The following is a 55463-nucleotide window of genomic DNA, read 5'->3' on the forward strand; positions in this document are numbered from 1 at the left end:
CAAGCCGTACATCGAGATCACGCTCAACCTGCTGGCGCGCTTCGGCATCGCCGTGCGACGCGAGGGCTGGCAGCGCTTCACCCTTCCCGCCGGCAGCCGCTACCGTTCGCCGGGCGACATCCATGTGGAAGCCGACGCCTCCTCCGCCAGCTACTTCATCGCACTGGGGGCGCTGGCCGCTGCCGGCGACGGGCTGCGCATCGAGGGCGTCGGTGCTGATTCGATCCAGGGCGACATCCGTTTCGTCGAGGCCGCCCGTCAGATGGGCGCCCGGGTCGACAGCGGCCCGAACTGGCTGCAAGTCACGCGCAGCGCATGGCCGCTGAAGGCCATCGACCTGGACGCGAACCACATCCCCGACGCAGCGATGACCCTGGCCATCATGGCGCTGTATGCCGACGGGCCCAGCACGCTGCGCAACATCGCCAGCTGGCGCGTGAAGGAAACCGACCGCATCGACGCCATGGCCGCCGAGCTGCGCAAGCTCGGCGCCACGGTGGAAGACGGCCCCGACTTCATCCGCGTGCATCCGCTCGCCGCCGCCGACTGGCGCGCCGCCCGCATCAAGACCTACGACGACCATCGCGTGGCGATGTGCTTCTCGCTGGCCGCTTTCAACCCGGCCGGCCTGCCGGTGCGCATCCTTGATCCGCACTGCGTTGCCAAGACCTTTCCGGACTACTTCGAGACGCTGTTCACCGTCATCGACGCCCCCGAGGTGCCGGTCATCTGCATCGACGGCCCGACCGCGTCCGGCAAGGGCACCCTCGCGGTCGAAGTGGCCCACGAACTGGGTTATCACTACCTGGATTCCGGCTCGCTCTACCGCGTGACCGGCCTCGCCACCCGCCGCAAGGGGCTCGAACCCGAGGCCGCCCACGAGGCCGAGATCGCCGCACTGGCCGAGACCCTGCCGCTGCAGTTCGTCAAGGGCAAGGTGCTGCTGAACGGCGAGGACGTGAGCGACGCGATCCGCACCGAAGCCGCCGGCATGGACGCCTCGCGCGTCTCGGCCCTGCCGGCCGTGCGCGTCGCCCTGCTGTCGCTGCAGAAGCGCTTCCGGCGCCTGCCGGGCCTGGTCGCCGACGGCCGCGACATGGGCACGGTGATCTTCCCGGACGCGGCGCTCAAGGTGTTCCTGACGGCCAGTGCCGCCCAACGCGCCGAGCGCCGGTATAAGCAGTTGATTTCAAAGGGAATTTCGACTACACTCGACAGTCTTCGCGCCGACCTGGAAGCTCGCGATGCCCGGGACTCTTCCCGCAGCGTCGCCCCTCTGAAACCAGCGCAAGACGCCCGCCGCCTGGACAACTCCCAACGCTCGATCGCGCAATCGGTCGAGCAGGTGTTGAACTGGTGGCAGGAAGCACAGCCTTTCAAGTCCTCTTGATCGGTGTTTCAGTCCGGCAGGTCCCCGCCGCGCGACAGCGCATCGACTTGCCGGTTTTAGTAACTCAACCGGGCCCCAAGCCCACAACCGCCGTCTCCAGACCCACAGCCAGTTGCAATGGTGCAACTGCGAACCCTGCGTGACGGAAGGAAAAATCAATGTCCGAATCTTTTGCCGATCTGTTCGAAGAGTCCCTGAAGCGTTCCGAGATGCGCACCGGCGAGGTCATCACGGCCGAAGTCGTGCGTGTCGAACACAACCACGTCGTCGTCAACGCCGGTCTGAAGTCCGAAGCGTATGTGCCGATCGAAGAGTTCAAGAACGACAAGGGTGAACTCGAAGTCCAGGCCGGCGATTTCGTTTCCGTGGCCATCGGCTCGGTCGAAAACGGCTACGGCGACACCATCCTCTCGCGCGACACCGCCAAGCGTCTGGCTTCGTGGCTTGCGCTCGAGAAGGCCCTGGAATCCGGCGACTTCGTCACCGGTACGACCAGCGGCAAGGTCAAGGGCGGCCTCACCGTGCTCGTCAACGGCATCCGCGCCTTCCTGCCCGGTTCGCTGATCGATACGCGTCCGATCAAGGATCTGACGCCGTACGAAAACAAGACGATGGAATTCAAGGTCATCAAGCTCGACCGCAAGCGCAACAACGTCGTGTTGTCGCGCCGTGCCGTGGTCGAAGCCAGCATGGGCGAAGAACGCGCCAAGCTGATGGAAACCCTGAAGGAAGGCGCTGTTGTCCGTGGCGTGGTCAAGAACATCACCGAATACGGTGCGTTCGTCGACCTCGGCGGCATCGACGGCCTGCTGCACATCACCGACATGGCATGGCGCCGTGTTCGCCACCCGAGCGAAGTCGTTCAGGCCGGCCAGGAAATCACCGCCAAGATCCTCAAGTTCGACACCGAAAAGAACCGTGTCTCGCTGGGTCTGAAGCAAATGGGCGACGACCCGTGGATGGGCGTTTCGCGCCGCTACCCGCAATCGACCCGCCTGTTCGGCAAGGTCACGAACATTGCCGACTACGGCGCGTTCGTCGAACTCGAACCCGGCATCGAAGGCCTGGTGCACGTCTCCGAAATGGACTGGACCAACAAGAACATCGCGCCGAACAAGATCGTCTCGCTCGGCGACGAAGTCGAAGTCATGGTTCTTGAAATCGACGAAGACAAGCGCCGCATCAGCCTGGGCATGAAGCAGTGCAAGGCCAACCCGTGGCAAGAGTTCGCGCAAAACACCAAGCGTGGCGACCGCGTCAAGGGCCCGATCAAGTCGATCACCGACTTCGGCGTGTTCGTGGGTCTGGCTGCCGGCATCGACGGCCTGGTTCACCTCTCGGACCTGTCGTGGAACGAAACCGGCGAAGCCGCCGTGCGCAACTTCAAGAAGGGCCAGGAAGTCGAGGCTCTGGTGCTGGCAGTCGACGTCGACCGCGAACGCATCAGCCTGGGCATCAAGCAGCTCGACAGCGATCCGTTCACGACCTTCACCACGGTGAACGACAAGGGCCAGATCGTGACCGGCAAGGTCAAGACCGTGGACGCCCGTGGCGCTGAAATCGACCTCGGCGAAGACATCATCGGCTACCTGCGTGCGTCGGAAATCTCGCGCGACCGCGTCGAAGATGCCCGCAACGTGCTCAAGGAAGGTGACGAAGTCACGGCCGTGGTGGTGAATGTGGATCGCAAGACCCGCAACATCCAGTTGTCGATCAAGCAGAAGGACATGGTCGACGAACAAGGCGCCATGGCCAACCTGAGCCAGCAGTCGGCACGCGAAAATGCGGGCACGACGAGCCTGGGCGCCCTGCTGCGCGCCAAGCTCGACAACAACGACAGCAAGTAAGCTGCGTCCGCAAGACAGAGACGACCGCGAGGTCGCTCTGTCTTTTTTTTCGTCTCCGTTTTGTTCGGCCCATGACACGCTCAGACCTCGTTGAAGAACTCGCGGCCCGCTTTTCGCAGCTGACGCACCGCGACGCCGAGTACGCCGTCAAGACGATCCTCGACGCGATGAGCGACGCGCTGGTGCGCGGCCACCGGATCGAGATCCGCGGCTTCGGCAGCTTCTCGGTCAACCGCCGTCCGCCGCGCATCGGACGCAACCCGCGCTCGGGGGAAAGCGTGCAGATTCCCGAAAAACGGGTGCCGCACTTCAAGCCGGGCAAGGCCCTGCGGGAAGCCGTCGACGCGCGCACCGCCGAGATGGACGCGGCGGCAGACGGCAAGAAACCGTCCGTGCCTTGAGGTCAAACGTAGAATCGGCGAGCCCAAGGGGACGCTGATGAAATACCTCCTGTGGCTGCTCAAGGCAGCCATTTTTTTTACCCTCTTCGCTTTCGCGCTGAACAACCAGCACGACGCCACCGTCTACTTCTTCTTCGGCACCGCCTGGCGCGCGCCATTGGTGCTGGTGGTGCTGGCTGCGTTCGCGGGCGGGCTCGTGGTGGGTGCGCTCGGCATGCTGCCGGGCTGGTGGAAACACCGCGCCGCGGCGGCGCAACTGCCGGCCGCGGTCCCCGCCCCCCAGGCCGCGAACGCCGCTGCGGCGGGCCCGACCACGGTCGCGCCGCTTCCCACCGACCTCCCTGCCGTGCGTCAACATGGACTTTGATTTCAGCTGGCTGCTGCTGAGCCTGCCGATCGCCTTCGTGCTCGGCTGGCTCGCCTCGCGCTTCGACCTGCGCCAGTTGAAGATGGAAAACCAGCAGGCGCCGAAGGCGTACTTCCGGGGCTTGAACTTCCTGCTGAACGAACAGCAGGATCAGGCGATCGACGCCTTCATCGAAGCGGTGCAGAACGACCCCGACACCCAGGAGCTGCACTTCGCCCTCGGCAACCTGTTCCGCCGCCGCGGCGAGTACCAGCGGGCGGTGCGCGTGCACGAGCACCTCCTGGGCCGTGGGGACCTGACGCGGGCCGACCGCGAACGCGCACAGCATGCGCTGGCGCAGGATTTCCTGCGGGCCGGCCTGCTCGACCGGGCCGAAGCCGCGCTGCGCAAGCTCGAGGGCACCCGCTACGAGAACGAATCGCGGCTGGCGCTGCTTGCCATCTATGAGCGCTCGCGGGAATGGGCGCAGGCCGCCGAAGTGGCGCAGAAGCTCGACGGTGCCGAGCAGGCCAGCTATGCGACGCGGCGTGCGCACCATCTCTGCGAACAGGCGTCGGAGCAACTCGGCAAGGGCGATGCCGCCGCCGCTGCGGCCCTGCTGCAGCAGGCCGCAACGATCGCGCCGGACGCGCCCCGCCCTGCAATCGACAGCGCGAACCTGCAACTGCGCGGTGGCGATGCCCGGGCCGCCTTCGACACGCTGATGGCGCTGAGCGAGCGAGCGCCGCTCGCCTTGCCGCTCTATGCCGCCACGCTGCAGCAGGCCGCGGTGGGCGCGCAGCGCAGCGGCGAAGCGCTGTCGCTGCTGCAGCGTCGCTATGCCGCGGCGCCGTCCATCGACGTGCTCGAGGCAATCATTGCGCTGGGGGGTCGCACGCCGCTGCCGGACGGCCTCGCGAGCGAGCAGCCGGCCAGCCCGCGCGACGGCTACATCGCCCATCTCGCGCACCAGCCTTCGCTGATCGCCGCGTCGCGCTGGCTGGCCGGCGAGACGTTCCCGGACGAGCAGTTCCATCCGCAGGTGCAGCGCGCGCTCGACCAGGCCGCGCGCCCGCTCATGCGCTATCGCTGCGCGGCCTGCGGTTTCGAAGCGCACCAGCACTTCTGGCATTGCCCCGGCTGCCAGGCCTGGGACAGCTACCCGCCACGGCGGGTCGAAGAGCTCTGAACCCGACCGGCAACATGAGACATCCTGCCTTGATCTGTTCGCCGCATCGCCCCTAAGCTGGACAAACCCATGGCGCCGCGGCGCCGCGGGTGCTGTGTTCCATCCAATTCAAACTCAGGGAGAGTTGTCATGTTCAAGAAAATCCTGGCCACCTCGGTCATGCTGTTCGCTGTCGCCTCGTTTGCGGCGGTGGACGTCAACAAGGGCAGCGCGGCCGACTTCGACGGCCTCAAGGGCGTCGGGCCCGCCATGTCCAAGCGCATCGTCGACGCCCGCCAGAAGGGCGAGTTCAAGGACTGGTCCGACCTGATGGAACGGGTCAAGGGCGTCAAGACCAAGACCGCGGCCAAGCTGTCCGCCGAAGGCCTGACCGTGAACGGCCAGCCCTACAAGGCCACGGCCGCGGCGCCCCAGCCTGCCGCGGCGAAGGCTGCCAAGTAGCAGAAGACCGCAGACCGGTCGCACCCTGCGCCAAGCCGCCCACCCGGGCGGCTTTTCTTTGGGCGCTCGGTGCCTTCGGGAAAGGCCCCAGCGGGTGGCCCGATATTTGCACGTATGCTCGCCTCGCATTTCATCATCCACCCTGGAGAGTCCATGAACAACAAGTTCACCCGCGCCGCCATCGCAGCGGTCGCCGCCCTCAGCTTCGGCGGCGTTGCCTTCGCCCAGACCAAGTGGGACCTGCCGACCGCCTACCCGGCCACCAACTACCACACCGAGAACATCGCCCAGTTCGCCAAGGACGTGGACGCAGCGACCGGCGGCAAGGTGAAGATCACCGTGCACGCGAACGCATCGCTGTTCAAGGCACCGGAAATCAAGCGCGCGGTGCAGAGCGGCCAGGCCCAGGCCGGCGAGATCCTGCTGGCCAACTTCGCCAACGAGAACCCGATCTATGCGCTCGACGGCGTGCCCTTCCTGGCCACGACCTACCCCGAAGCCATGAAGCTCTACGCGGCGTCCAAGCCGGCCCTGGAAAAGCTGCTGGCCGCACAGGGCATCAAGGTGCTGTTCATGGTGCCGTGGGCGCCGCAGGGCATCTACTCCAAGAAGGAGATCGGCTCGGTGGCCGACCTGCGCGGCATCAAGTGGCGCGCCTACAGCCCGGCGACCGCCAAGATCGCGGAACTGATCGGTGCGCAACCCGTGCAGATCCAGCAAGCCGAACTGAGCGCCGCCATGGCGACCGGCGTGATCGAGAGCTACATGAGCTCGGGTTCGACCGGCTACGACACCAAGACCTACGAGAGCATCAAAAACTTCTACGACACGCAGGCCTGGATCCCGAAGAACGCGATCCTGGTCAACGCCAAGTCCTTCGACGCGCTCGACGCGCCGACCAAGGCCGCCGTGCTGAAGGCCGCTGCCGATGCCGAGACCCGCGGCTGGAAGGTCGCCGAAGAGAAGAATGCCGAGTACAAGAAGCTGCTGACCGAACGCGGCATGAAGATCCACAAGCCTTCGCCCAAGCTCGACGCCGACATGCGCCAGGTCGGCGGCATCATGCAGGCCGACTGGCTCAAGGCCGCTGGCGCAGACGGTGCGGCCATCGTCGACGCCTATAAAAAGAAGTAATGATGACGCCCCCACGCTCATCGCTTCGCGTATCGCTGCCCCCCGAGGGGGCGCAGGCCTCCCTTGGGGCGGCTCGGCAGGAGGCCTGAATGCGCCGCTTCCTCGATCGTCTGTACGACGGTGCAGGCGCGCTCGGCGCGCTCTGCGTTTTTTTGATCTTCGTGCTGATGATCGTGGCTGGCGTCGGCCGCCAGGTGAACTGGCACGTCAGCGGGCTCAACGACGTGGTGGCCTGGCTCTGCGCCGCGGCTGCGTTCCTGGCGATGGCGCATGCCTTCCGCCATGGCGACTTCGTGCGGGTCACGCTGCTGCTCGACAGCGTCGGTCCGAAGCTGCGACGCATCCTCGATGTGGTCTGTCTGCTGATCGCCTCCGTGTCGGTGGCCTACCTCACCTATGCCGCCACCAGCTTCACCTGGGAGAGCTATGAGTTCGCCGAGATGGCGACCGGCCTGGTGGTCATCCCGATCTGGATTCCGCAGGCAACTTTCGTGGTCGGCTGCTGGCTGCTGCTGATCGCCATGGTCGACGAGCTGGTGGGCGTGGTGCGCGGCGAGAAGCCCAGCTACCAGCGCGCGATCGAAGAGCGGCATGCCGCCGGCGATTTCTCCTCCGACGTCTGACAAGGCACCATGATCGAAACACTCCTGATGGGCGCGCTGCTGCTCGTCATCATGCTGGTGCTGCTGGCCGGCGGCGTCTGGATCGCCATGACGCTGGCCATCGTGGGCTGGGTCGGCCAGGCCTTCTTCACCAGCACCCTGCCCGCCAAGAACCTGTTCTCTTCCTTCTGGGAAAGCAACGCGAGCTGGGAACTGGCCGCGTTGCCGCTCTTCATCTGGATGGGCGAGATCCTGTTCCGCACCAAGCTCAGCGAAGAAATGTTCGAAGGCCTGCGCCCGTGGCTCAACCGCGTGCCCGGCCGGCTGATGCACACCACCATCATCGGCTGCGGTGTGTTCGGCTCGGTCTCGGGCTCCTCGGCCGCGACCTGCGCGACCATCGCCAAGGTGGCGCTGCCCGAACTCAAGCGCCGTGGCTACGACGAGAAGCTGGCGATCGGCTCGCTCGCGACGGCCGGCACGCTGGGCATCCTGATCCCGCCGTCGATCACCATGGTGGTCTACGCAGTCGCGGCCGATGCCTCCATCATCCGCATCTTCCTGGCCGGCTTCCTGCCGGGCCTCCTGCTGATGCTGCTGTTCTCGGGCTACATCGCCTGGTGGAGCCTGCGCAACCCCGACAAGGTGCCGCCGGCCGACCCGCCGACCACCTTCATGGAGAAGATCCGCCTGTCGGGCAATCTGATCCCCTGCGCGCTGCTGATCGTCTTCATCATCTGGGTGCTGGTCGCAGGCTGGGCCACGGCCACCGAATGCGCGGCCTTTGGCGTGCTGGGTTCGCTGGCCATCGCCGCCTACGGCAAGAGCCTGACCTGGAAGAACTTCAAGGACGCGCTGATGGGCGCCACGCGCACCAGCTGCATGATCATGTTCATCCTGGCGGGCGCGGCCTTCCTGACCAAGACCATGGCCTTCACCGGCATCCCGCGGGAGCTGGCCGAATGGGTCGACAGCATGCATCTGTCCCCCTACGCGCTGATCGGCGCGCTGGTGGTGGTGTACCTGGTGCTGGGCACTGCGCTCGACGGCATCTCCATGATCGTGCTGACCAGCGCCGTGGTGCTGCCGATGATCCAGAAGGCCGGCTTCGACCTGGTCTGGTTCGGCATCTTCATCGTGCTGCTGGTCGAGATCGCCGAGGTCACGCCGCCGGTGGGCTTCAACCTCTTCGTGCTGCAGAACATGACGGGCAAGGACAGCAACGTGATTGCCAAGGCGGCGATCCCGTTCTTCTTCTGCCTGGTGGTCTGCATCGCGCTCATCACGATCTTCCCGAGCATCGTCACGATCCTTCCGGATGTGATGATGGGCAGCGAGAAGTAGCGTCGCGATAATCGCGGCATGCTCTTGAACGTCATTGCCATCTGCACCGCCGCCTGCATCGGCGCCCTGGCGCGATGGGGCTTTCAGATGTGGCTCAACCCCGGCAGCCTGCTGCCGTGGGGCACGCTGGCGGTCAACCTGATCGGTGGCTACCTCATCGGCATCGCCATCGCGCTCTTCGAAACCCTGCCGAACATCGATCCGGCCTGGCGTCTGCTGGTGATCACCGGCTTCCTCGGAACCTTCACCACCTTCTCCAGCTTCTCGGCGGAGACGGTCGGCATGCTGATGAACGGCCGGGCTGCGCTCGCGCTCGGCACCATCGCGCTCCACCTCTGCGGATCGCTCTGCCTCACCTGGCTGGGCATCAAGACCGTGCAGGCCTTCGCAGGCTGAAGTCCGTACGCAGCACTGCGGTTTTGTCGGGGGTATCGCAGCGCCCCCGTCGATAGAATCGATCGCAATGCCCCTTGTTTTCCTCGTCGCACTTCCCTTCATTGCCAGTGTGCTCGCGGCGCTGCTGCCCTCGAACGCACGCAATCGGGAATCGACCTTGGCAGGACTGGTTGCGCTGGGCTGCGCGGTGCAGGCGGCATGGCTCTTCCCCCGGGTCGCCAACGGGAACGTGCTGCGCCAGGACTTCGAGTGGCTCCCCGCGCTCGGCCTGAACCTCAGCTTCCGCATGGACGGCTTCGCCTGGCTGTTCTGCATGCTGGTGCTGGGCATCGGGGCGCTCGTGGTGCTGTATGCGCGCTACTACATGTCGGCGTCCGACCCGGTGCCGCGCTTCTTCTCGTTCTTCCTCGCCTTCATGGGGTCGATGATGGGCGTGGTGCTCTCGGGCAACATCGTCCAGATGGTGCTGTTCTGGGAGCTCACCAGCCTGTTCTCCTTCCTGCTGATCGGCTACTGGCACCATCGGCGCGACGCGCGACGCGGCGCCCGCATGGCGCTCACGGTGACCGGCATGGGCGGCCTGTGCCTGCTGGCCGGCGTGCTGGTGCTGGGCCGCGTCGTCGGCAGCTACGAGCTCGACGTGGTGCTGGCATCGGGCGACCTGATCCGCGCCCATCCGCTCTACACCACCGTGCTGGTGCTGGTGCTGCTCGGTGCCTTCACCAAGAGCGCGCAGTTCCCCTTCCACTTCTGGCTGCCGCGCGCCATGGCCGCGCCGACCCCCGTGTCGGCCTACCTACACTCGGCCACCATGGTGAAGCTCGGCGTGTTCCTGATGGCGCGGCTGTGGCCGGTGCTGTCGGGCACCGAACAATGGTTCTGGCTGGTCGGCGGCGCCGGTGCCATCACGTTGCTGCTGGGCGGTTTCGCGGCGATGTTCCAGCGCGATTTGAAGGCGCTGCTGGCCTACTCGACCATCTCGCACCTCGGGCTCATCACGCTGCTGCTCGGGCTCAACAGCCCCCTGGCCGCCGTGGCCGCGGTGTTCCACGTCATGAACCACGCGACCTTCAAGGCCTCGCTCTTCATGGCGGCCGGCATCATCGACCACGAGACCGGTACGCGCGACATCCGCAAGCTCAGCGGGCTGTTGCGCCTCATGCCGATCACCGGCACGCTGGCGATCATCGCCAGCGCGTCCATGGCCGGCGTGCCGCTGCTCAACGGCTTCCTGTCGAAGGAGATGTTCTTCGCCGAGACGGTGTTCATCCAGTCCACGCCGTGGGTCGACTTCAGCCTGCCCATCATCGCCACCGTCGCCGGTGTCTTCAGCGTGGCCTATTCCGCGCGCTTCGTGTTCGACGTCTTCTTCGGCCCTCCTTGTGGCGACGCGGTACCCAAGCAGCCCCACGAGCCGCCGCACTGGATGCGCGTGCCGGTCGAACTGCTGGTGCTGGTCTGCCTGGTGGTGGGCGTGGCGCCGGCCTGGTCGGTCGGCCCGCTGCTGGCAGCCGCCGCGCTGCCGGTGGTCGGCGGCGTGCTGCCGGAGTACAGCCTGGCGGTGTGGCACGGCTTCAACCTGCCGCTGGTGATGAGCTTCGTCGCGCTGGCCGGCGGCGCTGCGCTGTACCTGCTGCAGCGCCGTGGCCGCGCCCAAGGCCATCTCGACTACACACCGGGACTGCACCGCTTCGACGGCCAGCGCATCTTCGAGAACCTGCTGGCACGGTTGAGCGAAGCAGGCCGGCAAAGCCGCCGCGTCTTCGGCACGCGGCGCCTGCAGACGCAGCTGTTGCTGCTGGTGCTCGTGGCGGTGGCCGGCGCCACTGCATCCCTGTCGCTCACGCCCGGCGGTCGCGGCACGCGCGAGCTGCTGCCCTTCTCGCCGATGTTCGCGATGACCTGGATCATCGGCATGGGCTGCGCGCTGGCGGCTGCGTGGCAGGCCAAGTTCCACCGGTTGGCGTCGCTGATGCTCGCAGCCGCGGCCGGCCTGGTCTGCTGTATCACCTACATCTGGTTCTCTGCCCCCGACCTGGCGCTCACCCAGCTGGTGGTCGAGGCGGTGACCACCGTGCTCATGCTGCTCGGCCTGCGTTGGCTGCCGATGCGCAGCAAGGCCACGGTGCAGCCCGCCTCGGCGCGACTGCGCCCGTGGGGCCGCCGCGGGCGCGACCTGCTGGTGGCCGCCACCGCCGGCTGCGGCATGGCGGCGCTGGCCTGGACGATGATGACGCGCGAGTTTCCTCAGAGCATCTCGCCCTTCTTCCTCGACAACGCGCTGAGCCTGGGCGGCGGTACCAACGTGGTCAACGTCATGCTGGTCGACTTCCGCGGCTTCGACACCTTCGGCGAGATCACCGTGCTCGGTGCGGTGGCACTCACCGTCTACGCGCTCCTGCGCCGGTTCCGCCCGGCCATCGAGTCGATGGCCCTGCCGACGCAGCAGCGCCTGCAGACCGACGACGGGAGCAGCGACCTGCTCAACCCGCGCCGCGCGCCAGACGGCGCCATCGGCTACCTGATGGTGCCCGCCGTGCTGGTGCGCCTGCTGCTGCCGCTGTCGGTGCTGGTGTCGGTCTATTTCTTCATGCGCGGCCACAACGCGCCGGGCGGCGGCTTCGTCGCCGGGCTCGTGATGTCGGTGGCGCTGGTGCTGCAGTTCATCGTGTCGGGCACCGAATGGGTGGAGGAGCACCTGCGCATCTACCCGCGCCGCTGGATCGCCATCGGCCTGCTGCTCGCCCTGGCCACCGGTGGCGGCTCGGTGGCGCTGGGCTACCCCTTCATGACGACCCACACCGCCCACCTGCACCTGCCGCTGCTCGGCGAGATCCATGTGCCGAGCGCGCTCTTCTTCGACATGGGCGTGTTCTCGCTGGTGCTCGGCGCGACGATGCTCATCCTCACGGCGCTGGCCCACCAATCGGTGCGCAGCCACCGCTGGGCCGACGAGCAAGCCGAGCGCGAAGCGGCCGAGGCCGCTGCCACGCCGACCGCGGAGGGCGCAGCCTGATGGAAGCCGTGCTCGCCATCGCCATCGGCGTACTCACCGGCTCAGGCACGTACCTGCTGCTGCGACCGCGCACCTTTCAGGTCATCATGGGCCTGACGCTGATCTCCTACGCGGTCAACCTGTTCATCTTCAGCATGGGCCGGCTCAAGGTCGACAGCGAGCCGGTGCTGATCGCCGGCGTCGCATCCACGCTGGCGAACACCGCCGACCCGATGCCGCAGGCCCTGGTGCTGACCGCCATCGTGATCGGCTTTGCGATGACCGCGCTGTTCCTGGTCGTGATGCTGGCCTCGCGCGGGCTGAGCGGCACCGACCACGTCGACGGCGAAGAGCGCGCCCGGGAGGCCGGCGAATGACCGAGTTCCTCAGCCTCCTCGACCGCTTTCTCGACTTCAGCATGCCGCACCTGGTGGCGGTGCCGATCCTGGTGCCGATGCTGACGGCCGCGCTGATGCTGCTGCTCGACGAGAAGCGCCGCCGCATCAAGTCGGCGCTGAGCGTGGCCTCCGGCCTGATCGGCCTGCTGGTCGCGCTGGCGCTGCTGCGCTGGGTCAATGCCGTCGACACCGGCAGCGGCCCGGGCTCCATTGGCGTGTACCTCGCGGGCAACTGGCGAGCGCCCTTCGGCATCGTGCTGGTGGCCGACCGGCTCTCGACCATGATGGTCGCGCTCACCGGCGTGGTGGCCTTCGCCGCATCCATCTACTCCACCTCGCGCTGGGACCGCGCCGGCGTGCACTTCCATCCGATGCTGCAGCTGCAGCTGATGGGGCTGAACGGCGCCTTCCTCACGGGCGACCTGTTCAACCTGTTCGTCTTCTTCGAAGTCATGCTGGCCGCGTCGTACGGGCTGTTGCTGCACGGCTCGGGGCGCCTGCGCGTGTCCGCCGGCCTGCACTACATCGCGATCAACCTGGCGGCCTCGTCGCTGTTCCTGATCGGCGCGGCGCTGCTCTACGGCGTGACCGGCACGCTCAACATGGCCGACCTGGGCGTGCGCATCGCCCAACTCGACGCAGCCGACCGCGGCCTGGTGCACGCGGCCGCCGCCATCCTGGCCACCGCTTTCTTCGCCAAGGCCGGTGCCTGGCCGCTCAACTTCTGGCTGGTGCCGGCCTACAGCGCCGCGGTGTCGCCGGTCAGCGCGGTGTTCGCGCTGCTCACCAAGCTGGGCGTCTACACGATCCTGCGGCTCTGGACCGTGCTGTTCGCGCCCGACACCGGCAGCTCGGCGCAGTTCGGCCAGGACGCCCTGGTCGCCATCGGGCTGGCCACGCTCTTCGTCGGCGCGCTGGGCATCGTCGGCACCCAGCGGCTGTCGAACCTGGCCGGCTTCAGCGTGCTGGTATCGGCCGGCACGCTGCTCGCCGCCATCGGCCTGGGGCAGCCGGCGATCTGGGCCGGCGCGCTCTACTACCTCTTGAGCTCCACGCTGGCGGTCAGCGCCTTCTTCCTGCTGATCGACATGATCGAACGCTGGCGCAACGCCGGCGCCAGCATCGCGCCGCACGAGGCGGCCGACCACGCGCCCTTCCTGTCGGAGGACCTCACGGCGCACAACGACGTCAACCTCGACGACGAACAGCAGGCGCTCTACGGCCGCGCCATTCCGGCCGGCGTGGCCTTCCTCGGCCTGGGCTTCATCGGCTGCACGCTGCTGCTGGCAGGCCTGCCGCCGTTGTCGGGCTTCGTCGGCAAGTTCGCGATGCTGTCGGGCCTGCTCGATGCGCCGGTGCTGAGCCGCTCGAGCTGGCTGTTCCTCGGGCTGCTGCTGGCCTCGGGCTTCATGACCCTGGTGGCGCTGAGCCGCACCGGCATCCGCCACTTCTGGACCCAGCCGCTCAGCGCCAGGCCCACGCTGCGTGCGATGGAGGTGCTGCCGGTGGCGGCGTTGCTGGCCGCCGCCGCGGTTCTCACCCTCGAGGCCGGTCCGGTGATGCAGCATGCCAGCGCCACGGCCGAAGGCCTGTTCACGCCCCAGGCCTACCGCGATGCGGTGGCCGGTGCGCGGCAGGTGCCGAACCCGCCCTCGCCGGGAGCCGCACCATGATGCGCCGCTGGCTGCCCTCGCCGCCGTTGTCGCTCGCGCTCTTCGTGGTGTGGCTGCTGCTGAACCAGTCGCTGCACCTCGCGACCGTGCTGTTCGCCGCGATTCTGGCGATTGTCGTGCCGCTCATCACCAAGGGGCTGCGGCCGGCGGCGGTGCGCATGCGGCGACCGGGCGTCGCGCTGCGGCTGATGGGCACCGTGCTGGGCGACCTGCTGCACTCAGCGGTGGCGGTCGGCCGTGCCTTGCTGACGCGCCGCAGCGCCCACATCCGCGCCACCTTCGTCGAAGTGCCGCTCAGCATGCGCGACCCGAATGCGCTGGCGGTGCTCGCCATGATCTTCTGCCTGGCGCCCGGCACCGCCTGGGGCGAGCTCTCGCTCGACCGCAGCAAGCTGCTGCTGCACGTGTTCGACCTGGACGACGAGGCCGCCTTCATCGAGATGGTCCGCACCCGCTACGAGCGCCCGCTGATGGAGATCTTCGAATCATGACGCCCGTTCTCTTCTGGGCCCTCAAGGGCGCCCTCTTTCTGCTCGCTGTGGCGATGCTCTGCGCCGTCTGGCGGCTGCTGATCGGCCCGACCGCGCAAGACCGCGTGATGGCGCTGGACTGCCTCTACATCAACGGCATGCTGATGATGCTGGTGCTCGGCATCAACTATGCGAGCAATGTCTATTTCGAGGCCGCGATGCTGATCGCGCTGTTCGGTTTCGTCGGCTCGACCGCCCTGGCGAAATTCCTGCTGCGCGGCGAGGTGATCGAATGACCGCGGCGCTGCAGCCATGAACGTCGTGCCCGACTTCATCATCGGCCCGTTGCCGCTGTGGGCGGAGATCGTGACCGGCCTGTTCGCGGTGCTCGGTGCGGCCTTCGCGGCGGTCGGCTCCTTCGGGCTGGTGCGGCTGCCGACCTTCTTCCACCGCATCCATGCGCCGACGCTGGGCGCGACGGCAGGCGTGTGGTGCATGACGATCGCGACCATCGTCTACTTCTCGGTGCAGGGTTACAGCCTGTTCCTGCATGCGGTGCTGATCGCGGTCTTCGTGGCGCTGACCGCGCCGGTCACCACCATCTTCCTGATGCGCGCGGCGCTGTTCCGCGAACGCCAGAAGGGCGGTAACGTGCCGCCGACCACCGACCGCGGCGACTGAGCGGGCGCAAGGCGCGAGGCCCGGCACGGGCCGGTCCCGCATCGGACTCTGCCTACAGCACGACAGCGCAGAGGCGCCCTTCGCCGGCCGGCAGCGCTGCCTAGCATTCGCTGGCGCCCCCGCAGTTGCTCCGCCGCATCCGGTGCCGGTCCTGCGCCATGGACGGCGCCGGAAGGAAGCCCCCAAATGAACCTCCACGATCCCGCATCGGGCGCCAACGCGGCCGTACCCTCGGCCGCCGAAGCCGCCCCGCAACACCTGCGCATCGAGTTGGTCGTCAACGGCCACAGCCAGCAGCTGGAGGTCGACACCCGCACCACCCTGCTCGACGCCCTGCGCGAGAACCTGCAGATGACCGGCACGAAAAAGGGCTGCGACCACGGGCAATGCGGTGCCTGCACGGTGCTGGTCGAAGGCCGGCGCATCAACGCCTGTCTCTCGCTCGCCGTAATGCATGACGGCGAGGCCGTCCGCACCATCGAAGGCATGGCGCAGGGCGATCAGCTGCACCCGCTGCAGGAGGCCTTCCTCAAGCACGACGGCTTCCAGTGCGGCTACTGCACACCCGGCCAGATCTGCTCGGCCGCCGGCATGCTGGCCGAAGCGAAGGCCGGCATGCCCAGCCATGCGACGCGCGACCTCGATGCGCCGGTCGCGCTGCTCTCGGCCGAAGAGATCCGCGAACGCATGAGCGGCAACCTGTGCCGCTGCAGCGCCTATCCGAACATCGTCGCCGCCATCCAGGATGTGGCCGGGAGCCGCGCATGAAAGCCTTCAGCTACGAACGCGCCGATTCGCCCGCCGCAGCCGCCGCTGCGGCTGCCCGGCCGGGCACCCATCTGATCGCCGGCGGCACCAACCTGCTCGACCTGATGAAGCTGCAGATCGAGGTGCCGACGCATCTGGTGGACATCAACCGACTCGACCTCGACCGCATCGAGCCCACGGCCGAGGGCGGATTGCGCATCGGCACGCTGGTGCGCAACGCCGACCTCGCGGCCGACCCGCGGGTGCGCCGCGACTACGCGGTGCTCAGCCGTGCCCTGCTGGCCGGCGCATCGGGCCAGCTGCGCAACAAGGCCACCACCGGCGGCAACCTGCTGCAGCGCACCCGCTGCGTCTACTTCTACGACACGGCGCGCCCGTGCAACAAGCGGCAGCCGGGCTCGGGCTGCGCCGCGCTGGAAGGCTACAACCGCGCGCACGCCATCGTCGGCGCCAGCACGCAATGCATCGCGGTGCATCCGTCGGACATGGCAGTGGCGATGCGCGTGTTGGACGCCAACGTGGAAACCGTGTCGCCGAGCGGCGCGAAGCGTGTCATCCCGATCGCCGACTTCCACCGGCTGCCCGGCGACTCGCCGCAGCGCGACAGCAACCTGCAGCCGGGCGAGCTCATCACCTCGGTCACGCTGCCGCCGCCGGTGCGCGGCCGTCACGTCTACCGCAAGGTGCGCGACCGTGCCTCCTATGCCTTCGCGCTGGTGTCGGTCGCGGCCATCGTCGACAGTGACGGCGACCAGGTGCGCAGCGCGCGCATGGCCTTCGGCGGCGTGGCCCACAAGCCCTGGCGCGTCGACGCGGCCGAGACGGTGCTGAACGGTGCCACCGCCGGCGACACCGCGTGGAACGCGGCCGCCGATGCCGCATTGACGGGTGCGCACGGCTACGGCCACAACGATTTCAAGATTCCGCTGTTGCGGCGCACGCTGCAGGCGGCCCTGCGCGAAGCGGCCACGCCCGCGTGAAGGAAGACATGCCATGGAAATGAACTCGCCCGCCGCGCGCAACCCGATCGACGAGAACCGCGGCGGCCTGATCGGCAAGCCGATCGACCGCGTCGACGGCCGCCTCAAGGTGACCGGGCGCGCGCCCTATGCCTACGAGGTGCAGGAAGCCGGCCGTGCCGCCTGCGGCTTCATCGTCGAGGCCAGCATCGCGAAGGGGCGCGTGGCCGACATCGATGCGTCCGCCGCCGAAAGCGCGCCCGGCGTGCTGCTGGTCTACACGCACCGCAACGCGCCGGCACAGGGCGCCTGGGGCCCCCTCGAGGCGAAGGACCGCTTCGGGCGCTCGTCACCGCAGCTCTTCAGCGACCGGGTGCGCTACTACGGCGAAGCGGTGGCCTACGTGGTCGCCGAAAACTTCGAGCAGGCGCGCTCGGCCGCCAAGCAGGTGAAGATCCGCTACGCACCGGAGCCCGGCGAATTCGAGATGCGCGGCCGCGAGGCCCAGGCCGTGACGCCACCGGACGACGAGCAGCAGCAGACCGACAGCCACGTCGGCGACTTCGAGGCCGCCTTTGCCAGCGCGGCGGTGCGGCTCGATGCGACCTACACCACGCCGCACCACATCCACGCGCAGATGGAGCCGCATGCCACCCTCGCCTTCTGGGAGGGCGACCGGCTGACGGTGCACTGCGCCGCCCAACTGATCCAGAGTGCGCAGCAGGCGGTCGCCAACACGCTGCAGATCCCGCCCGAGCAGGTCCGCATCGTCAGCCGCTACATCGGCGGCGGCTTCGGCGGCAAGCTGCCGGTGTACGGCGATGTGATGCTGTCGGCGCTGGCGTCGCGCGCGCTGAGGCGGCCGGTCAAGACCGCGCTCACCCGCCAGCAGATGTTCCACTTCACCACGCACCGCAGCGACACGGTGCAGCGGGTGCGCCTCGGGGCCACGGCCGACGGCCAGCTCACCGCTGTCGCGCACGACACCCTGTCGCACAGCGCCCGCTTCGACAACTTCTACGAGACCGGCAGCACGCAGACGCGCACCCTCTATGCGGCGCCGAACCGGCTGACCACCCACCGCATGCTTCCGCTCGACCTGCCGATCTCCGACTCGACCCGTGCACCCGGCGAGGCGGTGGGCATGCTGGCGCTCGAGCAGGCGATGGACGAACTGGCCGAGCGGTTGAAGCTCGACCCGATCGAACTGCGGCTGCGCAACGAACCCGCGCAGGACCCGGAGAAGAACATTCCCTTCTCCAGCCGGCAGCTGGTGCGCTGCATGAAGGAAGGCGCCGAGCGCTTCGGCTGGTCGCGCCGCACCGCGACGCCCGGCAGCCTGCGCGAAGGCCGCTGGCAGGTCGGCATGGGCATGGCGGCCGCGATCCGCTCCAACTACCTGATGGACGCGAAGTGCCATGTCGCACTCGACCACCAGGGCGTGCTCACCGCGCGCATGGCGATGACCGACATCGGCACCGGCAGCTACACCGTGCTGACGCAGATCGCCGCGGAGATGCTCGGCCTGCCGCCCGACCAGGTGCGCATGGAACTCGGCGACAGCGACTTTCCCGCGACACCGGGTTCCGGTGGCTCGTGGGGTGCGGCGAGTGCCGGCTCCGCGCTGTTCGATGCCTGCAGCCGGCTGCGCGAGCAGATCGCGCGCCAGTTGGGCGTGTCCGCGTCCGAGCTGGTGCTGGCCGAGGGCCGTGCCAGCGGCGGCGGCCGTTCCGAAGCGCTCGGCGCGTTGGCCGGCACCCTCGGCCTGCAGGCCGACGGCGAGATCGGGAAGGGCGACATGGCGACGAAGTTCTCGCAGCAGGCCTACGGCGCGCACTTCGCCGAGGTCGCAGTCGACATGGACACCGGCGAGATCCGGCTGCGCCGCATGCTGGGCGTGTTCGCGGCCGGCCGCATCCTGAACCTGAAGACGGCGACCAGCCAGGCGACCGGCGCGATGATCTGGGGCGTGGGCGCGGCGCTGCACGAGGCCGCCATCGTCGACCCGCGCTTCGGCTGCTTCGTGAACCACGACCTGGCCGAATACCATGTGCCTTCGCACGCCGACATTCCGGCCATCCAGGCGGTGTTCCTCGACGAGGTCGACGACAAGACCAACCCGTTGAAGATCAAGGGCGTCGGCGAGCTGGGCATCTGCGGCGCCGGTGCGGCGGTGGCCAATGCGGTCTACAACGCCACCGGCGTGCGCATCCGCGACTATCCGCTGACGCTCGACAAGGTGATGGCAGGGAACGCCCGCCAGGCCTGAACCCGCAGACTCGCGGGCGTCCTCCCCGGCCTCAGGGCGCCGTGGCCGCCTCCAGCCGTGCCAGCCAGCGCATCGCCTCGGGGCCGGAGCTGCCGCACATCTCGGCCGACGGTCGCAGCCCGCCGCAGCAGGCCGGCCGCTCCGGTCGGCCGAAGATGGCGCAGCGCTGGTCGGCCATCAGCTGCACGCAGCGGACGCCCGCCGGCTTGCCGTCGGGCATGCCCGGAATGGCGCTGCTGATGGAGGGTGCGGTGCAGCAGGCGCCGCAACCCGGGCGGCAGTCCATGCCGCTCAGCCCAGTTCTTCCTGCAGCGCCTTGGCGTTCGCGACGGCGATCTCTCGCGGCAGCGCGACGCCGTTCTTCACCGCCAGGATTTCCGCCATGACGCTCACCGCGATCTCCGGCGGCGTCTTGCTGCCGATGTAGATGCCGATCGGCCCACGCAGCCGGACCAGCGACGCCTCGGTCTGGTCGAAATGCTCGACCATGCGCTGGCGGCGCGCCTGGGCATTGCGGCGCGAGCCGATCGCACCAACATAGAAGGCCTCGCTCGCCAGTGCCTCCAGCAGCGCGAGGTCATCAAGCTTCGGGTCGTGGGTCAGCGCGACCACGCAGCTGCGGCGATCGGGGCGAAACGCGTTCACCGCGTCGTCGGGCATCTCGGTGGTGACGGCGACGCCGGGCACCGACCAGGCGCTGCGGTACTCGACCCGCGGGTCGCACAGGGTGACGGCGAAGCCGCTGAACTTCGCCATCGTGGCCAGGTACTCGGCCAGCTGGCCGGCACCGATCAACAGCATGCGGTACTCGGGGCCGAAGGTGTTGACCAGCTGGCGCTCGTCCACGCCGAGGGCCGCGGGCGACGACGCCTCGGCCAGCTGCACGGCGCCATCGGCGAGCGACACGGTGCGGGCCATCAGCCGGCCGCGTTCCAGCGCTGCCACCAGGGCCTCCAGCGAGGCCGGGTCGGGGTCGTACTCGAGCAGCAGTTCGAGCGTGCCGCCGCAGGGCAGGCCGAAGCGGTGCGCCTCGTCCGCGGTGATGCCGTACTTGACCAGCGTCGGCGCGCCGTGGGGCATGGGCTCGGCCGCGCCGTGCAGCCGGCTGTAGCGGGCGATCAGATCGTCCTCGATGCAGCCGCCCGAGACCGAGCCCACCACCGCACCGTCTTCGGCCAAGGCCATGATCGAGCCCACCGGCCGGGGCGACGAGCCCCAGGTGCGCACCACCGTCGTGAGCAGTGCGCGCTTGCCGGCGAGCCGCCAGTCGCGCAGGGTGCGCAGCACCATGACGTCGAGGTTTTCCATGCTGTCAGCCCGCGTCCGATTCCTTCTTGCCGCCCAAGCCCATCTTCTGCATGAAGCCGGCGACCGCGCCTTTTTTCTCTTCCGCCACCGCGTCGCCTTCGGCCGGCGGCGGACCGTAGCGGCGCTGCATCTCGGCATCGAAGCGCTTGAAGAAGTCGTCGGCGGTGGACTTGGCCGCGCCGTCGATCAGCCGCTGGCCCAGTTGCGCGATCTTGCCGCCGACCTGCGCCTGCACCGTGTAGTCGAGTTCGCAGGCGCTGGCGTCGTCCGGCACCGGCCTGAGCGTGACGCTCGACGACCCCTTGGCGAAGCCGGCCACGCCGCCCTGGCCTTCGAAGCTGAGCTTGTAGCCATCGGGCGGCGTGATGTCGGCAAGCGAGACCTTGCCGGCGAACTTGGCCGACACCGGGCCGACCTTGACCGCGGCCGAGACGGCGTATTGGTGGTCGCCGGTCAGCTCGAACTTGTCGCAACCGGGGATGCACTTCTTCAAGGTCTCCGGATCGTTCAGGGCCTCCCAGGCCTGCTGCTGCGTGACGCCGAGGCGGCGGTTGCCGAGCATTTCCATGATGGTTCTTCCTTCTTGTCGTGGGGGGTGCGCTAGCGGCCTGCGCGCATCAGTGCGGCCAGGCTGGCGGCCAGCTGGCCGAGTGCGCTCAGATTGTGGACCGCCAGCATCGCATCTGCATGGCGGTGCAGCATGGCCGCACCACGCGCAAGGGGAGCGTAGCCCTCGAAGCGCAGCAGCGGGTTCAGCCACAGCACGCGCCGCGCATGGCGCTTGAGCCAGCGCAGCTCCTGGTCCAGCACCGCCGGCTCGCCCGTGTCCAGGCCATCGCTGATGACCAGCACCAGCGTGCGCCGGCCGGTGAGGCGGCGTGCATGCCCCCGGCGCAGCTCGGCCAGTGAATCGCCCAGCCGGGTACCACCGGCGAAATCGGCGATGGCCGCGCCGGCCGCCATCAGCATCGCGTCGGTGTCGCCGAGGCCGAAGGCGGGTGTCAGGTCGGTCAGGCGGGTGCCGAAGGCGAACACGTCTCGGCGCCCGGCACGGCGGGTGGCTGCATGCAGAAAGGCCAGCAGCAGGCGCGCATAGCGCTCCATCGAGCCCGACACGTCGATCAGCACCAGCAGCGGCAGCGGCTGGGTGCGGCGTTCGAGCCGCGGCAGCCGCACCATTTCGCCGCCGTGGCGCGCCGCCTGCTGCAGCACGCCCGGCCAGTGCATGCGCGTAGGGTGCCCACTGCCCGATGCCACCCGCAGGCGGCGCGACGGCAGCCGCGGCACGGGCAAGGCGACGTCGCGTGCCAGCCGCTCGACCAGCCGGTACTCGGCCGCACCGAGGGCGTTGAAGTCGGCATGGTGCAGGCGCTGCAGGTCGCTGGCCGTCATGGCGGCGTCGAAGTCGACCTCGCGCTCGCCCTGCACCGGCGCATCGGCGTCGCGCGGTGCGGCCAACGCCTCGCGCACCCGCGGGCGGCGCTTGGCCGGCTCCATCTTTCCCTCGGCACTCGGCAGCATCTGCGCCAGCATCTTGTTGGCGAGTTCGGGATCGCGGAACCAGGCGTCGAAGAGTTCGCGGAAGACGGCGCGGTCCTGCTCGCGGCTGACCATCACCGCCTCCATCGCCGCGCAGAGGTCGTCGCGCACACCGACGCCGACCAGCACCGCCGCTTCGGTCGCAAGCGCGATGCGCGATGCGTCGGTCGACACGCCGGCACGGCGCAGGGCACGGCCGAAGCCGGCAATGTTGCCGGGCAACTTGCCGGTGCGCGCGTCGCCCAGCTGTTCCATGCCGGCACGGCGCCCGTCAGGCGCCGCCCTCCTCCGGCTTCAGCAGCTCGGCGGCCAGGCCGTGCGTCACCGCCGCCACGTCGTCGCGCTGCTTGAACAGGATGCCGGCGGTGTCGACCACCACCTCGGGGTCGAGCACCAGCGCATCGAGCGCGACCAGCGCGCGCGCCCATTCCACGCTCTCGGCGATGCCGGGCGCGCGCTGGAAGGCGCTGACAAAAGGCGCGCTGCGCAGCCGGCCGACGAAGTCCGCCACCTGCTTCGACAGCGCCTCGCCGGCCTCGGGCACCTGCGCGCGCACGATGGCCAGTTCGCGCTCCCGCTCGGGGTAGTCGAGCCAGTGGTAAAGGCAGCGCCGCTTGACCGCGTCGTTGAGGTCGCGGGTGCGGTTGCTGGTGAGGAGGGTGACCGGTGGCACCAGCGCCTTGACGGTACCGAGCTCCGGAATGCTCACCTGGTACTCGCCCAGGTACTCGAGCAGGAAGGCCTCGAAGGGCTCGTCGGCGCGGTCGACCTCGTCGATCAGCAGCACTGCGCCGGGCGCCGGCGCCTGCAACGCCTGCAGCAGCGGGCGGCGGATCAGGTAGCGGGGCTGGTAGACCTCGGACTCGATGTCATGCGATGCACCGCTCGCTTCGGCCGCGCGCATGTGCAACAACTGCGCGGCGTAGTTCCATTCGTAGAGCGCCTCGCGCTGCTCCAGGCCGTCGTAGCACTGCAGGCGCAGCAGCTCACGACGCAGCGCGACCGACAGCGCCTTGGCGAGTTCGGTCTTGCCGACGCCGGGCTCCCCTTCGAGCAGCAGCGGGCGCTGCAGCTTGAGCGCCAGGAAGACGGCAGTGGCGAGGCGCCGGTCGGCGAAATAACCGGCCTGCTGCAGGCCGGCAACGACCGCGTCGATGCTGGAGAAGATCACCCGCGCATCAACCCAGCGCGGCACGGACGGCGCGTTGCGTCAGCACGCTGATCAGGTTGGCCCGGTACGGCGCCGAGGCATGCAGATCGCTGTTGAGATCGCTCGAATCGATCGTCACCGTGGCAGCGGATTCGGGCGTGAAGCTCTGGTTGAGCGCGTCTTCCAACCCGGTGTGCCGAAACACGCCGTTGCCCGCCCCGGTGATGGCCACCCGCACGCCCGCGTCGTACTGCGCCACGAACACGCCCACCAGCGGGAAGTGCGACGCCTTCTGGCGCAGCTTCTCGTAGTGCGCGCGCTTCGGGACGGGAAAGCGGATCGCGGTGATCAGCTCGCCCTCTTCCAGCGCGGTGGTGAACAGGCCCAGGAAGAAGTCGTCGGCCGTGATCTCGCGCTTGTCGGTGACCACCGTCGCGCCGGAGGCCAGCACGGCGGCCGGGTAGCAGGCGGCCGGGTCGTTGTTCGCGACCGAGCCGCCGAGCGTGCCCATGGCGCGCACCTGCCGGTCGCCGATGCGCGAAGCCAGGTCGGCCAGCGCGGGATACGCCGCCTTGACCGCGGCGTCGTTCGCCACGGCCAGGTGGCGCGCCATCGCGCCGATGACCAGCGTGTCGCCGTCCTGCCCGATGCCGGCCAGCTCGGCGATGCCGCCGAGGTCGACCAGTTGTTCCGGCGCAGAGAGCCGCAGCTTCATCGAGGCGAGCAATGTCTGCCCGCCGGCCAGCGGCTTGCCGCCGGCGGCAGCGAGCTTCGCGGCATCGGCCACGCTGGCCGGACGTTCGAGGGTGAAGGGGTACATGGTGTGGTCCTGAGTAACTGGGATCAGGCGGCCGGACGGCCCTGGGTGCTCGCGGCGAGCGACGGCGTCTGCGGCTGCTGCGTCGGCGTGGTGGCGCCCTTCTGCATCGCCTCCCACACGCGGTGCGGCGACGCGGGCATGTCGAAGTCCTTCACGCCGAGCGGCGCCAGCGCATCGAGCACGGCGTTGATGACGGCCGGCGGCGAGCCGATGGCGCCCGCCTCGCCGCAGCCCTTGGAGCCGATCGGGTTGTGGGTGCAGGGCGTGCTCAGGGTGTCGAGCGTGAACATCGGGAAGTCCTCGGCGCGCGGCATGGCGTAGTCCATGAAGCTGCCGGTGAGCAGCTGGCCCGTTTCGTTGTCGTACACGCAGTTTTCCATCAGTGCCTGGCCGATGCCCTGCACGATGCCGCCGTGCACCTGGCCCTCGACGATCATCGGGTTGACGATGGTGCCGAAGTCGTCCACCGCGGTGAAGCGGTCGATGGTGACCTCGCCGGTGCCCTTGTCGATTTCGACTTCGCAGATGTAGGTGCCGGCCGGGTAGGTGAAGTTGGTCGGGTCGTAGAAGGCCGTCTCGTTCAGGCCCGGCTCCAGCTTGTCGAGCGGGTAGTTGTGCGGCACATAGGCCGTCAGCGCCACCTGGCCGAACGGGATCTTCTTGTCGGTGCCCTTCACGGTGAACTCGCCGTTGGCGAATTCGATGTCGGCGTCGCTCGCCTCCATCAGGTGCGCGGCGATCTTCTTGGCCTTGGTCTCGATCTTGTCGAGCGCCTTCATGATCGCCGTGCCGCCGACCGACAGCGAGCGCGATCCATACGTGCCCATGCCGAAGGGCACGCGGCCGGTGTCACCGTGCACGATGTCGACGTTCTCGACCGGAATGCCCAGGCGCGCCGCCACCAGCTGCGCGAAGGTCGTTTCGTGGCCCTGGCCGTGGCTGTGCGAGCCGGTGAACACGGTCACGCTGCCGGTCGGGTGCACCCGCACCTCGCCCGCTTCGAACAGGCCGGCACGCGCACCGAGCGCGCCCGCCACGTTCGACGGCGCCAGGCCGCAGGCCTCGATGTAGCTGGAGTAGCCGATGCCGCGCAGCTTGCCCTGGCGTTCGCTCTCGGCCTTGCGGGCGGCGAAGCCTGCGACCTCCGCCAGTTCGTTGGCGCGGTCGAGCAGCGCCGGAAAGTTGCCCGTGTCGTACTGCAGCGCCACTGGCGTCTGGTACGGAAAGCTGGTGATCATGTTGCGGCGACGGATCTCGTCCTGCCCCAGCTTCAGTTCCCACGCACACCGCGACACCAGCCGCTCCAGCAGGTAGGTGGCCTCGGGCCGCCCCGCACCGCGGTAGGCATCGACGGGCGCGGTGTTGGTGAACCACGCATCGACCTCCACGTAGATCTGCGGCGTGGCGTACTGGCCGGCCAGCAAGGTCGCGTAGAGGATCGTCGGGATGGCCGTCGAGAAAGTCGAGAGGTAGGCGCCGAGGTTGGCGTCGGTGTGCACGCGGAGCGCGAGGAACTTGCCGTCCTTGTCGAGCGCCATTTCGGCATGGCTCACATGATCACGGCCGTGCGCGTCGGACAGAAAGCACTCCGAGCGCTCGCCCGTCCACTTGATGCTGCGGTTGAGCTGCTTGGCGGCCCATGTCAGGCACACATCTTCGGCATAGAGGTAGATCTTGGAGCCGAATCCTCCCCCCACGTCGGGTGCGATGACGCGCACCTTGTGCTCGGGCAGGCCCAGCACGAAGGCCGTCATCAGCAGGCGCTCGACGTGCGGGTTCTGGTTCGAGACGTAGAGCACGTACTCCTCGGTCGCGCGGCTGTAGTTGCCGATGGCGACGCGCGGCTCGATCGGGTTGGGCACCAGGCGGTTGTTGACCAGGTCCAGCTTCGTCACATGGGCCGCGTTGGTGAAGGCCGCATCGACCGCGCCCTTGTCGCCCAGCGTCCACTTGTAGCACTGGTTGTCGGGCGCCTCGTCGTGGAGGGTGACGCCGCTCTGCTTTTTCGCGGCGTCGGCCACGCTCACCAGCGCCGGGTGTACGTCGTAGTCGACCACCACCGCCTCGGCGGCGTTCTTCGCCTGCTCGACGGTCTCGGCCACGACCATCGCGACATGGTCGCCGACGTAGCGCACCTTCTTGATCGCGAGGATCGGGTGCAGCGGCTCCTTCATCGGCGTGCCGTCGGGGTTGTTGATGAGCCAGCCGCAGGGCAGCCCGCCCATCTTCCCTTCGATGTCCTTGCCGCTGAAGATGCCGATCACGCCGGGCATCTTCGACGCCTCGGCGATGTCGACCGACTTGATGGTGGCGTGGGCGTGCGGCGAGCGCACGAAGATGGCATGGCTCTGTGCGGCCATGGTCACGTCGTCGGTGTAGTTGCCGGCGCCGGTCAGGAAGCGGTAGTCCTCCTTGCGGCGGACCGCCTCGCCGATGTGCGGGAGGTTGGCGAAATCGGATGCACCCATGGTGTGCTCCTCAGGCCGCGGCCGTTGTGGATGCGGCGGCCATGTCCTTGCCACCCATCTGCACGGCCTTCACGATGTTCTGGTAGCCGGTACAGCGGCAGAGGTTGCCGTCGAGCAGCGAACGGATCTCGGTCTCGCTGGAATTCGGGTGGTAAGTGCACAGGTCGATGGCGCTCATCACCATGCCCGGGGTGCAGAAGCCGCACTGCAGGCCGTGGCACTCCTTGAAGGCGGCCTGCATCGGGTGCATCGTTCCGTCGGGCTGGGCAATGCCCTCGATGGTCGTGATCTCGGCACCGGCCACCTGCGCCACCAGCACGTTGCACGACTTGATGGCACGGCCGTTGACATGCACCGTGCAGGCGCCGCACTGCGCGGTGTCGCAGCCCACGTGCGTGCCGGTCAGATGCAGATGCTCGCGGATCGCCTGCACGAGGAAGGTGTTGGGGGCTGCGTCGACCGTGGCCGCCCGGCCGTTGACGGTGAAAGAAACCTGCATTTGGCTGTCTCCGTGAGGTGATGGCTGAGGAAAGCGAAGGGCATCTTGGACGCCGAGCCGACCCGACATCCTAGGCAAAACCCTAGACGCTTGCAGCCCCGCTTCGAAATTCTCAAAATGGAACAGCGCGCATCCTGCGTGCGACTCTCACCGCCCTCCCGCCTCCCATGATCATCGTCCACCCGCCGACCGCCGACGGCCCCCGCACGCTGTCCATTGCCCGGGCGCGGCGCGCCTGCATCGACGGCGCGGCCGGCGTCGCTGCGGTGCAGGCAGAGCCGTGGCTCGTGCGCTCGTGGCAGCGCTGCCTGGCCGCCGGTCAGCGGCCGCAGCAGCCGGTGAGCTTCAACACGGTGGCCCGCACGGCGACACGCGATGCGAGCGAACGGCACCGGGCACTGATCGGCGCCGCCCGGCCGGTGCTCGAGCGGCTGACGCGCGCCATCGCGGACACCCGCTACTTCGCCATCCTGACCGACGCCGACGGCATCGTGATCGATGTCGGCACGCTGCCCGGTGGCAGCGACGAAGCGGTGCGCCGCGCCCGCGACATCGGCCGCGTCGGCGTCGACCTGTCGGAGCGCGCGGTCGGCACCACCGCCATCGGTGCCGTGCTGGCCGAGCAGGCGCCGGTGTGGCTGCACCGCGCGGAGCATTTCTTCGACGACGCCGGCATGTACAGCTGCGCCGGCGCCCCGCTGTTCGGCCCGCAGGGCGACTGCGTCGGCATGCTCGACCTGACCGGCGTGCAGGTGGTCGAGCGGCCGGAGCTGCGGCACCTGGCGATGCTGTCGGCCCGCGGCATCGAGAACGCGCTGGTGCGGGCGCAGCCGCATGCGCTGCTGTTGCGTCTGAACTGGCCCGGCTGCCCGGGCGGCGATGACGGCGACGGCCTGCTCGGCCTCGACGCCGACGGCCGCGTGGTCGCCGGCAACGGAACCGCGCGCCAGATGCTGCAACTGCCGCTCGCGCGCGGCCGCGAGCCCGGTGCGGCGGCCTGCCATGCGAGCGAGCTGTTCGCGCTACCGGCCGACATGCTGTGGGACGCGGCACGCCGCGGCGAGCCGATCGACGTGCCGCTCTGGTCCGGCCTGCGGCTGCAGGCCTGGCCGCAACGGGCCGGTACGGCCCCGGTGCTGCCGACCCCTGCCCAGCGGCCGCGGCTGCGCGAGGTGGAGGCGGCACTGATCCGCAAGGCGGTGGACGACGCGCGCGGCAACGTCGCCGAGGCGGCTCGGACGCTGGGCATCAGCCGTGCGACGGTGTACCGAAAGCTGGCTCCCCGCGGCCGTTAGTCCTCGGGGGTCCATTCCACCTGCGCGCCGAGGCTGCGCAGGTTCTCGACGAAGCCCGGGTGGGCGCGCCGGATCGGCGCCGCGTTGCGGATCTCCGAACGGCCTTCGATGCTGGCGGCGACCATGAAGAGCGCGATCGCCACGCGGATGATGTAGGGGCTCTCGACCACCGCCGGCGAGAGCGGCATGCCGCCGAAGGTCACCAGCCGGTGCGGATCGGCCGAGAACACATGGGCGCCGAACTTCGAGAGCTCGCCGGTCCAGCCCAGCGCACCGTCGTACACCTTGTTCCAGAACATCGCATTGCCTTCGGCCCGCACGCCCAGCGCGATGAAGATCGGCAGCAGGTCGACCGGGAAGTAGGGCCAGGGCGCGGCCTCGACCTTGGTCAGCACGTTGCTGGTGAAGGGCGTCTGCACCTTCAGCGGCCCGGTGCGCCGCGCGTGCGACCAGCCGCCCTCGTGCGTGATCTGGACGCCGAACTTGGCGAAGGTGCGGTCGATCAGCGGGAAGTTCTGCGGCGCCGTGTTGCGCACCACCACGTCGCCGCCGGTGATGGCACCCAGGGCAAGGAAGGTCGTGATCTCGTGGAAGTCTTCGTCGAAGCGGAACTCGCCGCCGCGCAGCACGCCGCCGCCGTGCACCGTGAGGCGCGAGGTGCCGATGCCGTCGATGCGCACGCCGATCAGCGTCATGAAGCGGCAGAACTCCTGCACATGCGGCTCGCAGGCGGCATTGGTCAGCGTCGAGCTTCCGTCGGCACTCGCCGCGCACAGCACGAAGTTCTCGGTGGTGGTGACCGAGGCGTAGTCGAGCCAGTGGTCGTTCGGCCGCAGCCGGCCGCCGCAGCGCACCATCAGCGAGCCCTCGGCGCGCTCGACCTCGCTGCCGAAATGGCGGAACACCTCCACATGCGGATCGATCTCGCGCACGCCCAGCGTGCAGCCCTTGACGTTGTCCTCCAGCCGGGCGACGCCGAAGCGCGCGAGCAGCGGCGGCACCAGCATGATGGACGAGCGCATCTCCTCCGGCAGCCGGTGGCGCGCGGCGTCGAAGCGGGTGGCGCGGTGGTGCAGGTCGAGCGTGCCGCTGGCATGGTCCATCCGCACGTCGCTGCCGAGAGTGCGGAAGATGTCGAGGATCTTGCGCACGTCGGTGATGTCCGGCACGCCCAACAGCCGCAGCGGCTCGCTGCTGAGCAAGGTGGCGCAGAGCACCGGCAGCACGGCGTTCTTGTTGGCCGAGGGGTCGATGCGGCCACGCAGCGGCAGGCCGCCGTGCACGATGAGGTTGGACATGATGAAGGGCGCTGCAGGCGCGTCGGGAGGAGGACGGGGGGAAGACTGGGGGGAAGAACGGCCGCCACTGTACCGCCGCCCTCGGCGCGCCGCCCGCGCCCTTCAGGCGTTCAGTCCCTTCATGCCTTCCTCGGTGTAGCGCCCGCCCGCCGCCACGCCGATCGGCAGCGCCGCGGCGATGCGCGCCAGTTCGTCCGCCGTCAGCGCCAAATCGAGCGCGCCGAGGTTCTCGTCGAGGTAGCGGATGCGCTTGGTGCCGGGGATCGGTATCACGTCCTCGCCCTGCGCCAGCAGCCAGGCGAGCGCCAGCTGCGCCGGCGTGCCGGCCTTCTCTTGGGCGATGGCCTTCACCGTGTCGACGATGCGCTGGTTCTGCGCCTGGTGCTCGTCGGCGAAGCGGGGGTTCTGGCGGCGGAAGTCCTTCTCGTCGAGACTGTCCGTGCGCACCTGCCCGGTGAGGAAGCCGCGCCCCAGCGGGCTGTAGGCGCAGAAGGCGGCACCGACCTCGCGGCAGGCCTGCAGCACGCCCTGCTCGGGGTCGCGCGTCCAGAGCGAATACTCGCTCTGCACCGCCGCGATCGGGTGGATCGCCGCGGCGCGGCGCAGCGTGTCGGGCGACACCTCCGACAGGCCGATGGCGCGGACCTTGCCTGCCTTCACCAGGTCGGCCAGGGCGCCGACGGAATCTTCCAGCGGGGTCTCGAGGTTGAGGCGGTGCGCGTAGTAGAGGTCGATCGTCTCGGTGCCCAGCCGGCGGAGCGAGGCCTCGCACGCCGAGCGGATGTAGGCGGGTGAGTTGTCGACCCGCCGCTCGTAGCTGCCCGGCTTGCGCACCAGCCCGAACTTGGTGGCAATGGTGACGCGCTCGCGCTTGCCCTTCAGGAAGCGGCCGAGCAGTTCCTCGTTGTGACCGAAGCCGTAGGCGTCGGCGGTGTCGAACAGCGTCACGCCGCGTGCGAAGGCATGCGCGAGCGTGGCCAGGGACTGGGTGTCGTCGGTGCTGCCGTAGAACTCCGACATGCCCATGCATCCGAGGCCGAGGGCGCCGACGACGAGGCCGCTGCCGCCGATGGAACGTTGCTTCATGCTGCTTTCTCCAGGGGTTTCGCGGCCTGCTCGGCCGCATGGTGGGTGCATTCTCGAAGTGGAAGTGCACTCGAAGTCAAGCCCCGAATCGCGCGGTGTCTGGCACCGTGCGCCCTGCCCTAGACTGCGCAGCGTTTGCCCCCTCTCCGGAGCCCCGCATGCACGCTCGCCGCACCGCCCGCTGCTTTTCGCCCTCGCTGCTGGCAGCCTGCCTGTGGCTGGGCGCATGCGCCAGTCCGCCGGCCCCGGAAGTTCGGACCGATTCGCTGGGCCTGCAACTCGTGCGCATCCCGGCCGGCGAGTTCCTCATGGGCAGCGACGAAGCCCCACAGGTGCTGGCACAGGCCTTTCCGGCCTACGACCCGGCCCGCTTCGCGCAACTCGGCGACGAGTCGCCGGTACACCGCGTGCGGATCACGCGGGCCTTCTGGATCGGGCGGCATGAAGTGACGGTCGGGCAGTTCCGCCGCTTCCTCGAGGCTTCGGGCCACGTGCCCGAATCGGTGGCCGACGGCACCGGCGGCTACGGCTTCAACCCGGCCTACGACCCGGCCACCTCGGCGCGCGGCGATGCCTTCGAGGGACGCGACCCGAAGTACGCCTGGCGCAACCCCGGCTTTGCGCAAAGCGACGACCATCCGGTGGTCAACGTGAGCTGGAACGACGCGGTCGCCATGGCCCGCTGGCTGACGCAGCAGGAAGGCGCGACCTACCGCCTGCCGACCGAGGCCGAGTGGGAGTACGCCGCACGCGCGGGAAGCCGCAGCCGATTCCACGGCGGCGACGCGCCGGAGACCCTGCTGCAGACGGGCAACGTGTTCGATGCCGATGCGGCGGTGAACTGGCCACGCTGGCTGGCCTATGCACTCCAGGGCCATGACGGCCATGCATTCACCGCACCGGTCGGCCGCTTCGCACCGAATGCCTTCGGCCTCTACGACATGCACGGCAACGTGTGGGAATGGTGCGCCGACTGGCATGCCGACGACTACTACGCGCGCTCGCCGGTGGACGATCCGCCGGGGCCGGCCGAGGGCAGCGTGCGGGTGCGCCGCGGCGGCTCGTGGCACACCTGGGCCTTCTATGCGCGCTCGTCTTTCCGCAACTGGAATTCGCCGGAGACGCGCTACACGCTGCTGGGCTTCCGCCTGCTGCGCGAGCTGTCGGTCGACGAGGCCGCTGCCCTAGCGCACCTCAGCCCGGCAGCGCGACCACCAGCGCCGATTCGTCCAGCGCCACCGCGGCCCGCTGCCGAACCCGCAGGCCGCTGACGGGGGGGGCGAAGCCGACGAGTTGCAGGCCGCCGTCGAGCGTGACGGCGATCTCGTCGCCGCCCTCGCCGCGCAAGGCCCGGCCGACGCGCCCCTCCAGCCGGTTGCCCGTCGCGCCACGCCGGGCTGGCGCCGCCGCATCGAAGCGCTCCACGCGCACCGCGGTCGCCTTGCACAGCGCGATCACGGCCATGCCCACCTGCAGGCCCAGCAGTTCGGCGCTCTCCTGCGTGATGCGCGCCGCGATGGCGTTGCTGGCGCCCAGGTGCATCCGCACGCGCACCGTGCGGCCGGTGGCCTCGATCGTGTCGATCGTCGCCGGCAGCTGGTTGCGCATGCTGGTGCGCACCGCCAGCCGCGCGATGGTGGCGTCGGCCTGGGCGCCGGCTTCGGCACCGCCGGCGGACCAGCGCGCATGCACTTCGCGCCGTGCGGCGTCGAGTGCGTCGGCCAGCTCCAGCAGATGGCCACCGTGCGCCGTGAGCAAGGCGCCGCCCCCGCCCGCGCCACCGACGGCGCGTTCGACCAGCGGTACGCCTGCCAGGTTAGTCAGCGTGTCGATGGCCTGCCACGCAGCCTTGTAGCTCACGCCGGCCTCACGCGCGGCCTGCGAGATGCTGCCGGTGGACGCGATGCCGCGCAGGATGTCGATGCGCTTGTCGCTGGCGCCGTGGCCGAGGGCGTCGATGAATCGGGGGCTGGGCATCGGGGGATTGTGCCGCCCGCGCTACACTGCAGCGCTATTCCTTTCATGAATAGCGCTTCCGCGCCATCGATGCCATGACCCTGCCCCGCACCGCCCGCCTTCTTCTCACCGCCATCGCCGCGTTGCCGGTGCTGTGTCTCTCGCCGGTGGCCAGCGCGGCCGAGGTTCAGGTCGCGGTGGCCGCCAACTTCGCCGCGCCGATGCAGGCCATCGCGGCCGACTTCGAGAAGGCGACCGGCCACCGCGTGGTGCTGGCGTCCGGCGCCACCGGCAAGTTCTACGCGCAGATCAAAAGCGGTGCGCCCTTCGACGTGTTCCTGGCTGCCGACGACGAAACGCCGGCGCGGCTCGACAGCGACAACGCCACCGTCGCCGGCAGCCGCTTCACCTATGCGACCGGCCGGCTTGCCCTGTGGTCGGCCGACCCGGGCCGGGTCGATGCCGAGGGCGCCGTACTCCGGCGCGGCGACTTCAAGCACATCGCTCTGGCCTCGCCCAAGCTGGCACCTTATGGCGCGGCCGCGCTCGAGACGATGACGAAGCTGGGCCTGCTGGCGTCGCTGCAGCCGAAGTTGGTGCAGGGCGAGAGCATCGGCCAGACCTACACCTTCGTGGCCAGCGGCAATGCCGAACTCGGCTTCGTCGCGCTGTCGCAGGTGTGGGAGAACGGCAAGGTCAAGAGCGGCTCGGCCTGGGTGGTGCCGGCCGCGCTGCATGCGCCGATCCGGCAGGATGCGGTGCTGCTCGCGCGCGGCAAGGACAACGCCGCGGCCACCGCATTGATGACCTTCCTGCGCTCGGACGCCGCCAAGGCCGTGATCCGCGCGTTCGGCTACGAGGTCTGACGCGGGCCGCACGATGGCGTTCGCCTCCACGCTCGGCGCCATTGCGCTCACCCTCAAGCTCGCGGCCCTCACGACCGCGATCCTGCTGGTTCTGGGCACGCCGCTGGCGTGGTGGCTGGCGCGCACGCGCTCGGCCTGGAAGGGAGCAGTCGGCGCGTTGGTGGCGTTGCCGATCGTGCTGCCGCCGACCGTGATCGGCTTCTACTTCCTGGTGACGATGGGCCCGACCGGGCCGATCGGCCAGTTCACGCAGTGGCTCGGCCTGGGCCTGCTGCCCTTCACCTTCGCGGGCCTGGTGGCCGGCTCGGTGGTGTATTCGCTGCCCTTCGTGGTGCAGCCCCTTCAAAACGCGTTCGAAGCCATCGGCGACCCGGTGCTCGAAGCGGCCGCGACGCTGCGCGCTTCCCCGCTCGACAGCTTCTTCAGCGTGGCCCTCCCGCTGGCGAAGCCGGGCTATCTGACCGCCATCGTGATGGGCTTTGCCCACACCGTCGGCGAGTTCGGCGTGGTGCTGATGATCGGCGGCAACATCCCCGAGCGCACGCGCGTGGTGTCGGTGCTGATCTACGACCATGTGGAGGCACTCGAGTACGCGCAGGCACACTGGCTTGCCGCCGGCATGGTGCTGTTCTCGTTCGCCGTGCTGCTGGCGCTGTACGCGCTCAACCCGACCGGGCAACGCCGATGACGACGCGAGCGAGCACCGGCGGCGTGCAGGCGCGGCTGCAGCTGGCCTACCCCGGCGGCTTCGACCTGGACGTCGACCTCGACCTGCCCGGCCGGGGCGTGAGCGCGCTGTCGGGCCCCTCGGGCTGCGGCAAGACCACCTGCCTGCGCGCGATCGCCGGGCTGGTGGCGGTGCCGGCGGGCCGCGTGGTGGTCAATGGCGAGGTCTGGCAAGAAGAAGGCGTTGGCAGCCTGCCGACGCACCGACGTGCGCTGGGCTACGTGTTCCAGGAAACCCGCCTGTTCCCGCACCTGGACGTGCAGCGCAACATCGCCTTCGGCATGAAGCGGGTCGACGCTGCGGCGCGTCGTGTGTCGCTCGAGCAGGCGGTGGACCTGCTGGGCCTCGGCCCGCTGCTTGCGCGCCGCCCGGACACGCTCTCGGGCGGCGAGCGGCAACGCGTGGGCATCGCGCGGGCGCTGGCGACCAGCCCGCGGCTGCTGCTGATGGACGAACCGCTCGCCTCGCTCGATCAGCAGCGCAAGCGCGAGATCCTGCCCTACCTCGAGCGGCTGCACGCCGAGCTCGACATCCCGGTGCTCTATGTGAGCCACGCGCCGGAGGAGATCGCGCGGCTGGCCGATCATCTGGTGCTGATGGAAGGCGGCCGCGTGCTGGCGAGCGGGCCGGTCGAGCAGCTGTTGACCCGGCTCGACCTGCCGCTCGCGCACGGCGATGTGGCCGCATCGGTGATCGCCGCCACCGTGGTCGGCCACGACCCGCTCTACGGCCTGGCACAGGTCGCCTTCGACGGCGGAACGCTCTGGCTGCCGCACGACGGCAGTGCGGTCGGGCGCCGGGTGCGGGTGCGCATCCAGGCGCGCGACGTCAGCCTCACGCTGGGCGCGCAGAGCCGCAGCAGCGTGCTCAACATCCTGCCGGCGACGGTGGTCGAACTGGCCGACGACGGACCCGCACAGACCATGGTCGGCCTGGCGGTCGGTCAGGCACGGCTGCTGGCGCGCATCACCCGCAAGTCGCGCGATGCGCTGGCCCTGGCACCGGGCAGCCAGGTGCACGCGCAGGTCAAGGGCGTGGCGATCCTCGATTGAGCCGAGGCACTCAGAGCGCGCAGGTCCGAAAGCCGAAGAAGCCGTCGTCGCGTTCGGGCCGTGCAAAGCCGCGCGCACGCGGCGAGCGCAGCCGCGCGCGGGTGGCGAACGAGGCGCCGCGCAGCACCCGCGCCTGCCCGAAGGCCGGCGCCGGATCGAAGTCGGTGCCGGCGCTCCACGGGTCGGGCCGGTAGCCGGGCCAGGGGCGCAAGGTGCCGGCCGTCCATTCGTGCAGCGCACCCCAGCGAAAGCCGCGGTGCGCACCCGCGTGGGCGGCGATCTCCCATTCGACCTCGGTGGCGATGCGCCGACCGGCCCAACGCGCCCAGGCGTCGGCCTCCCACCAGCTCAGGTGCACCGCGGGCTGGTGGCCGGCGGCCTGCACCACGCGGCCGAAACGGCGCTGCAGGATGGCGCCGCCCTGCCCACGCCGGCTGGCGCCGATCTGCTCGATGTGGCGCGGCGCGCGGCGGCCCTCGACCTGGGCCGCCAACCAGGCCTGGCCGCCGGGCAGCCACAGCTCGCTGCGGTCGTAGCCGCCGTCGTCGACGAACTCGGCGAACTGCTGCCAGCTCACCGGCTGCGCGTCGATCTCGAAGGCGGGCACGTCGACCACCAGCGTGCCGCTGTCCTGCGCGAAGCCGAAGCCGCCCTGGCCTTCGGGCCGGCCGAGCGTCCAGCGCGTGGCCGGCAGCAGCAAGGGCTCGCGCGGCACGGCGGCGAGCGGCGACTCGACGCCGATCGGCAGGCCGAGCGTCTGGGCCGTCACGACCAGCGCCTCGCCGTACCGGTCTTCGTGGAACAGCGCGAGGCGGTAGAAATAGAGCCCGGCCTCAGTCTCGGCGGCACGCTCGAGCAGGTCGAGCGTGCACTCCAGCGTTTCGAGCAGATAGGCACGGGTGGCCTCGGCATCGGGCGACGGGGTGCCGGGCGTCGGTGGCAGCGACCACCAGTCGTCCGCATGCGGTTCGATCGACGCCAGGCGCGTCGGCCGCACCGGACAGTCGATGCCGAAGGCCCGCTGCGTGTTGCGCGCGATCCACCATTCGGAGAACCAGCCGACGTGGCCGGCCAGCCAGGGCGGCAGCAGCACGCCCTCGCCACGCACGACCGGCAGCGCAGCCGAGCCGATGGCATCTTCGGCATCTTCGTAGAGCGAGAGCAGGTGCAGCGTGTGGTTGCGCGCGTCGATCAGCGCCAGCGAGAGCAGTTCGCGGCCGGCCTGGCGCATGTCGGGCGAATCGATCGATTGCGGCAGGAAAAGCGGCGCAGCCATCGCTTCATTATGGTGCTCAGGGAAACCCCCCGACACAGGTCAGGAGCCGCGCAGCATGGCGGCGTTACCATTGCGGGCTTTGTGCCAAGGGCCCGTGGGGCTGCACATTTTCGTCACCTGGTCGGGAGCCCCCTTGTCTGCACTACTCAAGTTTTCGCTCTGGATGGACTGGATCAGCACGCAGCTCGGCAAGGTTGCCGCGTTCACGGTGATGGCCGCCGCACTGATTTCCGCGGGCAACGCCTTCGTGCGCTTCGGCCTCAACAACAGTTCCAACGCCTGGCTCGAAATCCAGTGGTACCTGTTCGCCGCCACGGTCATGCTGGGCGCGCCGGTGGTGCTCAAGCTCAACGAGCATGTGCGCGTGGACATCATCTACGGCAAGCTCAAGGGCCATGGGCCGGTGTATGTGGATCTGTTCGGGCTGCTCTGCTTTCTGCTGCCGGTGATGGGCATCATCGCCTGGCTCAGCTGGCCGCTCTTCTACAGCATGCTGCTGTCCGGCGAAATGTCGAACAATTCGGGCGGCCTGATCCGCTGGCCGGCCATGATGCTGCTGCCGCTGGGCTTTGCCTTGATGTTCCTGCAGGGCGTGTCGGAAGTGATCAAGCGCATCGCCTACCTGATGGGCCTGATCTCGATGGACACGCACTACGAAAAGCCGGTGCAGTGAACTGGACCCACCCCCGAAGCGGCTCACTTCGTGTAGCCGCCTCCCCCTCAAGGGGGCAACCCCAGCGGCCCGGCGAAGCCGGTTCCGCGGTGTTTTCCGAACGGGCATTGCTTCGCTTGCCTTGCAAGTGACGGGTAGCGCAGCGAACAACTAGAACTAGAGGACAGCACAGATATGCAGATGGAAAACTTTGCGCCGATCATGTTCGGCGGGCTGGTGCTGATCATGTTGATCGGCTTCCCGGTGGCGTTCTCGCTGGCCGCGCTGGGCATGGCCTCCGGCTTCTTCGCGATCCAGATGGGCTGGTTCCCGGCGGTGTTCATGGAGAACCTGCCGATCAACATCTTCGGCATCCTGTCGAACGACCTGTTGCTGGCGATCCCGTTCTTTACCTTCATGGGCGCCATCCTCGAAAAGTGCGGGCTCGCCGAAGACATGCTCGACTCGATGGGCCAGTTGTTCGGCACCGTGAAGGGCGGTCTCGGCTACTCGGTGATCATCGTGGGCTTCATCCTCGGCGCCATCACCGGCACGGTGGCCGGCCAGGTGATCGCGATGGCGCTGATCTCGCTGCCGGTGATGATCCGCTATGGCTACAACATGCGCTATGCCACCGGCGTGCTGGCGGCCTCGGGCACCATCACGCAGCTGGTGCCGCCTTCGCTGGTGCTGATCGTCATGGCCGACCAGCTGGGCCGCTCGGTCGGCGACATGTACCGCGGCGCCTGGGGCCCGTCGATCCTTCAGGTGCTGATCTTCGCGGGCTACACCTTCATGCTCGGCGTCATCAAGCCACACCACGTTCCGGGCATTCCCAAGACGGCCCGCACGCTCAGCGGCGCCAAGCTGTGGGCCAAATGCCTGCGCGGCATCATTCCATCGGCCATCCTGATCTTCGCGGTGCTGGGCTCCATGGGTGGCCTGCCGGGCATCGACACCGCGATCGCCACGCCGACCGAAGCCGGCGCCATGGGCGTGGTCGGCGCACTGATCCTCGCGGCGATCCACAAGCGGCTGACGCCGACACTGGTCTGGGAAGCCATGGTCGGCACCATGCGGCTCACCGCCATGGTGGTGTTCATCCTGATCGGCGCGCGCGTGTTCTCGCTGGTGTTCCAGGGCGTGGACGGTGCCAAGTGGGTCGAGCACCTGCTGACGGGCCTGCCGGGTGGGCAGATCGGCTTCCTGATCGTCGTCAACCTGTTCATCTTCTTCCTGGCCTTCTTCCTCGACTTCTTCGAGATCGCCTTCATCATCCTGCCGATGCTGGGCCCGGTGGCGGCCAAGCTCGGCATCGACTTGGTGTGGTTCGGCGTGCTGCTGTGCGTGAACATGCAAACCAGCTTCATGCACCCGCCGTTCGGCTTTGCGCTGTTCTATTTGCGAGGCATAGCTGACACGCTGTTCAAGGAGAAACGGATCGCCAAACCGGTGTTGTCGAACGACATCTACATGGGCGCGATCCCCTGGGTGCTGATGCAGCTGATCCTGGTCGCGATCGTGATCTTCGTGCCTCAAACGGTGACGATGTTCCTGCCCAAGGAACAGACGATCGACACCGACAAGGTGCAGATCGAGGTGCCGGCGGACGACATGGGATCGAGTTCCGGCGCAAGCAGCAACAGCGACGGTGGCGAGAATCCCTTTGGCGATCCGCCCAAGGAAGAGACCCCGGCCGCTCCCGGTGCGACCGGCACCGAACCCGAGAAGAAGTAGGCGCTTTTGGGTCCGGCACCGTTTCGTTTCGAACCGTCGCAGGGCGACGCGGTCGAAGGCCAGGCGTTCTCGCTGCCCTTCAAGCTGCTGGCCACCGTGATCGTGGGCGGCTGCGCCTTCTGGCTGGCACAGCTCTGGTCGGTGGGCGCGCTGGGCACCGCCAAGACCGGCGGCCTCGGCTGGTTTCTCGCCGGCATCGCGCTGATGGGCTGGACCTGGTTCCACATCATGACCAGCCGCACCCGCATCGACCGCCAGGGCCTGCACCAGCGCTGGATCTGGGACAAGCACATGGCACTCGACGACCTCGCCTTCGGCAAGCTGATCCGCGTGCGCGGGCTCGACTGGCTGATTGCGCCGCGGCTCTACGTGCGCACGTTGGTCGGCAAGTTCGCGGTGTTCTATGCGGCCACGCCGGAACTCATCGCCGAGTTCGAGCGCCTGGTGGCCGAACTCAAACAGGCACGCAGACTCTGATCGCGCCCCCGTGCCAGCGCCCATGAGAAAACCGCGCAGCGCGCGGTTTTTTCACGAGTGCCCTTGAAGCTCAGAGCTTCACGGATTGCATGTAGCTGTCGAAGCGGCCTTCAGCCACACGGAACCACGCCACCTGGTCGCGCTGGAAAACCTGGAAGTCGGCGTAGATCTTCTTCCACTCGGGGCTCTTGGCGCCGTTCTCTTCGTAGACCTGCTGGGAAGCCTTGAACGATGCGTCGAGGATTTCCTTGCTGAAAGGCAGCAGCTTGGTCTTGGCGCCGATCAGTTGCTTGAGCGCAGTGGGGTTGCGGGCGTCGTACTTGGCCAGCATGTCCTGCGAGGCCTGGGCCGACGCGGCCGCGACGATGGCCTTGTTCTCGGGCGACAAGGCGTCGAAAGCCTTCTTGTTGATGAAGAAGTCGACCTCGGGCCCGCCTTCCCACCAGCCCGGGTAGTAGTAGTGCGGCGCGACCTTGTTGAAGCCGAGCTTCTGGTCGTCGTACGGGCCGACCCATTCGGCCGCGTCGATCGTGCCCTTTTCCAGCGCCTGGTAGATCTCACCGCCCGGAATGCTTTGCGGCACCACGCCCATCTTGGTCATCACGTCGCCCACCAAGCCGCCGCCGAGGCGCATCTTCAGGCCCTTGAGGTCGGCCGGGGTCTTGATTTCCTTGCGGAACCAGCCGCCCATCTGCGTGCCGGTGTTGCCGCCGTTGAAGCTCACCATCCCGTAGGTGCCGTAGAACTCGTCCATCAGCTTGCGGCCGTTGCCGTGCATCATCCACGCGTTCATCTGGCGCGCGTTCATGCCGAACGGAATGGCCGAACCGAGCGCGAAGGCTGGGTTCTTGCCGTAGAAGTAGTAAGGCACCGTGTGGCAGGCCTCGACCGAACCCTGCTGCACACCGTCGACCACGCCGAAGGCCGGCATCAGTTCGCCAGCCGCATGCACCGAGATCTCGAACTTGCCGCCCGACATGGCCTTGACTGCATTGGAGAAAACTTCGGCGCCGCCGTAGATCGTGTCAAGCGGCTTCGGAAAGCTGGAAGCCAGACGCCAGCGAACAGCGGCCTGCGCATGGACTGCGGGCGCGATGCCTGCAGCGAGGACGCCGGCGATGCCAGCATTCTTGATAAGGGAACGACGATCCATTGATTTCACTCCGATTGCAAAGGGGAAAAAACAAAACGCGGCCTCGCCGCGTTGAGTTGAAGACCTTGTGGGTCGCCCGCGATTGTAAGAAGTGCTTACAGAGCGGCCGTTGGGGGTTTACCCTGCGGAATCCATCGCACCGAAGCGCGCCGTGATGGACTGCGCGATGCCCTCGGCATCGAGCCCCACGCCGGCCAGCAGCTTGGCCGGATCGCCATGCTCGACGAACTGGTCGGGCAGGCCCAATTGCAGCACCGGCCTGACCACGCCCGCCGCCTGAAGTGCCTCGAGCACCGCGCTGCCCGCGCCGCCCATGACGGCACCTTCCTCGACCGTGACCAAGGCCTCGTGCGCGGCGGCGACCTGCAGCAGCAGTTCGACGTCGAGCGGCTTGACCCAGCGCATGTTGACGACCGTGGCGCCCAGCGATTCGGCGGCCTGGAGCGCCGGATACAACAACGTGCCGAAGGCCAGGATCGCGATGCGCGTGCCCTGCCGCCGCACTTCGCCCTTGCCGAAGGGCAGGCCATCGAGCGTGAGGTGCGGCGTAATGCCGGCCCCGGCGCCGCGCGGGTAGCGCACCGTCACCGGATGGTCCTGCTCGTAGGCCGTGGTGAGCAGCGCACGGCATTCGGCTTCGTCGGCCGGGCAGGCGATGCTCATGTTCGGGATGCAGCGCACGAAGGGGATGTCGTAGGCGCCCGCATGCGTCGCGCCGTCGGCACCCACCAGGCCCGCGCGGTCGAGCGCGAAGACCACCGGCAGCTTCTGGATGGCGACGTCGTGGATCAGCTGGTCGTAGGCGCGCTGCAGGAAGGTCGAGTAGATCGCGACCACCGGCTTGAGGCCTTCGCAGGCCAAGCCAGCCGCGAAGGTCACGGCATGCTGCTCGGCGATGCCGACGTCGTGGTAGCGCGACGGGAACTTCTGCTGAAACTCCACCAGACCCGAGCCTTCGCGCATGGCCGGCGTGATGCCGACCAGGCGGCCGTCCTGCGCGGCCATGTCGCACAGCCACTGCCCGAACACCTGCGTGAAGGTCTGCCTGGCCACCGCCGTGGACTTGACGAGGCCCACCGCCGGGTCGAACTTGCCCGGCCCGTGGTAGGCCACCGGGTCGGCCTCGGCCAGCTTGTAGCCCTGGCCCTTCTTGGTCACGACGTGCAGGAACTGCGGGCCGTCGAGCTGCTTGAGGTTCTCGAGCGTCGGCACCAGCGAATCGATGTCGTGGCCGTCGATGGGGCCGACGTAGTTGAAGCCGAACTGCTCGAACAGCGTGGCCGGCACCACCATGCCCTTGGCATGCTGCTCGAAGCGCTTGGCCAGTTCGAACAGCGGCGGCGCGGCGCGCAGCACGCTCTTGCCCACGTTCTTCGCGGCGGCGTAGAAGTTGCCGCTCATCAGCTGCGCGAGGTAGCGGTTGAGCGCGCCCACGGGCGGGCTGATCGACATGTCGTTGTCGTTCAGGATGACCAGCAGCTTGCAGTCCGACACGCCTGCGTTGTTGAGCGCCTCGAAGGCCATGCCGGCCGTCATCGCGCCGTCGCCGATGATGGCCACGGCATGCCGGTCTTCGCCCTTCTGCTTGGCCGCCATGGCCATGCCGAGGGCCGCCGAGATGCTGGTCGACGAATGCGCCGTGCCGAAGGTGTCGTACTCGCTCTCGGCCCGTTGCGGAAAGCCGGAGATGCCGCCGAGCTGGCGCAGCGTGGGCATGCGCTCGCGTCGACCGGTCAGGATCTTGTGCGGATAGGTCTGGTGGCCCACGTCCCACACCAGACGGTCGTGCGGCGTGTGGAAGACGTGGTGCAGCGCGACCGTCAGTTCGACCGTGCCGAGGTTGGAGCTCAGGTGGCCGCCGGTGCGCGACACGTTGTGCAGCACGCAGGCGCGCACCTCGTCGGCCAGTTGCTTGAGTTGGGTGCGGTCGAACTGGCGCAGGACCGAAGGATCGTGGATGGTGGAAAGCAGCTCGGCCATGGATGTGTTGTTATCGGTCGCGGTCCACGACCATGGTTGCCAGCGCGCGCAGCGCCCGGGTGTCGTCCAGGCCGCTGCGGTCGAGCGCTTCGAGAGACTCGCCGAGCAGCTGAGCCGCCTGGGCGCGAGCCCCTTCGAGCCCGAGCAGCGACACGTAGGTGGGTTTGTCGGCGGCCGCGTCCTTGCCGGCGGTCTTGCCGAGCGTCTGCGAATCGGCGGTGACGTCGAGGATGTCGTCGACGATCTGAAAGGCCAGCCCGAGCGCGGCGCCGTAGCCGCGCAGTGCGGCGAGCGCATCCGGCGCGACTTCCGCCGCGCAGGCCGCGCCCATCTCGACGCTGCCCTGCAGCAGCGCGCCGGTCTTCAGGCGGTGCATCTCGCGCAGTTGCGTTTCGTTCAGTGCCACGCCGACGCTGGCGAGGTCGATCGCCTGGCCGCCGGCCATGCCCTGGCTGCCGGCGGCACGGGCCAGCAGCCGGCACAGCCGGGCCTGCACGGTGGACGTGATGTCGCAGTCGTCGGGCGTGAGCAGTTCGAAGGCCAGCGCCTGCAGCGCATCGCCGGCCAGCAGCGCATCGGCCTCGCCGAACTGCACATGCACCGTGGGCTTGCCGCGCCGCAGGACGTCGTTGTCCATGCAGGGCAGATCGTCATGCACCAGCGAATAGGCGTGGATGAGTTCGGTGGCGCAGGCCGCGCGCAACGCCGCCGCCGGATGGCCGTGCACCGCTTCGCTGGCGGCCAGCACCAGCAGCGGCCGCAGGCGCTTGCCACCGTCGAGCACCGCATAGCGCATCGCATCGCCGAGCTGCACCGGGGCGTCGATACCGACCCAGCGCGACAGGGCGGCTTCGACCGCCGCCAGGTGCGGCCCGCTCCAGGCCGCCAGGCGCGCCGCGTCCCAGCGGGCTGCCGAGTGCGCGGCCGTCATTCGGCCGACCACGCCTTGAGACTGCCCGCGTCGAGCACCTTGATCTGGTCTTCGACCGCCTGCAGCTTGTCGCGGCAGAAGTTCAGCAGGGCCGCGCCGCGCTGATAGCTGCCGAGCAGCTGGTCGAGCGGCATCTGGCCGGATTCGAGTTCGTTCACCAGCCGTTCGAGCTCCTGAAGCCCCGCTTCGTAGCTCGGGGGCAGCGCACCGGTGTCGGGGGTGTCCGCCAGGAGGGAGGGCGTGGGAGAGGAAGGCGCCTTGGGCATGCAGCAGGAGTCGTGGGTGAAACAAGGCATTTTAGGACGCATGGAAAAGGGCCCGGGTACAATCGACCCTCCTCCACGCCGGCGCCCGCCGGCGATGTTCTTTCGCGGCGCCGCACTTCGCGGACCAAGCCCGTTTCCCTTTTCTCCCTGTGGGGAGCTTGGTCAGGTCACCCATGTCTGATTTAAGTCTTCAACTGCAGCAGGCCCAGAGCCAACTCCCGGTTTCCGCGTACTTCGACGAGGCGCTCTATGCCCGCGAGCTGCAGACGCTTTTCGCCAACGGGCCACGCTACGTGGGCCATCGGCTGGCCGTGCCGGAGCCCGGCAATTTCCACACGCTGCCGCAGGAACACGAGGGCCGCGCGCTGGTGCACACACCCAAGGGCGTCGAACTGATCTCCAATGTCTGCCGGCATCGCCAGGCGGTGATCCTGCAGGGCCGCGGGCAGCTCGACAACGGCAGCGGCGGCAACATCGTCTGCCCGCTGCACCGCTGGACCTATGCGGCGGCAGACCCGCGCACCACCGGCACGCTCATTGGTGCCCCCCATTTCGCGCAGGACCCCTGCCTCAACCTGCACAACTACCCGCTGGAAGAGTGGAACGGCCTGCTGTTCGAGAAGAACCGCGACGGCAGCGGCCGCAATGTGGCGGCCGACCTGGCCGGCCTGGGACCGCGCGCCGACCTCGACTTCGCCGGCTACGCGCTGGACCGCGTCGAGCTGCACGAGTGCAACTACAACTGGAAGACCTTCATCGAGGTCTACCTCGAGGACTACCACGTCGGCCCCTTCCACCCCGGCCTCGGCAGTTTTGTGACCTGCGACGACCTGCGCTGGGAATTCAAGGACAACTTCTCGGTGCAGACGGTGGGCGTGGCCAACCGCCTGGGCCGCGCGGGCAGTCCGGTCTACCAGAAGTGGCAGGAGCAGCTGCTGAAGTACCGCGACGGCAAGCCGCCGAAGTACGGTGCGATCTGGCTCACCTACTACCCGCACGTGATGGTCGAGTGGTACCCGCACGTGCTCACGGTGTCGACGCTCCACCCCATCAGCCCGACCAAGACACTCAACATGGTCGAATTCTTCTACCCCGAGGAGATCGTCGCCTTCGAGCGCGAATTCGTCGAGGCGCAGCAGGCCGCCTACATGGAGACCTGCGTGGAAGACGACGAGATCGCCGAGCGCATGGACGCCGGCCGCCGCGCGCTGATGCTGCGCGGCGACAACGAGACCGGGCCGTACCAGAGCCCGATGGAAGACGGCATGCAGCAGTTCCACGAGTGGTACCGCACCGCCATGCGGGCTTGACCGCGCCGAGAGCGGGCCGCTGATGCAATCGCTCTGGATGGTGCTGGGCGCCCTGCTGTTCGCGACCATGGGCCTGTGCGTGAAGTACGCATCGGCCTGGTTCACCAGCGCCGAGCTGGTGCTCTACCGCGGTCTGATCGGCATCGTCTTTCTCTGGATGTTCGCGCGCAGCCGGGGCGTCTCGCTGGGCACGCGCTACCCCGCCATGCACGCCTGGCGCAGCCTCATCGGCGTGGTGTCGCTCGGCGCCTGGTTCTACGCCATCGCGCACCTGCCGCTGGCGACCGCCGTCACCCTCAACTACATGAGCAGCGTGTGGATCGCGGCCTTCCTCATCGGCGGCGCGCTGCTCGCCTGGGTGCCGGTGCCGGGGCGCGACGGCACGGTGCCGCGGCCGCCGCTGCAGGGGCCGTTGATCCTCACGGTGCTCGCCGGCTTCGCGGGGGTCGTCCTGATGCTGAAGCCGAGCGTCAACGGCAACCAGGGCTTCGCCGGGCTGATGGGCATGTTGTCGGGGCTCACTGCGGCCTTTGCCTACATGCAGGTGGTGGCGCTGTCCCGCGCCGGCGAGCCCGAGGCCCGCACCGTCTTCTACTTCGCCGTGGGCTCGGCCGTGGCCGGCGCCGTGGCGACCGCGATCACCGGCTTCACGCCCTGGGAGCAATGGACCTGGGGCCACGCCGCCTGGCTCCTGCCGGTGGGCGTGCTCGCCGCCGGCGGCCAGCTGTGCATGACGCGTGCCTACGCCACGGCCAAGTCGGAAAGCGGCACGCTGCTGGTGGCCAGCCTGCAGTACTCGGGCATCATCTTCGCCGCGTTCTACGGTGTGGTGCTGTTCGACGACCGCATCGACGCGATGGGCTGGGGCGGCATGGCGCTCATCATCGCGAGCGGCATCGCCGCCACCTTCCTGCGGCAACGGTCGCTGCCCAAGGCGCCGGCCGAAGAACACTGACGTCCACCTTCAAGGAACCCTCATGTACGGCACCCTGATCTCCACCGAACAACTCAAGGCGCTGGAGGCATCCGGTGCGCCGCGCATGGTGTTCGACTGCAGCTTCGACCTGATGAAACCCGAGGCCGGCGCGGCGCAGTACCGCGACCTGCACATCGCCGGCGCGGTGTACGCCAACCTCGACACCGACCTGAGCGCCGCGCACGGCCGCCCCGGCAAGGACGGCGCCGTGGTGGTCGCGCACGAAGACGGCGAGCCCGCCTCGGGCGGGCGCCACCCGCTGCCCAGCCGCGAGAAGTTCGCCGCCTGGCTGTCGAGTGTCGGCTTCGCGAACGACATGCAGGCCGTGGTCTACGACCGCAACGGGGCCAATTACTGCGGCCGCCTGTGGTGGATGCTGAAGTGGATGGGTCACGACGCCGTGGCCGTGCTCGACGGCGGCCTGCAGGCCTGGCAGGCCGCGAGCGGCGCCGTGGCGCAGGGCGACGAGCCGGCACACTTCCAGTCCAACTTCGTGCCCTCGACCCCGCGCGCCGCGCTGCGCGTCACGCGCGATGTCGTCGCGCATCTGGGCCAGCCTGACCAGACGCTGATCGACGCACGCGCCGGTGCACGTTATCGCGGCGAGGTGGAACCTCTGGACCCGATCGCAGGTCACATCCCTGGGGCCTTGAACCGCCCCTTCGCCGAGAACATCGGCCCGGACGGCAAGTTCAAGCCCGCGGCGCAGTTGCGCGCCGAATTCGAACACTTGCTGGCCGGACGCGATCCCTCGACGGTCGTCCACCAGTGCGGCAGCGGCGTCAGCGCCGTGCCGAACCTGCTCGCCATGGAAATCGCGGGCCTCGGGCCGACCGCGCTCTATGCCGGCAGCTGGAGCGAATGGAGCAACACGCCGGGGCTGCCGACCCGGCAAGGCGCAGAACCATGATTCGCGGACGCTTCCTCTTCCGTCTTCTCGCTTCCGCCGCGCTCGTCGCGGCCCCCTTCGCGCTGCAGGCGCAATCGCAGCAGGCCCATGTGCACGGCCAGATCAAGCTCGACGTGGTGGTCGACGGCCCGACGGTCGTCGTCACGATGGAATCCCCACTCGACAACTTCGTCGGCTTCGAGCGCGCGCCGCGCAGCGACGACGAGAAGAAGGCGGTCGACGAAGCCGTGGCCAAACTGCGCGCGGCCGACACGCTCTTCGCCATCGATCCGGCCGGCAACTGCAAGCTGGGCCCGGTCGAACTGCGCGCACCGGTGCTGGGCCTGGGCGCGACGCCCGCGGGCGCACCGACCGCCGGCCATGCCGACCTGGACGCGACCTTCGCCTTCAACTGCGCCAGCGCAGCCGCCGCCAAGTTCATCGACGTCGGCCTGTTCACCGCCTTCAAGGGCCCACGCCAGATCGAGGTGCAGATCGCCGCGCCGCAAGGCCAGTTCAAACGTACGCTCAAGCGGCCCAATGCGCGCATCGCCTGGGGCAAGTAATGCGGCGGTGAACAGCGTCCTGGCCCTCGAGGGCCTGCGCTTCGGCTGGCCCGGCGCCACGCCTTGCATCGACATCGAGCGGCTGGACGTCGCCGCCGGCGAAACCCTGTTCCTTCACGGCCCGAGCGGCTGCGGCAAGAGCACCCTGCTGTCGCTCATGGCCGGCGTGCTGGTGGCCGATGCCGGCCGCGTGACGCTGCTGGGGCACGATTGGGCGGCGCTCTCGGGTGCGGCACGCGACCGCTGCCGCGTGGCGCACGTCGGCTACATCTTCCAGCAGTTCAATCTTCTGCCGTACCTCAGCGTGCTCGACAACGTGCTGCTGCCCTGCCGCTTCTCGCCCCGCCGCCGCGCGCAGGCGGCGCAGGAAGGCTCGCCGCATGCGCAGGCCGAGGCACTGCTCGACGGCATGGGGCTCGAGCGCGCGCTGTGGCGCCGGCCGGCGATGAAGCTGTCGGTCGGCCAGCAGCAGCGCGTGGCCGCGGCGCGCGCGCTCATCGGCCGGCCCGAGTTGGTGATCGCCGACGAGCCGACCTCGGCGCTCGACGAGGCGCATCGCGACGCCTTCCTCGACGTGCTGCTGGCCGCCTGCGCCGCACACCACAGCGCTCTGGTCTTCGTGAGCCACGACCGCCGCCTAGCCGCGCGCTTCGGGCGCGAGCTGCGGCTGCCGGACATCAACCGCGCGCAAGACGGAGCGTCGCCGTGACCGCCCTCTTTTCCATCGCCTGGCGCAGCGCCTGGAACCGCCGCTTCACGCTGGTGCTGACGGTGCTGTCGATCGCGCTGTCGACGGTGCTGCTGCTGGGCGTCGAACGCATCCGCACGCAGCTGCGCGAGAGCTTCTCGTCGGCCGTCTCGGGCACCGACCTGATCGTCGGTGCGCGCACCGGCTCGACGCAGTTGCTGCTGTATTCGGTGTTCCGCATCGGCTCGGCGACCAACAACATCGCCTGGCAGAGCGTGCAGGCGCTGCAGGCGCACGAGGGCGTCGACTGGGTGGTGCCACTGTCGCTGGGCGATTCGCACCGCGGCTTCGCGGTGCTCGCGACCACGCCGGATTACTTCGCGCACTTCCACTACGGCGACCATCAAGCGCTGGTGCTGCGCGAAGGCCAACCCTTCGACGCGCTGTTCGACGCCGTCATCGGTGCCGACGTGGCCGAGCGGCTGGGCTACCGCGTGGGCCAGCGCATCACGCTGGCGCACGGCACCGGCGAGCTCGTGGCCGAGCATGCCGACAAGCCCTTCACGGTGGTGGGCATCCTCGCGCGCACCGGCACGCCGGTCGACCGCACGGTGCACATCGGCCTGCAGGCGATGGAAGCGATCCACCTCGACTGGCGCGGCGGTGCGCCGATGCCGGGCCTGCGCGTGCCGGTGGCGAAGCTGAGCCAGATGGACCTCACGCCGAAGAACGTGACGGCCGCGCTGGTCGGCCTGAAGAACCGCGCCGCCGTGTTCGGCGTGCAGCGATGGGTGTCGACCTACAGCGGCGAGCCGCTGATGGCGGTGCTGCCCGGCGTCGCGCTCGACGAGCTGTGGGACGTGATCGGCGTCGGCGAGAACGCGCTGCTGCTGATGTCGGCCCTGGTCGCGCTGGTGAGCCTGGCCGGCCTGGTGGCGGTGGTGCTCGCCGGCCTCGACCAGCGCCGCCGCGAGCTCGCCGTGCTGCGCGCGGCCGGTGCCATGCTGCGCCATGTGCTGGCGCTGCTGGCCATCGAAGGCGCGCTGGTCACGCTGGCCGGCGTGGTGCTCGGCGCCAGCGCCACGGCCGTAGTCATCGTGCTGCTGTCGCCGTGGCTGCAGGCACACTTCGGGCTGACGCTGGCGCTCTCGGCCCCCACCGCAAACGAAGGCCTGCTGGTCGGGGCCCTGCTCCTGGCCGGCTGGGCCGCCAGCCTGCTGCCCGCCCTGCGCGCCTACCGCCTGTCGCTGGCCGACGGGCTCTCGCCGCGTCTGTGACGCTCTGCACCACCCTGCAAGGAACGACCATGAACTCCCTTCGCCGTCGCCACGTCGTGCTCGCCGCCATCGGCAGCGCCATGCTTGGAAACGCCATCGCCGTCGGACCAGGTGCAGTGCGCGAGATCACCTGGGACGACCTGGTGCCCAAGGACTGGGACCCGATGAAGGAGATCGGCGCCACCGACCCCGGCCAGTTGAAGGACGGCGACCCGCGCGCCGCGGCGCTGATGAAGAAGATGCAGGCCGCCTTCGACAACGCGCCGGTCAACCCCGCGATGGACGGCGCCCAGGTGAAGATCCCCGGCTACATCGTGCCGCTGGAGCAAAAGAAGGCCGGCGAGATCACCGAGTTCCTGCTGGTGCCCTACTTCGGCGCCTGCATCCACACGCCGCCACCGCCGGCCAACCAGATCCTGCATGTGCATCCGTCAAAGGCGGCCAAGTTCCGCTCCATGGACGCGGTGTGGGTGGTCGGCACGCTCAAGGCCGCCCGCAGCCATTCCGGGATGGGCGTTGCCGGCTACCGGCTGGACGCTCAGAGCGTGACGGCCTACACCGCTCCTGCGTCGGCGAAGTAGTCCGCGTCCCTTCGGGACCCCACCCCGCGCGAAGAGCCAGAGCCCGACACCTGCCTGAACGGGCAGGACGCGGCCCCGTCGCGATCGTCCTACGCCCGCTTCCCGCGGGCACCCACATTCGCGGCAGGGGACGATTCCTACGCTGCGTCCGCGACGCACGGATCGGAACAGATTTTCAACCTGCTCCGGGCGCCGGCGAAAAACACCACCACCCACGAAACGAAGGATCCATCATGAGCAAAGCACCTGCCAAGAAGAACGACGCCGTCGACCTGCTCGACGCCGACCACATCGCCGTGAAGAAGCTGTTCCAGCAATTCAACAAGCTGGCCGAGGCCGAAGGCCCCGCCGAGGAGCGCAAGGCGCTGGCCGACCAGATCTGCCGCGAACTCACCGTGCACGCGCAGATCGAGGAGGAAATTTTCTACCCGGCAGCGCGGGCTGCCCTCCACGACGATCCGCTGCTGGACGAAGCGACCGTCGAGCACGCGAGCGCGAAGGAACTGATCGCGCAGATCGAGGGCATGCAGGCCGACGAACCCCTTTTCAACGCCAAGGTCATCGTGCTGGGCGAGTACATCGACCACCATGTGGGTGAAGAGCGCGAAGAAATGTTCGAGAAGGCCCGCAAGTCGAAGATGGACCTGGTCGCATTGAAGGAACAGCTGGCGACGCGCAAGGAAGAACTGCTGGCCGACCTCGAAGCGGCCGCCTGATCGGACCTCGGGTCCGATCGCCGAGGGCTCGGTCCGCGTTCCCGCGGGTCGGGCCCTTCGTGCGTCAGCGCCCCGCTCAGTCGGGCGCCTGCACGACGCGGTCGTGCTCTTCGTCGGCGGTCACGTTGTCGGCATCGAGCTCGCTCGCATCGGTGAGGTCGATGCCCGTTTCCTCGGCCAGCAGGTCGGGGCCTTCGGTGTCGGCATCGTCGGTATCCACGTCGCCGACATCGAAGCTCTCGACGCTGGTGTCGTCGTCGATGTCCTCCACCTCCTCGAGGGGCGGCAAGGCATGGCGGGGCGGGGGCGCGGTGGCGTTCATGGGCAGGTTCCCTGCAGGCAATCGATGCCACATGCTGCACCTCAACGGCCGCCGATGCAACAGCGCCGTGGCACAGCCCCGTCGCGCGCCGATTGCGTGCCTCAATCCTTGCGGTCGTGCGCTTGTGCCTTGTGCGGCGCGGTGTGCGCCGAGTGGTCGTGGGCGTGATCGTGGCTGTCGTCGTGGGCATGGCCGCCATGGGCCAGTCGGCTCACCCCCGTGACCAGCACGATGCCGGCCGCGAGCCACACGATCTGCGCCAGGGTCTGGCGCGCAGGCAGCTGCTTCTGCAGTTGCGGGATCAGGTCGGCCAACGCCACATAGATGAAACTGCTGCTCGCCAGCACGAGGAAATACGGCAGCCAGCCATGCAGCTGGTCGACCAGCCACCAGCCCGCCAGGCCGCCCAGCGCCGTCATCGTCCCGGCCAGCGAGACCTTGACCAGCGCCACCTTCGAGGTGGCCGACATCTGGCGCAGCACCACCAGGTCGCCGATGTGGTGCGGCACTTCATGCGCCAGCACCGCCAGCGCGGCCACCAGCCCGAGCCGGAGGTCGGCCACGAAGGCCGACGCGATCAGGATGCCATCGCCGAAGCAGTGCACGCTGTCGCCGGTGAGCACGGCCCAGCCACCGGCGCGCGGTGCATGGGCGTGCGCGTGTCCATGGTCGTGATCGTGCGCATGGCCGTGCGGGCCGGCGTGGTGTTCGTGCCCGTGGTGCCACAGTTCGGCCTTGTCGAGCAGGAAGAAGAAGACCACGCCGAACAGCAGGGTCGCGAACAGCCAGGCCGGCTCGATGCCGCTTTCGAAGGCTTCGGGCAGCAGGTGCATGAAAGCGGTCGCCAGCAGCGCGCCGGCCGCCAGGCTCAGCAGATGCTGCGCATTGACGCCACCGCTGCTGCGCACGCCGACGCGCATGAGCAGGGCCGCCACCCAGACGCTTCCGATGCCCGCCACCAGCGTGGCCACGAGGATGATCAACAGGTTCATATGTGCTTCTTCGAATACCCCAACAAAAACCGCCCCGAAGGGCGGTTGCGCGTCGTGCACCTGGGCGGACGCCGCCCGGCCGGGGCGGCGTCAGGCGACGCCGTGCGTCTTGAACCAGGCCTGGGCCCGGCGCCAACCATCGTCGGCGGCTTCCTTGAGGTAGCTCGGCCGGTAGTCGGCATGGAACGCATGGCCCGCATCCGGGTACACGACGAATTGCGATGCCTTGGCCGCGTCGGAGCCGCTGGCCAAGGTCAATTTCATCTTATCAACCGTGTCAAGGGGGATGCCCTGGTCCTTGCCGCCATAGAGGCCGAGCACCGGGGCCTTGAGCTGAGTGGCGACATCGACCGGGTGCTTGGGCGTCAGTTCGCTCGGCTGGCCGACGAGTCGGCCGTACCAGGCCACCCCCGCCTTCACCTTGCCGGTGGCCGCATAGAGCAAGACGATGCGCCCGCCCCAGCAGAAGCCGGTGATGCCGGCCTTCGAGATGTCGCCGCCGTTGACGGCCGCGTACTGAAGCGCGCCATCGAGGTCGGCCATCACCTGCGCGTCGGGCACCTTCGACACCACCTCGCCCATCAGCTTCGGGATCTCGGTGTACTTGCTGGCGTCGCCCTGGCGGGCGTACAGATCGGGTGCGATGGCCAGGTAGCCGAGCTTGGCAAAGCGTCGGCAGACGTCGGCGATGTATTCGTGCACGCCAAAGATTTCCTGGATGACCAGCACCACCGGCAGCCCGGTCTTGCCCGACGGCGCGGCCGCATAGGCCGGCACCTGGAAGCCGTTGACGGTGTACTTGATCGGGCCGGCCTGCAGACCATCGGTCGACGTGCTGATCGCCGTCTGCGCCGAGATCGGCAGCGTGGCCGCCGCATAGCCGGCGCCGAGCGCGGCCTTCAGCGCCGTGCGGCGCGTCGCGCCCTGGGGGGTGCTGTCGCCGGGGCGCAGCGAATCGAAATCGGCTTGCAGGTCGGGGCGGGAATCGTCGAAAGAAGGCATGGGCGCTCCTGTGGAATCGGCCTGGGGAGGTTGCGAAAAAGATGTGCGCCCGAACGGGCGCACGGCGCAATCTAGGCGATTCCGGCGAAACCCGGCATGCTGTGAGGAGATGACCCCGCGTAGGCGCGATTCGCCAGCGCGCGGGCCAGCACGCGGGCCGGGTCGACCAGCGTCAGGCCCTGCACTGCGGTGCTGCCCTGCAGTCCGAGGGGCACCTCGGTGCAGCCCATGATGATGGCGACATCGCCGTGGCGGCGCGACAGCTGAAGCGCCACCTCGGAGAAGCAGGTTTCGGCCAGCCGCAGGTCGCCGGCCTTCACGCCGTCGTAGATGCCGCGCATCACCAGCGCGCGCTCGTCGGGCAGCGGTAGATGGCACTGCAGCCCGGCGTCGGCCAGCGCCTGCTCGTACAGCCGCACCCGGTAGGTGCCTTCGGTGGCCATCAGCGCCACCTGCGTGTGGCCCTGCGCCGCCAGGCTGCTCGCGACCTCGCGCGCCACATGCAGCAGCTCGATCTGCGGAAAGCGCTGCTGCAGCGTGGCATGCCAGGCATGCGCCGTGTTGCAGGCGATGGCGACGGCACGGCTGCCGAGTGCCGCCAGCCGGCCCAGCGCCTGCAGCATCGGCTCCAGCGGCTGGTGCGCGCCCTCGCCCGGGCGTTCGAGCGCGCCGCTGCGGTCGGGCACCGGCACCTGCGCCAGCCAGTGCTCGGGGAAGGACTGGTCGCGCACCGGCTCGCCGACGGCGCGCATGTGCTGCGCGCACGCGTCGACGAAGAGCCGCACGAAGTCGGCGCCCGCCGCCGGCCCCATGCCGCCCAGAATCCCGACCACCTGCGTCATGGCTGGATTCCGATCAGGTCGCCGGCTTGTCCGACGGGGTCTTGATGTTGTCCTTGAGCTCCTGGCTCATCGGCAGACCGATCGGCAGGCCCTTCGGCGGGATCGGGCCGAGGAACCACTTGTTGTAGAGCTTCTCGAAGTCGCCCGACTTCATCATTCCGGTGATCACGCCATCGACCAGCGCCTTGAACTGCGGGTCGTCCTTGGGCAGCATGCAGGCATAGGGCTCGACCTGCAGCGCGTCGCCCACCACTTCGAGGTCGGCCGGGGCCTTGGAGTTGGAGCGCAGGCCGTACAGCAGGATGTCGTCCATCGCGAAGGCGACGGCACGGTCGCTCTCGACCAGCAGCAGCGCGTCGGCATGGTCCTTCGCGGCCAGGATGTCGATGTCCAGCTTCTTCTCTTCGTTGTACTTGCGCACCACCAGCATGTTGGTCGTGCCGGTGGTGATGGCCACCTGTTTGCCCTTGAGGTCGGCGTAGTTCTTGATGCCCGAGGCCTTCTTCACCAGCAGCCGGGTGCCGGTGTAGAAATGGTTGATCGCGAAGGAGACATCCTTGCCGCGCGCGCTGTTGTTGGTGGTGGAGCCGCACTCGACATCGACCGTGCCGTTGGACAGCAGCGGGATGCGGTTCTGCGAGGTGACCGCCATCCAGGCGACCTCGAGGTTCGGCTTGTTCAGCTTCTTCTTCACCGCGTCCACGATCGCGTTCGACAACTCGACCGAGAAGCCGATCGGCTTGCTCGGGCCGTCCAGGTAACTGAACGGCACCGACGATTCCCGATAGGCCATGGTGAGCTTGTTCGACGACGCGACCTTGGCCAGCGTGTCGGCGGCCTGGGCGCCGGTGGCGGTCAGGAGAACGGCGGCCATCAGTACGGAGAGTTTCATGCGAGCCCTTTCGGCAATGGAGACGGTGAGACGGCCAGTGTAAAAACTTGTTCACTGAAGTCCACCATTCCTTTTGCACCCAGGGTCATGTCCAAAAGTTATGTGCTGTGCAGGGCATGCCTTCCGGCTATGGGTGACCCCGCTTTCGGCATTTCCTCGGCCCACGCCTCCGATCTAGAGTCGCGCCATCGCTGCAGCGCAGCATCGGAAGAAAGCGTTTCATGCACGTCTGTGTGCTCGGCGCCGGCATCGTGGGCCTCGCGACCGCCTGGCATCTTCAGCGCGAAGGCCATCGGGTGACGGTGGTCGACCGGGCCACGCCCGGCGCTGGCGCGAGCGGCGGCAACGGCGCCCAACTGAGCTACTCCTATGTGCAGCCGCTGGCCGACCCGGCCATCTGGGCGCAACTGCCCAAGCTGCTGCTGTCGGCCGATTCGCCGCTCAAGCTGCGACCGCAGCTCGACCCGTTGCAGTGGCGCTGGGGCATCGAATTCCTGGCCGCCTGCAACGCACAGACCTCGCGCGACAGCACCGCCGCCTTGCTGGCGCTCGCGGCCTCGAGCCGTGTTGC

At 68.7% G+C, this 55463-nt stretch carries 57 protein-coding genes (2 of these 57 running past the window's edge); 36 read left to right on the plus strand and 21 right to left on the minus strand.

The features are described 5' to 3' along the window. From ACSFBE_RS15505 to ACSFBE_RS15595, 19 genes are all read left to right on the plus strand, one after another. Positions 1–1390: the 3' portion of a bifunctional 3-phosphoshikimate 1-carboxyvinyltransferase/cytidylate kinase gene (locus ACSFBE_RS15505; RefSeq protein ID WP_435491289.1), read on the plus strand. The gene continues 608 nt to the left of window position 1, outside the view; 1390 of the gene's 1998 nt are visible here — the last part of the coding sequence; its start codon lies off the left edge, out of view; its stop codon occupies positions 1388–1390. Between the two features lie 158 nt (positions 1391–1548). Further along, positions 1549–3237, plus strand: coding sequence for a 30S ribosomal protein S1 (rpsA, locus tag ACSFBE_RS15510; RefSeq protein WP_435491290.1), 1689 nt, complete (start codon positions 1549–1551; stop codon positions 3235–3237). 71 nt (positions 3238–3308) lie between these two features. After that, the gene (locus tag ACSFBE_RS15515) at positions 3309–3638 is read left to right on the plus strand and encodes an integration host factor subunit beta (protein ID WP_435491291.1); all 330 of its coding nucleotides are present in this window, start codon (positions 3309–3311) and stop codon (positions 3636–3638) included. A 37-nt stretch (positions 3639–3675) separates the two neighbouring features. Then, a complete protein-coding gene (locus ACSFBE_RS15520; protein WP_435491292.1) occupies positions 3676–4005 on the plus strand; it encodes a LapA family protein in 330 nt (109 codons plus the stop codon). Next, positions 3995–5173, plus strand: a complete 1179-nt coding sequence (gene lapB / locus ACSFBE_RS15525; RefSeq protein ID WP_435491293.1) for a lipopolysaccharide assembly protein LapB — start codon at positions 3995–3997, stop codon at positions 5171–5173. Before ACSFBE_RS15520 ends, lapB begins: the two co-directional genes overlap by 11 nt. A gap of 129 nt (positions 5174–5302) precedes the next feature. Beyond that, positions 5303–5614: a ComEA family DNA-binding protein gene (locus tag ACSFBE_RS15530; RefSeq protein WP_435491294.1), complete on the plus strand. Its 312-nt coding sequence runs from the start codon at positions 5303–5305 to the stop codon at positions 5612–5614. Positions 5615–5767: 153 nt separating this feature from the next. Next, positions 5768–6748 carry a TRAP transporter substrate-binding protein gene (locus ACSFBE_RS15535; protein WP_435491295.1) on the plus strand — a complete coding sequence of 327 codons (981 nt, stop codon included), beginning with the start codon at positions 5768–5770 and terminating at the stop codon, positions 6746–6748. An 89-nt stretch (positions 6749–6837) separates the two neighbouring features. Then, entirely contained in the window at positions 6838–7371 is a 534-nt protein-coding gene (locus ACSFBE_RS15540) for a TRAP transporter small permease (protein WP_435491296.1), read from the plus strand. Positions 7372–7380: 9 nt separating this feature from the next. Further along, entirely contained in the window at positions 7381–8694 is a 1314-nt protein-coding gene (locus ACSFBE_RS15545; protein ID WP_435491297.1) for a TRAP transporter large permease, read from the plus strand. A gap of 18 nt (positions 8695–8712) precedes the next feature. Next, positions 8713–9090 carry a fluoride efflux transporter CrcB gene (gene crcB / locus ACSFBE_RS15550; protein ID WP_435491298.1) on the plus strand — a complete coding sequence of 126 codons (378 nt, stop codon included), beginning with the start codon at positions 8713–8715 and terminating at the stop codon, positions 9088–9090. Positions 9091–9157: 67 nt separating this feature from the next. After that, a complete protein-coding gene (locus ACSFBE_RS15555) occupies positions 9158–12106 on the plus strand; it encodes a monovalent cation/H+ antiporter subunit A (RefSeq protein WP_435491299.1) in 2949 nt (982 codons plus the stop codon). Then, on the plus strand, positions 12106–12462 hold the full coding sequence (locus tag ACSFBE_RS15560; RefSeq protein ID WP_435491300.1) for a Na+/H+ antiporter subunit C: 357 nt from the start codon (positions 12106–12108) through the stop codon (positions 12460–12462). The genes ACSFBE_RS15555 and ACSFBE_RS15560 overlap by 1 nt, the downstream gene beginning before the upstream one ends. Further along, positions 12459–14156, plus strand: coding sequence for a monovalent cation/H+ antiporter subunit D (locus ACSFBE_RS15565; RefSeq protein WP_435491301.1), 1698 nt, complete (start codon positions 12459–12461; stop codon positions 14154–14156). The genes ACSFBE_RS15560 and ACSFBE_RS15565 overlap by 4 nt, the downstream gene beginning before the upstream one ends. Next, a complete protein-coding gene (locus ACSFBE_RS15570; RefSeq protein ID WP_435491443.1) occupies positions 14156–14647 on the plus strand; it encodes a Na+/H+ antiporter subunit E in 492 nt (163 codons plus the stop codon). Before ACSFBE_RS15565 ends, ACSFBE_RS15570 begins: the two co-directional genes overlap by 1 nt. Next, entirely contained in the window at positions 14644–14922 is a 279-nt protein-coding gene (locus ACSFBE_RS15575; protein ID WP_435454743.1) for a K+/H+ antiporter subunit F, read from the plus strand. Before ACSFBE_RS15570 ends, ACSFBE_RS15575 begins: the two co-directional genes overlap by 4 nt. Positions 14923–14947: 25 nt before the next feature. After that, positions 14948–15307: a monovalent cation/H(+) antiporter subunit G gene (mnhG, locus tag ACSFBE_RS15580; protein WP_435491444.1), complete on the plus strand. Its 360-nt coding sequence runs from the start codon at positions 14948–14950 to the stop codon at positions 15305–15307. A 186-nt stretch (positions 15308–15493) separates the two neighbouring features. Continuing rightward, a complete protein-coding gene (locus tag ACSFBE_RS15585; RefSeq protein ID WP_435491302.1) occupies positions 15494–16075 on the plus strand; it encodes a 2Fe-2S iron-sulfur cluster-binding protein in 582 nt (193 codons plus the stop codon). Next, positions 16072–17055: an FAD binding domain-containing protein gene (locus ACSFBE_RS15590; protein ID WP_435491303.1), complete on the plus strand. Its 984-nt coding sequence runs from the start codon at positions 16072–16074 to the stop codon at positions 17053–17055. The genes ACSFBE_RS15585 and ACSFBE_RS15590 overlap by 4 nt, the downstream gene beginning before the upstream one ends. A 13-nt stretch (positions 17056–17068) precedes the next feature. Further along, positions 17069–19303, plus strand: coding sequence for a molybdopterin cofactor-binding domain-containing protein (locus ACSFBE_RS15595; protein ID WP_435491304.1), 2235 nt, complete (start codon positions 17069–17071; stop codon positions 19301–19303). Positions 19304–19334: 31 nt separating this feature from the next. Here the strand turns inward: ACSFBE_RS15595 and ACSFBE_RS15600 are convergent, their stop codons facing one another. The 8 genes from ACSFBE_RS15600 to ACSFBE_RS15635 are packed head-to-tail and all read right to left on the minus strand — an operon-like array spanning position 19335 to position 27087. Then, the gene (locus tag ACSFBE_RS15600) at positions 19335–19589 is read right to left on the minus strand and encodes a YkgJ family cysteine cluster protein (RefSeq protein ID WP_435491305.1); all 255 of its coding nucleotides are present in this window, start codon (positions 19587–19589) and stop codon (positions 19335–19337) included. Positions 19590–19594: 5 nt separating this feature from the next. Further along, positions 19595–20611 carry an XdhC family protein gene (locus tag ACSFBE_RS15605; protein WP_435491306.1) on the minus strand — a complete coding sequence of 339 codons (1017 nt, stop codon included), beginning with the start codon at positions 20609–20611 and terminating at the stop codon, positions 19595–19597. Positions 20612–20615: 4 nt separating this feature from the next. Further along, entirely contained in the window at positions 20616–21179 is a 564-nt protein-coding gene (locus ACSFBE_RS15610; protein ID WP_435491307.1) for an SRPBCC family protein, read from the minus strand. A 32-nt stretch (positions 21180–21211) separates the two neighbouring features. Next, entirely contained in the window at positions 21212–22405 is a 1194-nt protein-coding gene (locus tag ACSFBE_RS15615; RefSeq protein ID WP_435491308.1) for a vWA domain-containing protein, read from the minus strand. Between the two features lie 16 nt (positions 22406–22421). Continuing rightward, entirely contained in the window at positions 22422–23321 is a 900-nt protein-coding gene (locus ACSFBE_RS15620; protein WP_435491445.1) for an AAA family ATPase, read from the minus strand. Positions 23322–23328: 7 nt separating this feature from the next. Next, entirely contained in the window at positions 23329–24120 is a 792-nt protein-coding gene (locus ACSFBE_RS15625) for an FAD binding domain-containing protein (protein WP_435491309.1), read from the minus strand. Between the two features lie 23 nt (positions 24121–24143). Further along, on the minus strand, positions 24144–26588 hold the full coding sequence (locus ACSFBE_RS15630) for a xanthine dehydrogenase family protein molybdopterin-binding subunit (protein WP_435491310.1): 2445 nt from the start codon (positions 26586–26588) through the stop codon (positions 24144–24146). A gap of 10 nt (positions 26589–26598) precedes the next feature. Then, the gene (locus ACSFBE_RS15635; protein WP_435491311.1) at positions 26599–27087 is read right to left on the minus strand and encodes a (2Fe-2S)-binding protein; all 489 of its coding nucleotides are present in this window, start codon (positions 27085–27087) and stop codon (positions 26599–26601) included. A gap of 167 nt (positions 27088–27254) precedes the next feature. On the opposite strand from ACSFBE_RS15635, the gene ACSFBE_RS15640 reads away from it, so the two are divergent. After that, on the plus strand, positions 27255–28382 hold the full coding sequence (locus tag ACSFBE_RS15640) for a helix-turn-helix domain-containing protein (protein ID WP_435491312.1): 1128 nt from the start codon (positions 27255–27257) through the stop codon (positions 28380–28382). Here ACSFBE_RS15640 and ACSFBE_RS15645 read toward each other — a convergent pair. Both ACSFBE_RS15645 and ACSFBE_RS15650 read right to left on the minus strand, forming a co-directional pair. Continuing rightward, positions 28379–29680: a UDP-N-acetylglucosamine 1-carboxyvinyltransferase gene (locus ACSFBE_RS15645; RefSeq protein WP_435491313.1), complete on the minus strand. Its 1302-nt coding sequence runs from the start codon at positions 29678–29680 to the stop codon at positions 28379–28381. The genes ACSFBE_RS15640 and ACSFBE_RS15645 overlap by 4 nt on opposite strands. Before the next feature lie 102 nt (positions 29681–29782). After that, positions 29783–30766, minus strand: coding sequence for an aldo/keto reductase (locus tag ACSFBE_RS15650; protein WP_435491314.1), 984 nt, complete (start codon positions 30764–30766; stop codon positions 29783–29785). 158 nt (positions 30767–30924) lie between these two features. Here ACSFBE_RS15650 and ACSFBE_RS15655 point away from each other — a divergent pair, with 158 nt between their 5' ends. Then, on the plus strand, positions 30925–32037 hold the full coding sequence (locus tag ACSFBE_RS15655; RefSeq protein WP_435491315.1) for a formylglycine-generating enzyme family protein: 1113 nt from the start codon (positions 30925–30927) through the stop codon (positions 32035–32037). On the opposite strand, the gene ACSFBE_RS15660 is transcribed toward ACSFBE_RS15655, so the two are convergent. Further along, on the minus strand, positions 31961–32743 hold the full coding sequence (locus ACSFBE_RS15660; RefSeq protein WP_435491316.1) for a TOBE domain-containing protein: 783 nt from the start codon (positions 32741–32743) through the stop codon (positions 31961–31963). The two genes, ACSFBE_RS15655 and ACSFBE_RS15660, sit on opposite strands and share 77 nt — an antisense overlap. A gap of 74 nt (positions 32744–32817) precedes the next feature. Between ACSFBE_RS15660 and modA the strand changes: the two genes are divergently transcribed. Genes modA through modC form a run of 3 tightly spaced genes read left to right on the plus strand, consistent with a single transcriptional unit; the run spans position 32818 to position 35367 of the window. Continuing rightward, positions 32818–33588: a molybdate ABC transporter substrate-binding protein gene (gene modA, locus ACSFBE_RS15665; RefSeq protein WP_435491317.1), complete on the plus strand. Its 771-nt coding sequence runs from the start codon at positions 32818–32820 to the stop codon at positions 33586–33588. 13 nt (positions 33589–33601) lie between these two features. After that, positions 33602–34276, plus strand: a complete 675-nt coding sequence (gene modB, locus ACSFBE_RS15670; RefSeq protein WP_435491318.1) for a molybdate ABC transporter permease subunit — start codon at positions 33602–33604, stop codon at positions 34274–34276. Continuing rightward, positions 34273–35367 carry a molybdenum ABC transporter ATP-binding protein gene (gene modC, locus ACSFBE_RS15675; RefSeq protein ID WP_435491319.1) on the plus strand — a complete coding sequence of 365 codons (1095 nt, stop codon included), beginning with the start codon at positions 34273–34275 and terminating at the stop codon, positions 35365–35367. Before modB ends, modC begins: the two co-directional genes overlap by 4 nt. A 10-nt stretch (positions 35368–35377) precedes the next feature. Here modC and ACSFBE_RS15680 read toward each other — a convergent pair whose 3' ends face one another. Further along, positions 35378–36643, minus strand: coding sequence for an SUMF1/EgtB/PvdO family nonheme iron enzyme (locus ACSFBE_RS15680; protein WP_435491320.1), 1266 nt, complete (start codon positions 36641–36643; stop codon positions 35378–35380). Positions 36644–36776: 133 nt separating this feature from the next. Here ACSFBE_RS15680 and ACSFBE_RS15685 point away from each other — a divergent pair, with 133 nt between their 5' ends. The 3 genes from ACSFBE_RS15685 (at position 36777) to ACSFBE_RS15695 (ending at position 39509) form a co-directional block, all read left to right on the plus strand. Then, a complete protein-coding gene (locus tag ACSFBE_RS15685; RefSeq protein ID WP_435491321.1) occupies positions 36777–37316 on the plus strand; it encodes a TRAP transporter small permease subunit in 540 nt (179 codons plus the stop codon). Between the two features lie 174 nt (positions 37317–37490). Beyond that, positions 37491–39032, plus strand: a complete 1542-nt coding sequence (locus ACSFBE_RS15690) for a TRAP transporter large permease (RefSeq protein ID WP_435491322.1) — start codon at positions 37491–37493, stop codon at positions 39030–39032. Positions 39033–39038: 6 nt separating this feature from the next. Beyond that, positions 39039–39509, plus strand: a complete 471-nt coding sequence (locus ACSFBE_RS15695) for a hypothetical protein (protein ID WP_435491323.1) — start codon at positions 39039–39041, stop codon at positions 39507–39509. 70 nt (positions 39510–39579) lie between these two features. On the opposite strand, the gene ACSFBE_RS15700 is transcribed toward ACSFBE_RS15695, so the two are convergent. The 4 genes from ACSFBE_RS15700 to xseB form a co-directional block, all read right to left on the minus strand. Then, the gene (locus ACSFBE_RS15700) at positions 39580–40662 is read right to left on the minus strand and encodes a TRAP transporter substrate-binding protein (protein ID WP_435491324.1); all 1083 of its coding nucleotides are present in this window, start codon (positions 40660–40662) and stop codon (positions 39580–39582) included. Positions 40663–40779: 117 nt separating this feature from the next. Further along, positions 40780–42642 carry a 1-deoxy-D-xylulose-5-phosphate synthase gene (gene dxs, locus ACSFBE_RS15705; protein WP_435491325.1) on the minus strand — a complete coding sequence of 621 codons (1863 nt, stop codon included), beginning with the start codon at positions 42640–42642 and terminating at the stop codon, positions 40780–40782. Between the two features lie 10 nt (positions 42643–42652). Beyond that, positions 42653–43573: a polyprenyl synthetase family protein gene (locus ACSFBE_RS15710; protein ID WP_435491326.1), complete on the minus strand. Its 921-nt coding sequence runs from the start codon at positions 43571–43573 to the stop codon at positions 42653–42655. Beyond that, the gene (gene xseB, locus ACSFBE_RS15715) at positions 43570–43839 is read right to left on the minus strand and encodes an exodeoxyribonuclease VII small subunit (RefSeq protein ID WP_435491327.1); all 270 of its coding nucleotides are present in this window, start codon (positions 43837–43839) and stop codon (positions 43570–43572) included. The genes ACSFBE_RS15710 and xseB overlap by 4 nt, the downstream gene beginning before the upstream one ends. Before the next feature lie 173 nt (positions 43840–44012). On the opposite strand from xseB, the gene ACSFBE_RS15720 reads away from it, so the two are divergent. From ACSFBE_RS15720 to ACSFBE_RS15755, 8 genes are all read left to right on the plus strand, one after another. Further along, positions 44013–45149 carry an aromatic ring-hydroxylating oxygenase subunit alpha gene (locus tag ACSFBE_RS15720; RefSeq protein WP_435491328.1) on the plus strand — a complete coding sequence of 379 codons (1137 nt, stop codon included), beginning with the start codon at positions 44013–44015 and terminating at the stop codon, positions 45147–45149. Positions 45150–45171: 22 nt separating this feature from the next. Further along, on the plus strand, positions 45172–46104 hold the full coding sequence (locus ACSFBE_RS15725) for a DMT family transporter (RefSeq protein ID WP_435491329.1): 933 nt from the start codon (positions 45172–45174) through the stop codon (positions 46102–46104). A 22-nt stretch (positions 46105–46126) separates the two neighbouring features. Then, a complete protein-coding gene (locus ACSFBE_RS15730) occupies positions 46127–47035 on the plus strand; it encodes a sulfurtransferase (RefSeq protein ID WP_435491330.1) in 909 nt (302 codons plus the stop codon). Beyond that, the gene (locus tag ACSFBE_RS15735) at positions 47032–47580 is read left to right on the plus strand and encodes a ZrgA family zinc uptake protein (protein WP_435491331.1); all 549 of its coding nucleotides are present in this window, start codon (positions 47032–47034) and stop codon (positions 47578–47580) included. The genes ACSFBE_RS15730 and ACSFBE_RS15735 overlap by 4 nt, the downstream gene beginning before the upstream one ends. Further along, a complete protein-coding gene (locus ACSFBE_RS15740; RefSeq protein WP_435491332.1) occupies positions 47555–48289 on the plus strand; it encodes an ABC transporter ATP-binding protein in 735 nt (244 codons plus the stop codon). Before ACSFBE_RS15735 ends, ACSFBE_RS15740 begins: the two co-directional genes overlap by 26 nt. After that, positions 48286–49545 carry an ABC transporter permease gene (locus tag ACSFBE_RS15745; protein ID WP_435491333.1) on the plus strand — a complete coding sequence of 420 codons (1260 nt, stop codon included), beginning with the start codon at positions 48286–48288 and terminating at the stop codon, positions 49543–49545. The genes ACSFBE_RS15740 and ACSFBE_RS15745 overlap by 4 nt, the downstream gene beginning before the upstream one ends. Before the next feature lie 29 nt (positions 49546–49574). Further along, the gene (locus ACSFBE_RS15750) at positions 49575–50126 is read left to right on the plus strand and encodes a DUF3299 domain-containing protein (RefSeq protein ID WP_435491334.1); all 552 of its coding nucleotides are present in this window, start codon (positions 49575–49577) and stop codon (positions 50124–50126) included. 233 nt (positions 50127–50359) lie between these two features. Continuing rightward, complete coding sequence (locus tag ACSFBE_RS15755; RefSeq protein WP_435491335.1) at positions 50360–50842, plus strand: hemerythrin domain-containing protein; 483 nt, start codon at positions 50360–50362, stop codon at positions 50840–50842. Between the two features lie 76 nt (positions 50843–50918). On the opposite strand, the gene ACSFBE_RS15760 is transcribed toward ACSFBE_RS15755, so the two are convergent. The 5 genes from ACSFBE_RS15760 to ACSFBE_RS15780 all read right to left on the minus strand — a co-directional run bounded on the left by ACSFBE_RS15760 (position 50919) and on the right by ACSFBE_RS15780 (position 54892). Beyond that, complete coding sequence (locus tag ACSFBE_RS15760) at positions 50919–51164, minus strand: hypothetical protein (RefSeq protein WP_435491336.1); 246 nt, start codon at positions 51162–51164, stop codon at positions 50919–50921. A gap of 101 nt (positions 51165–51265) precedes the next feature. Next, on the minus strand, positions 51266–52156 hold the full coding sequence (locus ACSFBE_RS15765; RefSeq protein ID WP_435491337.1) for a ZIP family metal transporter: 891 nt from the start codon (positions 52154–52156) through the stop codon (positions 51266–51268). A 90-nt stretch (positions 52157–52246) separates the two neighbouring features. Continuing rightward, on the minus strand, positions 52247–53158 hold the full coding sequence (locus ACSFBE_RS15770; protein ID WP_435491338.1) for a dienelactone hydrolase family protein: 912 nt from the start codon (positions 53156–53158) through the stop codon (positions 52247–52249). 71 nt (positions 53159–53229) lie between these two features. Further along, on the minus strand, positions 53230–54000 hold the full coding sequence (locus tag ACSFBE_RS15775) for an aspartate/glutamate racemase family protein (protein ID WP_435491339.1): 771 nt from the start codon (positions 53998–54000) through the stop codon (positions 53230–53232). A 13-nt stretch (positions 54001–54013) separates the two neighbouring features. Next, positions 54014–54892, minus strand: coding sequence for a transporter substrate-binding domain-containing protein (locus tag ACSFBE_RS15780; protein ID WP_435491340.1), 879 nt, complete (start codon positions 54890–54892; stop codon positions 54014–54016). A 221-nt stretch (positions 54893–55113) separates the two neighbouring features. Between ACSFBE_RS15780 and ACSFBE_RS15785 the strand changes: the two genes are divergently transcribed. Beyond that, positions 55114–55463: the 5' end (the start) of a D-amino acid dehydrogenase gene (locus ACSFBE_RS15785; protein ID WP_435491341.1), read on the plus strand. 880 nt of this gene lie beyond the right edge of the window; 350 of the gene's 1230 nt are visible here — the first part of the coding sequence; the start codon lies at positions 55114–55116; the stop codon falls past the right edge of the window.

Origin of the sequence: Variovorax sucrosi (assembly GCF_051216635.1) — a bacterium.
Taxonomy (GTDB): domain Bacteria; phylum Pseudomonadota; class Gammaproteobacteria; order Burkholderiales; family Burkholderiaceae_C; genus Variovorax.

Coding starts and splice junctions, on each gene's coding strand:
- modB (WP_435491318.1), top strand. CDS start 33,602: ATGGCGTTCGCCTCCACGCTCGGCGCCATTGCGCTCACCCTCAAGCTC.
- ACSFBE_RS15520 (WP_435491292.1), top strand. CDS start 3,676: ATGAAATACCTCCTGTGGCTGCTCAAGGCAGCCATTTTTTTTACCCTC.
- ACSFBE_RS15700 (WP_435491324.1), bottom strand. CDS start 40,662: ATGGATCGTCGTTCCCTTATCAAGAATGCTGGCATCGCCGGCGTCCTC.
- ACSFBE_RS15655 (WP_435491315.1), top strand. CDS start 30,925: ATGCACGCTCGCCGCACCGCCCGCTGCTTTTCGCCCTCGCTGCTGGCA.
- ACSFBE_RS15540 (WP_435491296.1), top strand. CDS start 6,838: ATGCGCCGCTTCCTCGATCGTCTGTACGACGGTGCAGGCGCGCTCGGC.
- crcB (WP_435491298.1), top strand. CDS start 8,713: ATGCTCTTGAACGTCATTGCCATCTGCACCGCCGCCTGCATCGGCGCC.
- ACSFBE_RS15775 (WP_435491339.1), bottom strand. CDS start 54,000: ATGACGCAGGTGGTCGGGATTCTGGGCGGCATGGGGCCGGCGGCGGGC.
- modC (WP_435491319.1), top strand. CDS start 34,273: ATGACGACGCGAGCGAGCACCGGCGGCGTGCAGGCGCGGCTGCAGCTG.
- ACSFBE_RS15750 (WP_435491334.1), top strand. CDS start 49,575: ATGAACTCCCTTCGCCGTCGCCACGTCGTGCTCGCCGCCATCGGCAGC.
- ACSFBE_RS15735 (WP_435491331.1), top strand. CDS start 47,032: ATGATTCGCGGACGCTTCCTCTTCCGTCTTCTCGCTTCCGCCGCGCTC.
- xseB (WP_435491327.1), bottom strand. CDS start 43,839: ATGCCCAAGGCGCCTTCCTCTCCCACGCCCTCCCTCCTGGCGGACACC.
- ACSFBE_RS15730 (WP_435491330.1), top strand. CDS start 46,127: ATGTACGGCACCCTGATCTCCACCGAACAACTCAAGGCGCTGGAGGCA.
- dxs (WP_435491325.1), bottom strand. CDS start 42,642: ATGGCCGAGCTGCTTTCCACCATCCACGATCCTTCGGTCCTGCGCCAG.
- ACSFBE_RS15530 (WP_435491294.1), top strand. CDS start 5,303: ATGTTCAAGAAAATCCTGGCCACCTCGGTCATGCTGTTCGCTGTCGCC.
- rpsA (WP_435491290.1), top strand. CDS start 1,549: ATGTCCGAATCTTTTGCCGATCTGTTCGAAGAGTCCCTGAAGCGTTCC.
- ACSFBE_RS15555 (WP_435491299.1), top strand. CDS start 9,158: ATGCCCCTTGTTTTCCTCGTCGCACTTCCCTTCATTGCCAGTGTGCTC.
- ACSFBE_RS15720 (WP_435491328.1), top strand. CDS start 44,013: ATGTCTGATTTAAGTCTTCAACTGCAGCAGGCCCAGAGCCAACTCCCG.
- ACSFBE_RS15660 (WP_435491316.1), bottom strand. CDS start 32,743: ATGCCCAGCCCCCGATTCATCGACGCCCTCGGCCACGGCGCCAGCGAC.
- ACSFBE_RS15535 (WP_435491295.1), top strand. CDS start 5,768: ATGAACAACAAGTTCACCCGCGCCGCCATCGCAGCGGTCGCCGCCCTC.
- ACSFBE_RS15755 (WP_435491335.1), top strand. CDS start 50,360: ATGAGCAAAGCACCTGCCAAGAAGAACGACGCCGTCGACCTGCTCGAC.
- ACSFBE_RS15610 (WP_435491307.1), bottom strand. CDS start 21,179: ATGGAAATGCTCGGCAACCGCCGCCTCGGCGTCACGCAGCAGCAGGCC.
- ACSFBE_RS15630 (WP_435491310.1), bottom strand. CDS start 26,588: ATGGGTGCATCCGATTTCGCCAACCTCCCGCACATCGGCGAGGCGGTC.
- ACSFBE_RS15515 (WP_435491291.1), top strand. CDS start 3,309: ATGACACGCTCAGACCTCGTTGAAGAACTCGCGGCCCGCTTTTCGCAG.
- ACSFBE_RS15605 (WP_435491306.1), bottom strand. CDS start 20,611: ATGGAAAACCTCGACGTCATGGTGCTGCGCACCCTGCGCGACTGGCGG.
- ACSFBE_RS15770 (WP_435491338.1), bottom strand. CDS start 53,158: ATGCCTTCTTTCGACGATTCCCGCCCCGACCTGCAAGCCGATTTCGAT.
- ACSFBE_RS15765 (WP_435491337.1), bottom strand. CDS start 52,156: ATGAACCTGTTGATCATCCTCGTGGCCACGCTGGTGGCGGGCATCGGA.
- ACSFBE_RS15625 (WP_435491309.1), bottom strand. CDS start 24,120: ATGTACCCCTTCACCCTCGAACGTCCGGCCAGCGTGGCCGATGCCGCG.
- ACSFBE_RS15710 (WP_435491326.1), bottom strand. CDS start 43,573: ATGACGGCCGCGCACTCGGCAGCCCGCTGGGACGCGGCGCGCCTGGCG.
- ACSFBE_RS15640 (WP_435491312.1), top strand. CDS start 27,255: ATGATCATCGTCCACCCGCCGACCGCCGACGGCCCCCGCACGCTGTCC.
- ACSFBE_RS15780 (WP_435491340.1), bottom strand. CDS start 54,892: ATGAAACTCTCCGTACTGATGGCCGCCGTTCTCCTGACCGCCACCGGC.
- ACSFBE_RS15760 (WP_435491336.1), bottom strand. CDS start 51,164: ATGAACGCCACCGCGCCCCCGCCCCGCCATGCCTTGCCGCCCCTCGAG.
- ACSFBE_RS15565 (WP_435491301.1), top strand. CDS start 12,459: ATGACCGAGTTCCTCAGCCTCCTCGACCGCTTTCTCGACTTCAGCATG.
- ACSFBE_RS15575 (WP_435454743.1), top strand. CDS start 14,644: ATGACGCCCGTTCTCTTCTGGGCCCTCAAGGGCGCCCTCTTTCTGCTC.
- ACSFBE_RS15680 (WP_435491320.1), bottom strand. CDS start 36,643: ATGGCTGCGCCGCTTTTCCTGCCGCAATCGATCGATTCGCCCGACATG.
- ACSFBE_RS15690 (WP_435491322.1), top strand. CDS start 37,491: ATGCAGATGGAAAACTTTGCGCCGATCATGTTCGGCGGGCTGGTGCTG.
- ACSFBE_RS15725 (WP_435491329.1), top strand. CDS start 45,172: ATGCAATCGCTCTGGATGGTGCTGGGCGCCCTGCTGTTCGCGACCATG.
- ACSFBE_RS15600 (WP_435491305.1), bottom strand. CDS start 19,589: ATGGACTGCCGCCCGGGTTGCGGCGCCTGCTGCACCGCACCCTCCATC.
- ACSFBE_RS15570 (WP_435491443.1), top strand. CDS start 14,156: ATGCGCCGCTGGCTGCCCTCGCCGCCGTTGTCGCTCGCGCTCTTCGTG.
- ACSFBE_RS15560 (WP_435491300.1), top strand. CDS start 12,106: ATGGAAGCCGTGCTCGCCATCGCCATCGGCGTACTCACCGGCTCAGGC.
- ACSFBE_RS15635 (WP_435491311.1), bottom strand. CDS start 27,087: ATGCAGGTTTCTTTCACCGTCAACGGCCGGGCGGCCACGGTCGACGCA.
- modA (WP_435491317.1), top strand. CDS start 32,818: ATGACCCTGCCCCGCACCGCCCGCCTTCTTCTCACCGCCATCGCCGCG.
- ACSFBE_RS15590 (WP_435491303.1), top strand. CDS start 16,072: ATGAAAGCCTTCAGCTACGAACGCGCCGATTCGCCCGCCGCAGCCGCC.
- ACSFBE_RS15545 (WP_435491297.1), top strand. CDS start 7,381: ATGATCGAAACACTCCTGATGGGCGCGCTGCTGCTCGTCATCATGCTG.
- ACSFBE_RS15585 (WP_435491302.1), top strand. CDS start 15,494: ATGAACCTCCACGATCCCGCATCGGGCGCCAACGCGGCCGTACCCTCG.
- ACSFBE_RS15740 (WP_435491332.1), top strand. CDS start 47,555: ATGCGCGCATCGCCTGGGGCAAGTAATGCGGCGGTGAACAGCGTCCTG.
- ACSFBE_RS15650 (WP_435491314.1), bottom strand. CDS start 30,766: ATGAAGCAACGTTCCATCGGCGGCAGCGGCCTCGTCGTCGGCGCCCTC.
- ACSFBE_RS15615 (WP_435491308.1), bottom strand. CDS start 22,405: ATGGAACAGCTGGGCGACGCGCGCACCGGCAAGTTGCCCGGCAACATT.
- ACSFBE_RS15595 (WP_435491304.1), top strand. CDS start 17,069: ATGGAAATGAACTCGCCCGCCGCGCGCAACCCGATCGACGAGAACCGC.
- lapB (WP_435491293.1), top strand. CDS start 3,995: ATGGACTTTGATTTCAGCTGGCTGCTGCTGAGCCTGCCGATCGCCTTC.
- ACSFBE_RS15645 (WP_435491313.1), bottom strand. CDS start 29,680: ATGTCCAACCTCATCGTGCACGGCGGCCTGCCGCTGCGTGGCCGCATC.